The organism is Anaerolineales bacterium (assembly GCA_015075625.1).
Lineage (GTDB): Bacteria > Chloroflexota > Anaerolineae > Aggregatilineales > UBA2796 > UBA2796.
In genome coordinates this window covers 1,211,102-1,268,772 of the sequence record JABTTZ010000002.1, presented here as the reverse complement: position 1 = coordinate 1,268,772, position 57,671 = coordinate 1,211,102, and the positions used below count along the sequence as shown (strand labels likewise).

Below are 57,671 nucleotides of genomic sequence, written 5' to 3'. Positions count from 1 at the left end.
GCCGGATATTGGTAGGCGTCAGCGTGGGGATGGGTATCGCGCTCAGTGTGGGGACGGCGCTTGGCGTATCCCAATTTGTGCTGCTGATCTTCGCCATTGCTGGCGGTGTTGGCGGAGCAATGGTTGTCGCCTCGCTCTACAACGAATTGGTAATCGCTGCCTCTGCCATGACGGGCGCGGCAATGATCATTGATGGGTTGTTCCTGATCCTCGGTCTTAATGGGATGTTTTTCTACCGCTACAACCTGTTGGGGCGGGGGGCATTCCTCACCTTAATTTTATGGATTGCCCTCACCGTCGGGGGGATTTACTGGCAGTTGAATAATGTGACGAAGATGGTCCCCGCCGAGAAACGAAAAATGGTCTAAGCGTCTATCTGTAACGTATGGGGCGTGTTTAGGGCAAGCCCGCAGTGAGGCGGGGACACTCCCTCATCGATGAGGACAACAGCCCGCTCATCCCCTATGCCATCCGCTTTCGGTGTGTACTCGCTCTCCCACATCGTGGGAGAGCGGGTGGATTATTGTGCGGGGGCGTCCCCCCCCCCCCACACACACACCAGAGTGGGGCATTGGAGCGGTCTACCCCCCTCACCACCGTTGAGGGCAACCCTCATCCCTCGCATTGGGATGTAAGGAGGAAACGGCGCTGCCCGCGTTTGATTTTAAGCCCCGCAGGGGCGGCTTATCGCAGCGCCCGCTGCTTTAGCAGCGGGCGGATGGGCGGTAGGGCGGCAACCACACTACCCCGCCCCATTCTATTCTATGAAAATTCCTTGTTTGCCCACTCTGTCGTGTGGTGATACACTTCCTTCACTTGCGTTCGGATTGTCGATCACCCCGGTTACGGAGGATCACCCTATGCGGCGACCAGTACGGCGACTCGCCCAACTTACATCCAGCGGGACGGCGTTCGTCCTTTTGGCGCTGACGCTCTCAGGCTGTTTTCAGCCCGTTGGCGCGGCAATTCCCCCGACGGCGGTGACGCCCGACGGCGCTCCCCCTATGACGGTAGCCGCATTGGACACGCCTACCGTTGATCCTGTGGCGGAAGCAATGGCAACGGCGAACATGGAAACCGCCATTGCCATGAACATGTTCAACCTCACCGCCGACGCGATGAACACCCAAGCGGCAGAGACGGCGACCATGCAGGCGATTCTGTTTCCTTCTGCCACCTTCACGCCGGATGTCGCCATCCCGCCGACGATTGATTTCACTTTCCCAGGGACGCCCACCCCGACGGAAACGCCCACCGAAGCGCCAACGGCAACCTTCACACCCATCGCCACAAACACGCTGACCATTGAAGAACAGCAGGCGACGCTCTTTGCCGAATCGACGCGGGTCTTTGGCGATCTGACAGCAACGGCATTCGCCTTAGGGACGTATGCCCCGACGCTTACCCCGACGGAGACGCCGACCAGCACCCTTGAGGCGCTGAGCATCCCTACCCTTGATCCCGACGCGCAGGCGACGATCAACGCCCTGAGCGGCGGTGGCGGCTTGAACGGCGCTCCGCCCACCTCGACGCTCTCCTTCCCAACGGCGGTTGCCTTTCAGGAAACCTCGGTGTTCCCGCCGCAGGATCCCCTTCAAGAGACGCTGGACGCCCAAGCGACCCAGATCATTGCGACGGTGACGGCAGATGCGGCGTTTAACCTGACCTCCACCGCGCAGGCGATCCTCGGCTTCCAAACGCCGATCATCCCGCCACCCATTGATACCTTCCCCACGCCGACTTTCCCGCCGGCAATTTTTGTTGGACCCGGCACGCCCACCTATCCCCCCGGCACACCGGGCATTCCCGGCTCGCGGGCGGGCGGTCCGATTGATGCTGGCTGCCGCTATACGGTCATTGGTGGGGATACCCTCTACAGCATCGCTCTGCGCTTCCAACCGTATGGATCGTCGCTCAGCCGGATCATCAGCGCTAATGGGATCGTCAACCCAAGCCTGATCCGCCCTGGACGGGTGCTGTATATCCCAAGCTGCGGTTTGCCCGAAGTGGGCGTCCCGCCCGTGACGGTTGTCCCCCCGGGTACGGGGTCAGGGCGCGTCTATGTTGTCCAAGAGGGCGATACGCTCTGGCGGATTTCGCGGATGTTTGGGGTGCGCGTCATGGCGATTGCCCAACTGAACGGGATACAGAACATCAACCTGATCTACATCGGGCAGTTGATCACTATCCCGTAAGCGTCCCCAACATTCCTCTCCCCCCTTTTTCGCTGAGATAAAGGGGAAAGCCGTCTGAGCGGGCAAGCTCACTCAGACGGCGTGTAAACCCTAAAGCAGCAAAAATCCTCAAAAGTAGACAACAACGTATGACTGACACACAGACCGAACGCACCCTTTCTTCAGAAGCCATTTACGACGGGCGCATTATCAAACTGCGCGTCGATAGTGTGGAACTTCCCAACGGCAAAACCGCCCGCCGTGAGGTGATTCGTCACCCGGGGGCGGTGGCGATTGTCCCTCTGCTCCCTCCTAGCGAAGGCGGCGGCGTCATGTTGATCCGCCAGTTCCGCTATGCAGCCCAACAAAGTCTGTGGGAAATTCCGGCGGGAACGCTTGAACCGGACGAAAACCCTGACGACTGCGCCTACCGCGAACTCCAAGAGGAAATTGGTTATAAACCCGGACGCCTGGAAAAACTTGGGGGGATTTTCGTCGCCCCAGGCTACACCAGCGAGTACATTCACCTCTACCTCGCCACTGATTTGCTCCCTTCGCGCTTGGCTGCCGATGCCGATGAATTCATTAGCGCTCAGCCCTTTTCGTGGGAGGATGTGCTGCGGATGATCCGCGAGGGGGTGATTTGCGATGGCAAGACGATCAGCGGGTTGCTCATGGCGTGGGATCGCCTTCGGGAAGGGACGCGCTAAACGATGCTACGCTTTTTAACGGCGGGCGAATCGCACGGACCGACCCTGACGGCTATTTTGGATGGTTTTCCGGCGGGTGTCCCGCTGACCGCCGCCGCCATTGACGCTGATCTTGCCCGCCGCCAAGAGGGGTACGGGCGCGGCGGGCGGATGTCCATTGAGCGTGACGCTGTGCGCCTTTCGGCGGGGGTCGTCGCTGGACAAACCACCGGCGCCCCGATTGCCCTGACAGTGATCAACCGCGATTACAAAAATTGGGCGCAAAAAGATATTCCGCCGATGACTGTCCCCCGCCCGGGTCACGCCGATCTGACGGGAGCGATCAAGTATGGCTACCGCGATCTGCGCCTTGCCCTTGAACGTGCCAGCGCCCGCGAAACGACGATGCGCGTTGCCGTTGGGGCAGTTTGCAAGGCGCTTATGCGCCAGTTTGGGATCACCGTGCAGGGCTATGTGACGGCAATCGGTGAGGTCAGCGCCGATCTGCCCATTAGCCCTGATCCGGCGGTCTATTTGAAGCGCTTTGAGGCGGCGGAAGCAAGCGATGTCCGCTGCCCAGAGGGAGAGACAGCGACGCGCATCCACGAGGCAATCCGCGCGGCGATTCAAGCGAAGGACACCCTCGGCGGGATCATCGAGGTTGCCGCTTTGAACGTCCCCCCCGGGTTGGGGTCGCACGTTCAGTTTGACCGCAAACTGGATGGGCAGTTGATCGGCGCGGTGGGGAGCGTCCACAGTGTGAAAGGCGTTGAGATCGGTCATGCCTTCCGGCAGGCAGCGTGGCGGGGGACGGCGGTTCACGATCCGATCATCAGCGATGGTGAGCGGCTGCGGCGGGAGACAAACCGTGCGGGCGGGTTGGAAGGGGGAATCACAACGGGCGAGCCGATTGTGATCCGCGCCGCCCTCAAGCCGATAGCGACGACGATCAACCCCCTTCAATCGGTAGATTTGGCAACGGGCGGGGCGCGGGCGATTGAATACGAGCGCAGCGATTTCTGTGCCGTCCCACGCGGGGTCGTAATCATCGAGGCGATGGTGGCTTATGTCCTCTGCGCGGCGCTGATCGAGAAACTGGGCGGCGATTCGTTGGGGGAGATGCGCCCTCGTTTTGAGACGCTGCGCCGAGGTCGCCCCGACGAACTGCCGATGGATAACAGGGCATGGCGCTTTGGGTACGAGTATGAACGCGACGCCGACGGGTGAGCCACCCTCCCCGCCCAAAGCGCCGGGGCATATCATCCTGTGCGGCTTCATGGGTACGGGAAAATCAACAGTGGGACGGCTGATCGCCCTGCGCCTGAACCTTGCCTTTGCCGATACGGATAGTGTCATTGAAAACCGCGAACGCTGCACGATTCCTCACCTTTTCAAAACGCGGGGGGAGGCGGCGTTTCGGGCGCTAGAGCGCGATCTGTGTAAGGAGATCGGCAGTTGGCGGCGTTCGGTGATTGCCACTGGGGGCGGGATGGTCGTTCCGGCGGAAAATCGTGCGGCGCTCATTGCCAGCGGCTTTTTGGTCTGTCTGGACGCCCCTGTAGAGGTTATTTTTGCGCGGCTTGCCGGTCAGAATCACCGCCCGCTGCTGCGGACGGCGAATCCCCAAGCGAAGATTGCCGAACTGCTTGCCGCCCGCGCCGAGGCATACACCGCCGTTCCCTATCACATTGAGACGGGGGTACGCTCACCCGCCCTTGTCGCGGAGGAAATCATCCGGCTGTGGGTGGCGTATACGATGCGCCCCTAGAGCATTTTTCGCGGTGATCAGGGGGTAGGACAACGCCGCCCAACGAGGGAGGATACTGAACTAGAGCGATACGGACACCCCTCACCCGCGCCCCTGTCTTGCTCCCTTTCCTGTGTGTATAGGGCGGGGTCTCTAATCGACTACGGTGCGGGTGCGGCGTGGGATGTAGGTGAGCCGCCCAATAAAGGGGTAATCAAAGGTCTTGCTGCGCAAGGCGGCAATGATCCCGAAAAAGGCGCTGGCAAACAGCCCAAAGGGAATCAAGACCGAGGCGAAAATCACAGCGACGATGCCCAACCACAAAAAGGGAATTGCCAAAATCCCAACAATGCTGATGGCAAGGGCGACGGTGATCACCACGCCGATGAGGACTGCGCCCGTCGTCAGCAGCAGCCAGCCAATCCCTCCCATAAAGGATGCAACGGTGGCGTTTAGGGCGTGCCGTGCCACAAAGGGCGATTTCGTGCGGTTAGCAAGGTAAATAAAGAGCGGGATCAAGAACATAAAGGGGATGAATAACCCTAGATTGCTGGCATGGGCAAGGCTTGCCAGCACCCGCTCATCGGGCGTTGAGGGTTCATCAATGACGCGATAATTGGGGGAATAGGGGTGGCTTAGGAAGTTTTGAACGCCTTTGGCGAAATCTTTCCCCCACCGCTGCGAAAATTTCTTCTCAACTTTGTCGCCCCATTGCTCTGCCCGCCGCCCGAAGTTTTCACCCCATTGCTCGGCGCGACGCCCAAAATGTTCGCCCCATTGCTCGGCACGCTCTGCCCATGCTTCGATTTTGTCTTCCCAATTCCGGTCTCGTCTTCGCTCATCCTTGCCAAAGGTTGGTGGGGAATCGCGCTTTGCCTTTTCACGGGGAAGGTCATCATCATCGTCATCGTAGGCTTCGTTATTCTTGCGTTTGGCGCGATACGCCCGCACCGCCTCATCAAGATCGACGGGGGAATCACCAGCGGCATCGTCTGCGTGGGCGAGATGGAGATCGTCCTCGTCGTTTTTGCGCTTCGGTTTTGGGTCGCCATCATAGGCAGAATACATGGCTTAGGGTGCGCCTCCGTGCGCGGTCATCTTATTGTATTATACGCCGGAGGCAGGGGGAGGTTGCAAGCAATCAGGCGCTACGCCACATCTTCAATCTGCTGGCGCAGACGCTCTGCCGAGGCAACCCCTCGATTTACATGGCGGGGAGTCTGTGTCCGATCCAAGACAAAGGTTGTTGGGGCAGAGAACACCCCCCAACGATCCGCCGCATCAGGTTGTTCGGTGGCGTCAATCTGCACCACCTGAAGGGTTTCCCCCAATTCCGCCTGAAGCTGACGAAGGGCGGGCATCTGCTGAGTCTTGCAGGGGTCGCAAAAAGGGGTTGTGAAATAGACCACCGTCGGGCGGCTGCTCAGAATTCCGCTGAGGATGGGATCGTGGGGGGCGTGGGCAGCAGCGCGGCGCAGCAAGAGACGGTTGACCGCCGCCCACGCAAGGACGCCGCCGAGGATGATTAGAAGGGCAAACACAGCACGTTCGGGCATGGGTATTCTGTAATCCTCTTAACCGGAGATGGGGGCGCGGGTGAAGCCGGGGACACCTAAACGGTTGAATCCATAATACATGAGACAGCCGACGCAAATACCGGCAAAGAGATTCAGCGCCGCCAGAGCAACCACCACCCATGACAGCACCCATCCCAATGCTGAGCCAGCCACAAGCAGCAGCGTCGCCACGATCAACACACCCCCACCCACGCCTTGGGCAAATAAATGGGGTTCAGGATTATCCGTTTTCACAGCGGGCTGGACGATTCCGGCGGGTTTTAACACCGAGAAATAAACTGCTTTGAACAATCCAGCAGTGGGAATCGCCGTCCCAATGAGCATCACCGCACAGACGAAGGCGACGATGGGGGGAGCATTTAGGATGAAGGCGAGGATGAGCAAGCCAATGATGAATCCCTGATTTGTCCGTAGGGCGCTGTGATCGACGCGGCGATCCGCGTTGAGTTTGGTGACAGACATAGCGTGTGCCTCGTTGGGTGATTTATCTAACTCACCTTACGCACAGACCCTCACCCCCCAGCCCCCTCCCACTACGCGGGAGAGGGGGGAATGCATATTTTTGAGAGGGACCCCCCCCTCAATCTGCCCCTTTGGATGAATAGGGGGTGAACAAACTCAACTGCGTTAGGTGATTTATCTAAGTATATCACTAGGATTTATCGGTTGACAAGGGATGTGGGCAGTTGTCCTAAGAGGTGGCGTCGTAGGCGCACCTATAGAAGGTGCGGTTAACGCTGTTTCTAGGTTCTGTGGACAGTGTAACTCCAGCGTTTCCGCCGCTAAAGCAGCGGGCTAGGAGGAACCACCCCTTCGGGGCTTGGAACCAAACAGGTCAACACGCCTAGTCCCGTAGGGAACAAATAGGGTTACAGTGTGCGTCAATTAGATTAGAATCAGGGGGAGTGTTGCCAGAAGGTCTTGATCCTCCCCAATGAGGAGACTCACCACACCATGCTTTACGAGCTTACCCAACTTGCGCTGCGCAACCTAACCCGCGCCCGCGCCCGTTTGATCATGACGGCGGGGGGCGTTCTTGTGGGGACGGCGGCGGTCATCCTCTTGATTGCCATCACCGTTGGCTTGCAGGCGATTGCCGAAGCGGGGATTGGCTCTAGCACGAGCTTGCTGGAACTTTATGTCTACCCCCGCTATAACCCCAACGGCGAGACCCCGCGCATTGATCAGGAGGCAATCCAAGCGATTCGGGCGATCCCCGGCGTGAACACGATGATTTATGGTGTGCAGGCTTATGGAATCGTGATCACCGTTGACAAGCTGATCAATTATCCCAGTGTTTTCGGGATCGACCCGGCGCTGCTGCCGGGGCTTGCCGAAAAAATGAAATGGGGGACGCCTGTTCTTGATACCAAGACCATCGTCATTGGCGGGCGCGTGGAAGATAATTTCTTCGACCCCAAGGCAAGCGATTACATTCCCATCACCTATGATCTTCAGACGGTAAAGCCACGCTTCACCTTTCAAGTCTCAGCCGGAACACGCCGCTTGAACTACACCATTTCGGGGGCGGTAGCCATCCAAGACACCTTCCTTGATGGAACGCTGATCCTCCCGCTCAGCGAGGTGATCCGCCTGAAACGCCTGAACGGAGAACAGGTTGACATGAACAAGCTGAGCTACGATACCGTCCTCGTCCGTGCCGCCAGCCGTGATGTGACGAACGATGTGGCAAACGCCATTCGTAACTTGGGCTTTGATGCCAGCGGCGGGGGGGACTATCTGAACCAACTGACTGGTTTTTTCGGGACGATGCGTCTGATGCTTGGTGGGGTGGGCGGCGTTGCCCTCATTGTTGCCGCCTTTGGCGTTGCCAACACCATGACCATGGCAATTTTGGAGCGCACCCGCGAGATCGGGATTATGAAGGCAATCGGGGCAACGGATCGGGCAATTTTGACGGTGTTCCTCATCGAAGCGGGGGCGGTGGGCTTTTTTGGCGGGCTGGCGGGGGTGGGGACGGCGCTCGCCTTAGGGCAGGTGATCAACAACGCGGTGGCGAATGGCGTTGGCGATGGCACAGGAGCGCAGTTTTTGCCCATTGATGTCAGCAAAATTCAAGGGAATCTGGTCATTATCGATCCGGCGCTGATCCTCTTTGGGATGATCTTAGCGACGGTGGTGGGCATTGGGGCGGGGGTTTTGCCCGCACTCCGTGCCAGCCAGATGATCCCCGTCCATGCCTTGCGGACAGAATAGAGCGCTTCGCCAAAGGGGGGTTGGCATTTGCCCTCGAAGACGCTATCGTTTTGAAAGACAAGCACCAAAGGGACAGGGACACTTTAGGAATCTACATGCTGAAATCATTGGCACGGATCGGGCGTTGGCTGCTCATGGCGGGTGGGGTCTTTTTATGTTTGGGGGCGGTTTTCTTCCTCGTTGTCGTTCGTCCGCAGCTTGCAGCGCGGCTAGGTGGCACGGCGACGAACGCCGCCTACATCGAACGGCGCACCCTTGACGATGTGCTGAATGTCTCCGGCACACTCCGCCCCATCCAAACCGTGAATGTCAATTTTGATACAGCGGGTAAGGTTGCTACCGTCGTTGTTCGTGCGGGCGATGCCGTCGCTGTGGGCGATACCCTTGCCACGCTCGATGAGGCAGCCTTGACCCGCTCTTTGGAACAGGCGCGGCTGAGCCGAACCATTCAGCAAGCAAACTACGATACAACCATCCGCCCGGCAACAGCGGATCAGATTGCCCGTGCGAAAGCGACACTGGCACAAGCAGAGGCGGCGTTGGCGCAAGCGCAAGCGCAGTTTGATAATCAGCGCAACGCGATCACCACAAGCTGTACCAATGTGGGCAGCCTCACGCAGGCGCTTATGACGGCGGAGCAGGCATACAAGAATTACCTGACCGATGGCTTTCAGTTTGATAGTGAGTTCCGCCCTGACGCCAACTCTCCAGCGGGGCGGGCGTTGAAATCGGCGCGGGATCAGATGGAGGTGGGGCAGGCAACCTGCGACAGCGCAAAACGGGCGCAGTCGGGCGATGCCAGCGTCGTCTCTGCCCAAGCCGGGGTTGAGCAGGCAAAGGTCGCCCTGGATACGCTGCTGCGCGGGGCAACTCCTGAACAGATTGCTATTGCCGAGGCGCAACTGGCACAGGCGAAGTTGAACGTGAGCGCGGCGGAGGAAAACCTTACGGATGCCGTCCTAAAATCGCCGGTGAAAGGGATCATCGCGGCGGTGAACATTACCGCTGGCGGAACAGTAGGCAGCAGCGGCGGGGCGGCGGGGGCGGCGTTCGTCATTGCCGATACATCCTCCATTTACCTTGAAACGCTCGTTGATGAAAACGATATATCCCGCGTGGTAGGGGAGCTGCCCGTCCGCTTCACCTTGCAGGGACTGCCCTTTGATCAGGTCTTTAACGGAACGGTGGAGAGCAAAAGCGCCGTTGGGCAGAACAATCAGGGCGTTATTGCCTACCCCGTCCGCATTGCCCTCAAAGGCGATGTGCCGCTCTTTCTGAACATGAGCGCCGATGTGGAGATTATCCTTGCCACGCGGGAAAACGTCCTTGTCGTTGCCACGCGGGCAATCCGTCGGGGGGCGGACGGGGGGCGGTTTATCCTTATCGAACGCTCCGATGGGACGACGACAGAAATTTCCGTTGAGATTGGCTTATCGGCAGACAGTGTGACGGAGATTAGCGGCGAGGGTCTGCGCGAAGGGCAGAAAGTTCTCATCGAAGGACGCACCGGAGCGGGGAACTGATGGTGGCGCTTCACACGCCGGATTCCCCCTCGGAGACTGCCGCCCTCCCTCGTTGGGGGAACGACCCATCACCCCCCACGCCGAGGCGACGACGGCGCTTTGCCCGCTTTTGGGGCTATTTCGGGGCGGCGCTGCTCATCTTTATGTGTGGGGCGGTGGCGGGCTATACACAGGGTCCCCGTCTGGCAACCCTTGTGGCAGCAGGCGGGCAAGCGGCACAGGCATTCCAGCAGTTTCAGCCCTGTTTCAACGATCTGCGCAATAGTTCTGCCTTTCGCGGCATGAGCGCTCTCTTTCCTCGTCCAACAGCCCTCCCCGATGGCGTCCCGACGCCAACACCGCAACCCCGCACCTTTGACCCCACAGCGCTGAAAACAGCAGCGGGGAAACTCGTCCGCATCAGCGAGCGGGAGATCACCGTAGCGACGGTGGACGAAAACGGGATAGGGCGCGATGAAACGCTGCCGTTTTTCCCCTTTAACCGCTTCGTCACTTCCGCGGGACGAGAGATCACGCGGGGGGGCGTGTTCGCGGGGGATCAGGTTGATGTTTTGGCGTTCCGCTTGCAAGAGGGGGGGGCGCATGTTGTCCTCTGTGTGATCGTTAATGTCGATCCGGCAAAATAACCCCTATACTAACGCTCAAACCACACGCTGGTTGATCATCAGCAGTTTGACTACGTTGGCTAGGCTGAGAGGCGCTGGATGTTTGTTCGTCGTTCCCGTTCCCGCCCAGCGGTAATCCTATGGGGTGGGTTGGTCTTCCTTCTGGTGAGCTTTGCCCTCATCTCGCTGTATAGGCAAGCCCGCCCGTTGTGCGCGTGCCTGCCGCCGCTGACCATCACCCCGACGCACACCCCCTTTCCCACCTCGGATCGCGGCGTTGTTGCCCCTCCTGCCACCCGCAGTTCCTTTGGGGTTGCCACGCCCAACTTTGCGGCGAACGTCCCCACCGCCCGCACAAACACCTTTGATGCTGGACAGCTTGCCATTGGGCGCAAGACATATACGCAGTGGTGCGCCACCTGTCACGGAGATCGTGGGCAAGGGCTGGAGGCGTGGCGTTCGGCGTGGCTGCCCGAACACCAAACCTGTACACAAGCGGGCTGTCACGGGGCAAACCATCCCCCCGATGGCTTTTCGATGCGCAAGGTTGCCCCACCGGTCATGGGCGAGGGCGCTCTTGCCAATTACCCCTCCGCCTTCGTCCTTTATATCTACATGCAGGGGACAATGCCCTATCAAGCGCCGGGTGTCCTCAGCAAAGAGGAATACCTTGCCCTCAGCGCCTATCTTGCCGACCAACATGGCGCCGATGGGCGCGGAGCGACACTGACCGAACACAATGCCGATCAGGTCATTTTTCCCAAAAATTGATTTATGCATGTTATGCCATAACTAAAAAATAAATGTATAATTGGAACATCTGAGTGTATTTGTGAGAATACGTTCGGGAGGAGTGTCCATTATGCCTGTCAGTATTCGCTTGATTGAGGATGGGTGGATTATTCACCAAATCTGCGCCGACCCCTGGGACATGCATGAGTTTGCCGAAACGTTCCCCGCTGCCAAAGGGATGCTCGATGCCGCCGATCATCCCGTCCATTTCATTGTTAACCTGGAAGGGACGATCCGGGAGCCGCGTGGCGTGCTGCGTTTTCGCCAGCACCCAGGGTTTACCCACCCGCGCACGGGGTTTGTTGTCTTTGTCGAAGCGAATCAGTTGACGCGCTCGATTGTTCAGATGGGGCTGCGCCTGATCCGCTTTAACCGTGCAAAGTTCTTCCCCACCGAGGCAGAGGCATTGACCTTTTGCCGCCACATGATTGCCCCGCACGGTGAAACCATTTTGAAAATGGGCTAGTCGTTCGTCACGAAAATTTCTAAAGAATCCCTATCCCCGGTTACTGCGCAGCAGCCGCCTTTCCCCGTTCACAGGAAAAGGGGAGAAATTCTGCGGGCGAGGGGGTGAGGGAACTTCCCCCTCAAACGTTCGCTTTCGATGAATACAGGGTAAACACGGTCAACTGCGTAAGTCCTATCGATCAATCCGATGGGGCATCATCCCCACTGACACACCCCCCCGCAACTTACTTCACCTTGCCCACGTAAAGCCCCATACCGAATGAGCTACATCAGGGAGAGTGTAAAAAACGCATGAAAACAATTCTCTATACACGGTATGGATCACCGGATGTCCTTCACCTGCGGGAGGTAGCCACCCCAACGCCTAAAGCAGATGAGGTTTTGGTGAAGATTCACGCGGCGGGGGCAAACCCGTTGGATTGGCACCTGATGCGGGCGAAACCGTTCCTCGTCCGCTTGGATGGTGGGCTGCGCAAACCGAAAAATCATCGCCTCGGCGCGGATATTGCCGGGCGGGTGGAGGCAGTGGGGACAAACGTCACCACCCTGCGCCCGGGCGATGAGGTCTTTGGCGACCTTTCCGCGGCTGGCTTAGGTGGCTTTGCCGAGTATGTCTGTGTGCGTGCGGACTCGCTCGTGTTGAAACCCGCCAATCTCTCCTTTGAGTCCGCCGCTGGCGTCCCTGTGGCGGGGATCACCGCCTTACAAGGGCTGCGCACGGGGAATCTGAGCGCCGGGCAGAAGGTCTTGATCAATGGCGCGTCCGGCGGTGTAGGGACATTTGCCGTGCAAATTGCCAAAGCGTTTGGGGCAGAGGTCACCGCCGTGTGCAGCGGGGCGAACAAAGCGATGGTTCAGTCCATCGGTGCAGATCATGTTATTGACTATACCCAAGAGGACTTCACCCGAAACGGGCGACACTATGACTTGATCCTTGAGGTCATTGGCAACCGCACCCCGGCGGATCTGCGGCGGGCGCTCTCGCCAGAGGGCGTATGTGTTGTTGTCGGATTCACCACCCTTGCCCGCATGTTCAACGTTATGCTCAGGGGGGGAAAGACCGTCCGCATGATGGGCACGGCAAAGCCGAATCAGGCGGATTTGGCGATCCTCAAAGACCTTTTAGAGAGCGGCAAGGTGACTACGGTCATTGATCGCTGCTACACCCTGAGCGAGACGCCAGAGGCAATTCGCTATCTGGAAAGCGGACGCGCCAAAGGCAAAGTGATCATCGTCATGGGGTAGTGGGGGGAGAAGGGGGAATCACGTCTTTGAGGGGGCTTCCCCCTCACCCGAAGAATTTCTCCCCTTTCCCTGTGTACGAGGTGGGGTCAGGGTTGTCAAGCCCCGAAAGGGCAGTTGCTTTCAGCCCGCGACTTTAGCGGCGGGCGACCACACGGGGTCGCCCCTACAGAGAGACGAGGCGTGGCGGATAGGGAATATTTTGCCTATCTTCCTGATGGACGCGCCCCCTCGTCTGCAATTAGTGAAAGGCAGCCTCAGCCTGATACAGGACTTTTGGATAGGTGCTGAGGAAGTCCATTCCCACTTGACGCTGCCGAACGAAAGTTCTATAATTATAATCTTAATCAGGGAGGAAAGCGACCTATGTGGCAGCAATTGATTATTGTCGGGAATGTCGGACGTGATCCCAAGTTCGATTATTCTGGGCAAGGTTTAGCCTATTGCAAATTCAGTGTTGCCGTGAGCAAGCGGACGGGCAAAGGCGAGGAACGCAAAGAAGAAACGACATGGTTTTCGGTAACTATCTTTGGGAATCAAGCAGAGCTTGCCAGCCAACTGATCAAAAAAGGGCGGAAGGTCATGCTGGTAGGGGAAATCAGCGCCTCTACCTACATCAGCAAGCAGACAAATCAACCGGTTGCCTCGCTGGATATGATCGCCCGCGAATTCCGCCTCTTGGATTCACAGCGGAGCGGTGAGGAAGGCGGCACGGGCGGGGATGATTCCGGTGGGGGCAGCGGCGGCAAAGATGGTGGCGATCTGCCCTTCTAGGGGGGATATGGCGGACGCGCTGTGGCGCGTCCCGACAGGGAGGGGGCGACCACAGAAGGTCGCCCCGACAAAAACACCGTCATTTTCCCCCTTTTGTTAGGGGGAGGTTGTTGGCGGGAACAGCAAGCCACCATCGCTGCCGCTCGGTGTGGGGAACGGCGCAAAGGGATCCGTGATGGCGGGCAGGGTTGCTGTTGGCGGGATGCCAAAATCGGGTGTCGGGGTAGAAAAGCCCGGAAAGCCCGCTGTTGGAGGAATTTGCGGGGTAGGTTGGATGGGCGAGGTGTTGTTCACAATCACCTGCGCCGTCCGCGCCGCATAGCGCCCCCGGCTATCCACCGCCCACAGCCGCAGCGTGTAGACGCCATCAGGAACGCGGTTCGTCTCCCAACGCCCCAAAAAGCCCTGCCCCGATGTGGCAAACGGACCGTCCACAATGCTGAACGCCGTCGGGTTTTGCCCTTGCCCAAGCTCAATTTGGTAGCGGTTCATGTTTGGCATTTGGACGGTGCCGGTGATCTCGATCAGCCGCGCCACCTGCTGCCCATTGGCGGGCGAATTCAATTGAAGGATGGGGTTCACCTGTCCGGGTTGGCACGCCGAGGCGGGGCGCTGCCCAACGGGAAGGCGTAAGCCGCGCTCTGTAGCCCAACGGCTGCCGGTGGGGTCGGTGTTCATCCATGTGATCGCCCACCGATCCAAGATATTCAGGGCGGTGCGTGCCTCTTTGAAGTCTGGGCAGTATTCGTTGGCGATCAAGCCACTGTAGGTATCGACCTCATACGTCCCGATGATCTCCCCAATGCTTGGGGGGGGATTGGCTGTGAAGTACAACTCGGTGCGGCGGGTGCGACACTGCGGGTGATCGGCTGTGCCAAAATCATCGCAGACGCTTGTTTGGGCAACGGTGGTGGGCATCGCCGCTTGGCTTGGGGCAACGCCCGCCAGCGCCGAGGTCATAATCTGATTCCACAGCAGCGAGGCTGCGGTGCTTCCGGCGACGGCGCTCATGGAGGAATTGTTGTTGTTGCCCATCCAAACGGCAACCATCGCCCCCGGCGTATAGCCAAACGTCCACGAATCACGGTTTTGGTCAGACGTTCCCATCTTCACCGCCGCGATATGCCCATTCTGAAGGTTCAGGGCGGAATTCCCCCCTAAGGCGGCAGTCCGTGCGGCGTTATCGGAGAGGATGCTGGTGATTAGGTACGCCAAGCCCGGTTCAACGGCTTGCTGCGGGGTTGGTGCGGCGGGTTGATAAACAATCTCCTCCACACCGTCCTTCTTCAAGGTGACGCGGGCGATGATGTAGGGGTCTAGGGCGCGTCCCCCATTGCCTAATGTCATGTAGGCGTTGGCAAGGCTGAGCATGGTCACTTCGGTAGTTCCCATGCCCGTTGAAAATGCTGCTTGTTCGGGCTGTGTGCCAATGAAGGCAATCCCTAAGCGGGCAGCCAGCGCCTTGAAGCGATCCAAGCCAACATACTCGAAGGCTTTCACCGCTGGCACGTTGTAGCCATTGCCCAACGCATAGCGCAGGTTGACCGGACCACGGAAACGCCCATCGGCGTTGGCGGGGCAGAAGGCATCGTTCGCCCCAAAGCACGATTTCACATCAAAGAGAGGTGTCGCCGGCGTCCAATAACGCCCCAACGAATCGCGCTCTAACGCGCCCAAATAGAGGAAGGGTTGGAGCGCCGTGCCGGGCTGCCGTGCCGCTTGGGTGACAACGTTCACCTGCCCTTCAATCTTTGTGCTGAAGAAATCGGCGCTGCCGACCATCGCCAAAACCGCCCCGTCTGAGGGACGCAAGACAAGCGCCGCACCATTCGTTACGTTTTGGAGGGCGAGGCTGTTCACCCCATTTTTGACGGTAGATTCGGCAGCATCTTGGAGGCGCGTATCGAGCGTGAGGTACACGCTGAAGCCAGCGGTGTAAAGGGCGTTGCTGCCGAAAAGCCGCTCTAGCTCTTGCCGTGCAAAAAAGACAGCATGGGGATACTTGATATCAATCCCTCGCGCCTTATAGGTTGCCATCGCCGCTTCCATATCGGCGGATTCCTTCACCGCTTTGCGCACTTCTTCCCGCGTAATGCATTTCGCCGCGATATGCTCAAAGGCAACACAGCCCTTTTGGATCATCATCTCGCGGACGTTTTGCGCACGGACAATTCCGGCGGGGGTACGTCCGGTGTTCGCGTTCGCCACTGGATCATAGGCGGCGGGTGATTCGATCAAGCCTGCGAGGAACGACGCCTCGGAGAGATTCAGATCACGGGCTGATTTTTTGAAGTAGATTTGGGCGGCTGCCTCTGCCCCATACGCCAGATTGCCAAAGTAAACGGTGTTCAGGTAGAACTCCAAAATTTGGCTTTTCGTGTAGCGGCGGGCAATCTCGGCGGAGGTGATCACTTCCTCAATCTTGCGTTCGGTGTCCACTTGGCTGGATGTAGGAAGATCGAGAAGGCGCAGCTTTGCCACCTGTTGGGTGATTGTGCTGTCACCGAGGGTAGGCGCACCCGCCGTCACATTTTGGATAATCGCCCGGATGATGGCAATTACATCAAAGCCTGGGGCGGTGTAGAAATCCGGCTCCTCGGCGCTGATCACGGCGTGCAGCAAATAAGGCGACATTTGATCAAGCGGCACTTGCGTCCGTGCGCCCAGTTTCGGGTCGTCCAGTTGATAAAGGACTTTCCCCGCTGTGTCCAAAAAGCGGACGGATTGGGAGGTCAGGTTGATCGCGTTGGGGAGATCATCGATCTTCGCCGTGTATTGATTGGTGATGTTCGTATAAAATAACAGCGAGCCAAGCGACCCCAAAATCCCCATAATAAGAACGCCAAAAATGCTCAGGACGCCCACTGTGACAAGGCAGCCACCCACTTTTTGGGGGTCTTGCATAAAGCCCGATGGGGCATCGCCATAATCGGGCTGGATCGATCCCGGGATCAGCTTTGAGCCGCCGCCGGCTGCTGGCACACGGACAACACCGGGCGAGGTTGACCCCACCGCCGCCGAGGGGACGGTCATCCCTGCGCCTGTAGCGGCGGGTGTACTGACCACCGTGACACCTGCCCCGCCCGTTGAAAGAGGCGCACTGGCGACAGTTGCCCCGCTGCTGGCTGAGCGTGATTCAGACTCAAGGCGGCTTGCCCAGGCGCGGTTGCCCACCACCGTTGCCCCGCTGTCTTGGATCGCCACCTTTTTCGGTAGATTCAAGGGCGCTTCGGCAACGGTGCGCTGTGTCATGCTGACATCGGACGTGCCAAATGCCTTTGGTTTGCCTGCTCCGGCAGCTTCCTTATACAGCATCAGATCGGGGTCGCCTTTGGGCTGGTAGCCGGGGGGCGTATCCGCCACCCAAGCCGTCCCATCATGGCGAAACCATTTGTCACTTTCTACACCCAACACCCAATAGCGTTTTTGATCGTCCAAGACCATATGGTTGCGCAGTTCGGTGTTCAGTTGGTCGCGGGTGATCATGCCCGCCGCATAGCGCCGCCGCGCCTTACGCACGGCATTTTCTGCCGCCTCGTACTTTTCGGCAAGGGAAGGCGATGAGGCAGCCGGGGGGGATGCTGGCACAGATTCCTGAGACATCGCTTGGGTAGGCGGTGTGGCTTGGATGGGTACGCTTGCTTCGAGGCGGGTTACTCCCTCAGGAGCAGGCTTTTCTTGAAATTCAGAACTGTTCGACATATTAGACATCGGTATATTCTCCAGCGGCGCATCACCCTCCACATTACCCTTGTCTTCGCCCGCCGGGGCGGGGGGCTGTGTGGCTACGGCTACCTCACGGATGGGCTGAGGGGGCAGTTCGCCCCGCAAACGGGCGGCTTCCTCTGCCGAGACAAATCCAACGCCGGCCACATAATTGCTGTAATCCATTGCGGCTGTCGCTTCGGGTGTCGGCTTAGAATCAGCGCTGGGCGTCTCTGCCGCGCTTTCCTGCAAGATCAATTCCGAGACACGGCTTGTCGCCTCTAGGGGGACGTACCATCCGCCCGGGCGGGGCGGCTCAGCGTCAGTGGGCAAGGGAACAGGCGTTGTTGGATAGGGATTAGGAGGGGGCGTTGGCGTCACCGCATCAGGGGGGGTGTACCACCCACCGCTATCGGGCGTGTCGGTTGGATTGGGGGGTAAAGAAACCATCTTCAAACCTCATTGACATAGCGGGGCGGGGTGCAATCCCCCTCCCCCTAACCCCGTTCAGGTGAATTCGGGTACATTCAGAATCTGTGTCCGCCCCGCCATACACAAATGGTTGTTAGGCTTTGTCTTCGATGCCGTGCGCCAAGCGGGTGACGCGGCGGAGACGCTCTGCCATCACTTGCATGACATGGAGGGCGAAAAAGGGCGTTTGTTCAACCATGAACATAAAGCGCTTTAGGCTGATGGGAACAACCTTGCAATCCGTTTTGGCAATGGCAGAAACGCTGCGCGGCGAGTTATCAATCAAACCCATCTCGCCCACAATATCGCCAGCGTTCAGGGTATCAATCGTTTTCCCATTTTGGGTGACGTTCAGTTCCCCTTCGATCAGGATATACATGTACTCGGCTTCGTCGCCTGCGTCAAAAAGATGCGTCCCGGCAGGGATCAATTCATATTCGTTGGTGTTTTGAAAGATCAAAAATTTCGGCATTGGGCTGAATCCTCATCCGTGCATCAGCGTACTTCTGGCGATTATAGCGTGAATTCTGGTTTGTGCGTGGCAGGCAAAAAAACGTAGGAAGCACATCCCCTGACCCTCCCCTTGACCTCCCCAAGAGGCGTTGCTATAATGACCCTACAATCTCATATCCAACGGCAATGACCGGGGGTAGTAGGTCAGCATGGTAGCGAACAGGCGGTTGGTGCAAGCCTGTATAGAGCGGCAACCATGCCCGCCAGTAAGACCGAACTCACCCGCCAGCCGCTTTGGTGAAAGGAATTAGCCTTCCTTAGCCAAAGCCGTCTGCCACGTTACGGCAAAATGAGTGACACGGGCGTATAGCTCAGCTGGGAGAGCGCTTCAATGGCATTGAAGAGGTCGTGAGTTCGAATCTCTCTACGTCCACATGTGCGGCAGCACACCCCGTGTAATCAGGATGGTACCGCGAAGTCCCCTTCGTTCCTGATCAGGTTAGACCCTGATTGGAATGAGGGGGACTTTTCGTTTACCGTGAATTTGATGAGTTTGGAAGATGGTTGTGGGGAAAGTGTGCTATAGTCTTTCTACAGACTCGTTCGATTCACCCGCGATGAGACGCGGTGGGAGTTATTGGCGATGGGCAAAAAACCTCGGCAATCCGACATTATTCGCCGACTTCGTGAGCAACTTGAGCAGCTAGGACGCCTGCTGAACCCGCCTAAGCCGGTTCCGGCGCGTATCCCGGTGCGCAATCGCCCACGCCTACCGGAATACCCACCGCGATAAACTCGTAACGGCTTTTTATGGCGCGTTGAGCAGGGGTCAGGTTGATGCAAACCTGACCCCTTTTTGTTGTCTTGTTTTCGTCGCCTTGATTCCAACTCATCCCTACCGTGTAAAGGTTTGTCCAAAGCACAAGAGGAGACCCAACCCATGCCGAAAGAACGCTATACCCCCCAAGAGATTGAACCACGCTGGCAAGCAAAATGGGATGCCGACGGGCTGTACCGCTCTGTCGTTGACCCTGCCCGCCCCAAACACTATGCCCTGACGATGCTGCCCTACCCAAGCGGCGATCTACACATTGGGCATTGGTATGCCATGACCCCTTCCGATGCCCGCGCCCGGTACATGCGGATGAAGGGCTACAACGTCTTGTTCCCGATGGGTTTTGATGCCTTTGGGTTGCCCGCCGAAAACGCCGCCATTTCGCGCAACATCCACCCCAAAACGTGGACATATAAAAACATCGCCACCATGCGCACCCAGATGAAAACGATGGGGACGATGTTCGATTGGGAGCGGCAAGCGGTCAGTTCCGATAAGGACTATTATCTGTGGACACAGTGGTTCTTTCTGAAGTTCTTCGAGAACGATTTGGCATACCGCAAGCAAGCAGAGGTTGATTTCTGCCCAAAATGCAACACAACGCTGGCGCGGGAGCAGGTCTGGGGGGAAGATCGCCACTGTGAGCGGTGCGGGACGCCCGTGATCAAAAAATCGTTGGAGCAGTGGTTTTTCCGCATCACGCACTACGCCGATGAACTGCTGGATCACAGCACGATTGAGTGGCCCGAAAAGGTCAAGGTGATGCAGACAAACTGGATTGGGAAAAGCGAAGGGGCGCATGTCACCTTTAAGACCGATGGCGGGGGCGAGCTGACCGTCTTTACGACACGCCCCGATACGCTGTGGGGGGCAACCTTCATGGTCATTGCCCCCGAACACCCACTGGTAGAATCGATCACCACCGACGCGCAGCGCCCTACTGTTGAGGAATACATCCAGAAGGCGAAGCGCCGGACGGAAATTGAGCGCACCTCTACTGAGAAGGAAAAGACAGGTGTTTTCACCGGTGGCTATGCCCTCAACCCGGTCAATGGGGAGCGCATCCCGGTGTGGGTTGCCGATTACGTTCTGATGGGCTACGGGACGGGTGCAATCATGGCTGTTCCCGCCCATGATGATCGGGACTTTGCCTTTGCCCATGCATTCAAGCTGCCCATTCGCGCCGTGATCCAACCCGATGCCCCAGTCGCAGCGGGGGATGGTGCCCCTGAATGGTATGTGGGCGAAGGGACGATGATCAACAGCGCCCACTTTGATGGAACACCCACCGCCAACGGGGAGGCAGTCCACAAGGTGATCGCGTGGTTGGACGAACAAGGCTTGGGCAAGCCCGCTGTTACCTATCGCCTGCGTGATTGGCTGATCAGCCGCCAGCGCTATTGGGGTTCCCCGATCCCGATTGTTTACTGCGATACGTGCGGAACAGTTCCCGTCCCCTACGATCAACTGCCCATCGAACTGCCCGATGATGTAGCATTCATGCCAACAGGCGAAAGCCCGCTGAAGTCTCACCCGGGATTCCTGCACACCGCCTGTCCGAAGTGCGGTGGCGCGGCGCGGCGGGAGACAGACACGATGGATACTTTCATGTGTTCCTCGTGGTATCAACTGCGCTACCTGAGTCCGGCGTATGACCAAGCCCCTTTTGATCCGGCGGAGGGCGCGTACTGGCTGCCTGTGGATCAATACACTGGCGGGATTGAACACGCGACGATGCATCTGATGTACACGCGCTTCTTCACCAAAGCAGCGCGGGACTGCGGAATCTTCAAGGATGCCGCTGCGATACGAACGGCGACCCCCACCTATGACCAAACCCCCATCGATCATGAGCCGATGGCGGCGTTGTTCAATCAGGGCATGATTTTAGGTGAGCCGTCAGACGGTCATGTGATCCGTGCGGAGGGCGTCTGGGATGGCGACAAGCTGAATGCGGCACGGATCACCATCCTGAGTGCCGATCAGGTTGGGACAACACCCACCAGTAGCAGTAGCGAAATTATTGGGGAGGTTGTCAAACGCGCCGAAAACCTGTTGAGCGTTGAAAGGGCGGGCGGGGCAACCTTTGTTGTGGAGGTTGGCGAGGCGACGACGATCACCGATGCGGGCGGAAATCAGATCACCATAGAGGGTGTACGCTTCCGCTTGGGGGCGGAGAAAATGTCTAAAAGTAAGGGGAACGTGATCGCCCCCGATGTCTTGGTCAACCAATACGGGGCGGATGTCGTGCGCGGCTACCTGATGTTCGCCTTTCGTTGGGAGGCGGGCGGACCGTGGGACAGCAAAGGGATTCAGGGCGTTGTCCGCTGGCTGAACGATGTGTGGAATCTGGTGGCGGATGAAGGTCGCCCCGCCGGAGACCCGCCCGCTGAAGCAGAGGTGAAAGCGCTGCGCCGGAAAGTCCACCAGACAATCCAGCGCGTGGAGGACGGTCTGCGCGAATTTGGCTTTAACACCGCCGTCGCCGCGCTGATGGAATTGAAAAACACACTGCTGGCAGCGCGAAAGACGGCGGTTTATGGGTCGCCAGCATGGGGTGAGGCGATTCAGGCAATGCTGTTGATGATGGCGCCCTTTACGCCGTATATCGCGGAGGAACTGTGGGCGCAGATCGGCTGCCCATACAGCATCCATAGGCAGCCCTTCCCCACCTTTGACGCAGAGGCGGCAAAAGAGGACGCCCTAACGTTGGTTGTCAGCGTGAACGGCAAAGTTCGGGCGAAGATCAGCGTTCCGGTGGGAACAAGCGAGGTAGAGGCAACGGCGCAGGCAATGGCGCACGCCGATGTCGTTCGCTTTGTCAGCGGCACGCCGAAGAAGATCATCTATGTGGCGGAACGGGGGATGTTGAACATCGTCGTGTAGAGCATCCTCACGCTCATCAGCGTCGGGGCGACCCCCTATCGCCGCCCCGACGCTCGTTTTCGCCTCAACAGAGCAAGCCTACCGTCACTCCGGCTGGAAATCCTTCCCGCTGCCACACCCAAAACCACCTCAATCGGGCTATGTTCCCGACCTCTACGGGCATTCTTCCTCCCCACAACATGACCTCTGCTCATGACAGTGGGACACCTTCTTCTGTAGGCTAATACGGATGGTGCAATTTAAAGGAGAAACGATGGTGTCCAAACGGTTAATCACATATGTCGTGATCTTGATAGTGGCTTCAATTGGGCTGCTGCCGGCGGTGGCACAGGAAGGAATGCCGCCACTGCCTGGTGAACTGGTATTGGGCGATCTTGGCTCACCGCGGGAGAGCATCGTTGCACCGGGGCGCTCCGTCGTTGTTGGCTATCGGAACATCATGTATCCCGACTACAAAGCGCACCTTACCGAACAGGACATTGAGGATCTGATCGTCTATTTGCTCACGTTGTAAGCAAGGTATGTTAATCAGGAGTGTAGATATGAACCGAACGTTTATCGCGACCAGTGGCAGCCGGCTGGCACGTGCCGAATGTGCCATAAACGGTCAGTGGTCAGTTGAGTCCCTCCTTGAAGGGGAGCAGGTACGCTCTTTGGCTGCTGATCCCCACAACCGCAATACGGTCTATGCCGGAACACAAGGGAATGGCGTTCTGCGCTCTGAAGATGGGGGCAAAACATGGCAGCCCTCGGGCTTAAGGGATCAGATGGTCAAAGCGATTGCCGTAAGTCCCGTAGACCCCAATCTGATTGTGGCAGGAACAAAACCACCCGGCATCTTTATCTCGCATGATGGCGGGCAACACTGGGCGGAAGCCGCGTCGTTTCGCACCATGCGACGTTGGTTTTGGTTCTCCCCTGCGGAAAAACCGTTCACCCCTTATGTGCAAGGGATCGCCCTTTCGCCTACCGATTCCAGATCGGGATGCGCCGGGGCATTTGTATGCTGGATTGAGCAATGGCGATGTATGGCACACGATGGATTACGGCGATCACTGGCAGCAGCTTCCCTTCAACTTAGGAACGATCTGGACAGCGATGATTATGGTTTGAGTCTTGAGGAAAAGGATGATGCGCATGACCACCTTGTTTACGTCGCGGAATGGGGTTCTCACACTCACCTCCCTTATCATCATAGGCGCGAGTCTAGCGCTCTTGAGGACACTTGCCGTTCAGGGTCTATCGATCCGCACCGCTGCCGCCAGTTTGCTTATCCTCTCGTTTCTTGTCTTTACCTTTGGTGGTGTCCTCTACGCCGGACGCGCCTTTCTGAAGTGGGAGATCAACGAGGGGTCATCTCATGTAATTTGGGAACGGGGCTTCGTTATGGGCGGTGTTCTGGCTGCTGCGCTTGGTTGACCCTTGCTGCCCCATGTGTGTTGGCGGGGATTTTCGGTTCAATTGCTTCGATAGTCGTTCGCTTTCGGAATGCCGTTGGTGTTGAACGGGCGCAGTTGAAGTGGCTGGCTGTGGCGGGCGTTGTCGTCATTGTGGGCAATATCCTCGGCAGTATTCCTTGGTGGCTCTGGAGAGACAACCGCCTGACCCAAGAACTAAGCATTGTTATTCTCGACATAACCATCGTCAATATGGTTATTGCCACAGGGATCGCCATACTGCGCTATAGGCTGTGGGATATCCACATCCTGATCAACCGCACCCTGGTTTACGGGTCGCTGACGGCGCTGGTTGCTGCCTTCTATATCGTTATAGTCGGTTCGCTAGGCGCACTACTTCAAACCAGTGGCAGTTTGCTGATTTCCCTTTTGGGGACGGGCATCATCGCCACCTTGTTTCAACCGCTGCGGAAGCGTTTGCAGCAGAGCGTGAATCGCCTAATGTACGGAGAAGGTAGTCGCTTTTATCCGATAGCAATACGGCTTGGGTTGATTGCCCACAAGGGGATAGGCTGAGCCTGCCATTCTTCAGCAAACCAATGCCCTTGTCTCAGTGCTAAAAACTGTCCTGCGATCAGCGCAAAAGCGCCCTTGCTTTCAACCCGGCGCTTTAGCGCCGGGGATACCATCAAGGCTTACTCCGCGCCCTTACCGGGCAAGAATTCATTGGTGAACGCCTTCCCCGACTCAATCGGTTTTTCGAGCGTCCCACTTTCGACCATGAAGGCGGTCATTGCCTCCCAGATGATCAAGCGCTGTTCACCCCAACGAGGGGCATCCGCCATGAATTCCTTCGAGAGGTACTCCGCGCTTGCCTTCACCAGCGCTTCGTCCAGATCGGGGTTTGCCTCAAGGAGGATCGCCGCCGCACCGGATGGATCGCTAATCGCATCGGCGTAACCACGCGCCGCCGCTTGGACGAAGGCTGCCACCACATCGGGCTGTTCAGCAATGTGTGCCTCGTTCGTGATCAAAATCGGCGTATAGTAATCGGGGACGCACTCTGGATAATCCTTCAGCATGAGGTAATCCACCTCTAAGCCGCTCAGTTCTGCCCGCAAGCCGTCCCATCCCCGAAACAACCATACGAAATCAATCGCCTCACGTTCCATCAGGGGGAAGGGTTCAACAAAGCCAATATCTTGAATGTCTACAGTCCCTTCTTTGCCCCCACAGGCGATCATCCGCTCGATGATTGGTTTCTCAATCATTGAGCCGAAGCCACCGTAACGCAGCCCGACAAGATCAGCCGGAGACGTGAGGGGGTGTTTTTCCCGCAGGGAGGCAAAGCCCGATGTGTTGTGTTGCAGGATTGCCGCGATAGAGACGATGGGCAGTTCGTTGGCGCGGACGTAGGTAAATGTCTCTTGGTAGCTGATGCCAAAAGCGGCAGCGCCTGTCGCCACCACTTGTTCCACCGAAATATCGCCGGCGGGTTGAATGTCCACCGTCAGGTTTGCTTCGGCAAAGTAGCCCTTCGCTTGGGCAACATACAAGCCGAGATGGTTTGTGTTGGGCGTCCAATCCAACATCACGGTGAGCGTCGTCGGAGCGTTCGCTTTGGCAAAGGTGGTCGCCCCGCCAAGCGGATCGCCATCCTGTGCCGCCGCCCCACCGATTCCCGACAGCGCCAGCGCCGCCAACAGAACGCCCAACAGCCATTTTTTGATCATTCGTGGTTCTCCTCAGAATCATGAAATAACACCGGCTTTAACAGCCGTTTATCAAACGCAGCAATGCCCGCCGCCCCAAGCGAATCAAGGTGAGCGTGCGCCGCCGCTGCATCGATCCGCAGCGTCGCCACATCGATTCCCTGACAGCGCTCCGGGAGCGGATCAAGCCACTGCCGCACACGCAAAAATAGCTTTAATGCCCCCTCGTAGTTTCCGCGCTCAATCTGGTAGTAGGTAACGCCCACTTGCAAGACAGCGCGGTAGAGATCGCGCACAGGGCGCGTCTCTGCTTTCCATGCTGCTTCCAACATCTCGTGCGCCTCATAATACTGCCCCGCCCGGAACGCCCGCAAGCCCTGTAAGACGAGCGGCGGCGGCATCTCCTTGCACATTTCGGCAAGCCCCTCGCGCCGAGGCGGGGTTAGGTGATGGGTAATAATGGCAGCCGTGTTGGCAAGGAAGGCATCCGATGCAATGAGTGGGAGGTAAAAAGCGCGGGCAGCATCCTCAGCCGCCGCCCCTTCCCCAATGGCGATCATGGGCAGACGGCGAGTGGCGGGGTCGCTGCGCAGAGCAGAGAGCCACCCCCCGCGTGAGAGATCGAGCGCCGGTGTGATCGCCACGATCATCATGATGGGCTGCACATCGGCCACCAAGCGGAGCGCATCCAGCGGGGTGGGGAAATGCGGGGCGTGGAGGATCACCCGCTCTCCCTTGAGAGGGTGGGGTAAGGGCGTGAGTGCCGCCTGAAGGGTGGGGGAATCCAGAAAGGCAAGGATAGGCACAGGGCAAACCTCCGCATCACGCAGAGTGTACTCGATATACGCCATGCCTTGCTAATCCCGCTGCCCTTCCCTATAATGCACGCATCCACACTGAGTCTAGAGGGGAAGGATATTCCGGCATGGCACATGGGGCAATCAGCGCCTTTCTAAAACATCACTATCGGCATTTTAATGCGGCAGCACTCATTGACGCGGCAGAGGGCTACAGCCGCCATCTTACCGAAGGGGGCGTCATGATGGTGACGCTTGCTGGCGCCATGAGTACCGCCGAACTAGGGCTTTCCCTCGCGGAAATGATCCGCCGCGAGAATGTCCACGCGATCACCTGTACGGGGGCAAACCTTGAAGAAGATATCTTCAACCTGATTGCCCACGATTTTTACGAGCGTGTTCCCCACTACCGTGACCTGACCCCCGCCGATGAGCAGGCGCTCTTAGCGCGGCACATGAACCGCGTCACGGATACCTGCATCCCCGAAGAAGAAGCGATGCGCCGCCTTGAGGACGCCCTTCTAAACGAATGGATCACCGCCGACAAAGCGGGCGAGCGCTATTTCCCGCACGAGTTCCTCTACCGTCTGATCCGTTCGGGGGCGTTGAAAGAACACTATCAGATTGACCCGAAGGATTCGTGGCTGGTGGCAGCGGCGGAGAAAAACCTTCCGATCATCGTCCCCGGTTGGGAAGATTCAACAACGGGCAACATGTACGCTGCTCACTGCATCACGGGTGAGATCAAGAACGTACATACCGTCCGCACGGGGATCGAATACATGATCACCCTTGCCGACTGGTATACGCAAACCGCGCCGAAAACATCTATTGGGTTCTTCCAAATTGGGGGGGGCATTGCCGGAGACTTCCCGATCTGTGTCGTCCCTATGCTCCATCAAGATTTGGGGCGGCGCGACACGCCACTATGGGGCTACTTCTGTCAGATCAGCGATTCGACCACAAGCTACGGATCGTACTCTGGGGCAGTCCCCAATGAGAAAATCACGTGGGGAAAATTGGGGATCGACACGCCGCGCTACATCATCGAATCGGATGCGACGATCTGTGCGCCGCTCATGTTCGCTTTGATTATGGGAGAGTAGTGACGCGCTACAGCACGTCCGCCCGACCCTTTCAGAATGCGGGCTTTAGCGCCGCACCTCCCGCATCCCTGTAGAGACGCCGGAGGTGCGTCTGCCCTTATTAGCGCAAGGCAAAGGGGTTGAAATTCGTCTTGGTGTCGTAGTAATCTTCCGCCTCGGCGCGTTTCAAGAAGCGTACAGCGGCATACGTCACCGGCGTGAACAGTGCCTCTACCGAGACTTTGAAGATGTAGTTTGAGACAAAGATGGTGAGCAGAACCTCGTTGGGAAACACCCCGTAGAAAGCGACGACCAAGAACACCGAGGTATCCACGAACTGCCCCACTAGCGTAGAGCCAATCGTGCGCGTCCAGAGCGCCCGTCCCTTTGTGGCAATCTTCATCTTTGCCAAAATGAACGAATTCGTGAACTCTCCGGCGAAGTAGGCGATCAGACTGCCGAGGACGATACGCGGCGCCTGCCCTAAAATCAGGCTAAAGCCTTGCCCTTTGGTGAAGCCCGTAATCCCTTCAATCTGATTCCAAAATGGTTCGGGCGGTAGGGCGTCGATTATGGCGAGGACGCCAGCGGTGACGATGATCCACAAGAAGCCCGTCCAGATCACGCGGCGGGCGCGTTTGTAGCCGTACACCTCCGTCAGAACGTCGCCAAAAATATAAGCGAGGGGAAAAATCACCGTCCCCCCGTCAAAGGTTAGCGAGCCGATGATGACTGTTTTTGTAGAGGCGATGTTGCTGATGATCAACACCGCCACAAATGAGGCGGTGATGAAATCGATGTAGCGGTAAAGCCGAGGTTGTGGTTGATCCATAAAAGGTCTGCGATACACCTGTGGGTGAAAAATGGGTTAGGATTCCGCTCTTGGGAATTCATTACGCCCTATTCTACAAAAAATTCACCAGAACAATGAGGGGGAATGTTTACGGTGTGTATGTCAACATGCCCTCGCTGCTGTTTAGCCAAACCTGTACCTGTAGATGGGGAGAGATCATCGATTGAGGGTGTTTCCTCCCCAATCGGTCTCCTTTCGTGAATGCCTAGCGCAAAAAGACCTCGCCCGTCGCCGTGTTCCGCGCCACTGACCACCCGCGTGGGTGGCGCACCCACTCCAGCGGCGGGAGGGAGCGCGTCTCTAATATATCGACCCGTTCGCCCGCATTTAGGGTATCAATTGCTTCGGCGGTGGCGATGGGGAGCGCCCGTACCCGCAGCGTCGTCGTCGCGATGGTTTGCGTGGCAAGGACGCGCCGCGCCATGTAGCCGGCGTTACCGGGGATCACCACTCCCCGCACCACCGCCAGATCGCCCGCCGCCAGCGCATTGCTGAAGCCCACCCCTGGCGATCCGCTGCCATCCGTTGCAAAGCGGGCGGCAGCGCGAGTCAGCTTGCCATCGCCCACCTGAAGGATGGGGAGAATCGGCTTACGGAGCGTTCGCAAGGCGGCAAAGGTTGTGCGTAGTGCCGTCAGCGGGTCGGCGTCGTCGGTGACCCATGCCAGTTTGGGAAGCATAAAATCGATAAAGGGAAACCATTCGGCAACATTCAGGGCGCTGATCTGGTCGGCGCGTCCGCTGAAACTGACGCCGAGAGGGTAGCCGCCGGGGAGCGCCCGCCGCAGCCCGTTCATGAAGGCGCGGATTGCCGCTGAGGTGCTGAGCGTCACCGAGCCGCTGACGAGATCGAGGATGATCGAACGGACGCCCGCCGCTTGCGCCGTGTTGATAAGCAGAGTTGTCTCTTTTGCTGCATCGCTGCCAACCACCTCGTGCCAGGCATGAATACGGACGCGGGCGGGGGAGAGCGCCGCCGCCCATCCCGCATAGTCCCCCACCGAGGCAACCCCCGGCGCGTTTGTGTTGGGGGGGAAGAACGTGACCCCCCGGCTGCCCTTCAGGATCAGCCCTCGAACGTTTGGCGCTGTCGTCCGCAGCCTTGCGGCAAGGGCATCCACCGTCCCATCAGGAAGTGTTGTGCCGGCACTATGCGTCAGGGCGATCTCACCATCAAGCGGGGTGGGATTTGGCGTGTAGATCGTCGGCAGGGCGGCGTGAGTGCTTTTGAAATAGGTGTTGTAGATCGCCCCTTTCGGCTGCTGATCGGCGTTGGTGATTCCGGCGGAGTCCATTGGATCGCTCCACGCAAACCACGTGATTGCCCGCACACTGTGGGCTTGCTTGTCGCGCAGATAGAGAGCGACGTTTTCCATATACTGGGCGATCCGCGTCCACAGCGCCCGATCCTCCACGTTGACGCGGGGGACGCCGATCTCCGTGATCCACAAGGGAACGCCGGGGAAGCTGTCCTGAAACTGCGCCAGATAGGTTTCCAAATTTGCCCAGGTGGGGAAAGGTCCCGAGCCCGTTGGCGGGGGGACATGGGCGTAGGGGTGAATACCAATGCCATCGATGGGCAGCGACCCGCCAAGCTGTTTACGCACCTCGCGCAGGTAGCTCAGCGCATTGCTGAGTGGCGACGCCAACCCACTGCTGATAACCAATGCGGCGGGATCGGCAGTGCTGATCGCCCGTGAGAGCGCGGACAGCAGTTTGCTATAATAGGCGGGTTCGATGAAGATGGAGGTTGGCTCACCGCTGACATCGACCTCATTCCAAACCTGATACGCACCGACGACGCCCTTGTAATGGCGAGCGATCTCTTGGGCGGTGGTGGCGAACCCACGCGCATACTCATCCCACGAGCCACCGCTGAGCCAGGGAGCATTGCCGCCGTAGGTATCTTGGAGCAGCACTAGAAGGACGTTTGTGCCAGCGCGAACGTAGCCCTGAATGATCGGATCGTAGAAGGCGAACGCCTGCGCCAAACTTTCGCGGCGGCTGTGAACGTGAAAGACAAAACGCACCCAGGCGCTGTTTGTGAGGGCGGGGGCGGTAGGGTTGGCGCGGGGGTTGTTGGGGTCAATGTTGATTCCCCAAAACGGCGCGCGAAAGGACAGCGTATCGCTCAGAAAGAGAAAGCGCCCATCCAGCGACCCCACCGCCGACCAGCCCCGACTATGCCGCGCCCAGAGAAAGCCGTCATTTTCGGTGAGTGTTGCGTCATCAATGGTGATCGTCTCACCTCGTTTGATCATCTCTGGAGTTTTGAATTGGTCGGCGGTGCGCGGCTCAGTGCGGATGTTTAAGGCATTCACGATGCAGCGGTAGGTTTTTGTCGCCATGTGGCTATTTGCCTTTCCTCGTGTGGAGCGAGGTTGATTGTACCAAACGAAAGGGAAACAACGGATGATTCGTGCGGTGGTCTTTGATTTTGGCGGTGTGCTGATGCGCACCGAAGATCGGAGCAAGCGTCAGGCGTGGGAAGCCCGCCTGAACTTAGCGGCGGGCGAATTGGAACAGATTGTGCATGGCAGCGCGGTATGGATTGAGGCGCAAGCGGGAACACGCAGCGTTGAGTCCTACTGGGAAGCGATTCGGGAGCGTCTCGCCCTGACCCCAGAGACGCTGGCGGAGTTGCAGCAGGATTACTTTGCCGGGGATGTCCTTGATCAGACCTTGATCGCCCTGATTCAGCGCTTGCGGGCAGAGGGGCTGCGCGTTGGGCTGCTGAGCAACGATGCGACTACCCTAGAGCAAAAACTGCGGGCGCAGCTTGCCATTTACGAGTGTTTCGATGCCGTTCTGATCTCGGCACAGACGGGGGTGATGAAGCCCGATCCCACCGCCTATCGGATGATTGCCGAACGGCTAGGGTGCAGCACGCCCGAATGTGTGTTCATCGATGACAACACGGCAAATGTCGATGGGGCGCGGGCGGTGGGCATGGCGGCATACCTCTACCGTCCAGGGATGGATGTCGCCGCTGCCATTGAGCCGCACCGTACCGAACGAACGAAAGCGGTCATTTTCGATTACGGCAATGTCCTTGATATTCCGCCCGACGCGGCGGTATGGGAGGCACACCGTGAGGCATTAGCCGCACCCTATGGACTTAGCGGGAAAGACCTCGGCGCGTTGATTCATCAAAGCGAGGCATGGGAACAGGTGAAAGTGGGGGCGATCTCATTTGAGAGTTACCTAGAAACGATCTTTCACTCGTTGGGGATCAACGATCCAGCCGAGCGAGAGCGCCTCCACGACGCCTATTTCGTGGGTCGGGAAGGGATTCACCCAGAGATGCTTGCTATTGTGCAGGCGTTAAAGCAGCGCGGCGAGGTAAAAATCGGCGTCCTCAGCAACGCTTGGCAGTTAGAGATGGCGCCATGGCTAGAACGGGATGAACGGCTGAAAGGGTTGTTTGATGATGTCGTCAGTTCAGCGGCAGTGGGGATGGCAAAGCCAGAGGTGGCAATCTACCATCTGACCGTAGAGCGGTTGGGCGTCCGCCCGGGTGAGGCGATCCTCGTTGATGATCTGCGCCGAAATACAGAGGCGGCGGAATCGGTGGGGCTGCCGTGTATCGTCTGCCAATCGCCTGCGCAAGTACGGGCGGCGTTGGTGGAGCGGGACTTGCTGTAGGGGAGCGTTCTCTGTAAGGGCGCAGCGTATACGCCCGCCGCTAAAGCAGCGGGCTGAAAGCAGCCGCCCCGTTGGGGCTTAAAAACAAAGGGAGCAATCACATACAGGGGTCACACGGGGGTCTGTGTTCCCAAGCCCCGCAGGGGTCGTTATTCCTAGCTTGAGCCCCACGCCACCCTCTTTCCCTTATTCCTCGCCAAGATACGCCTTACGGACGATCTCGCTGTTTTGCAGCACCTCTGCCGAGTCCCCCATGACAATTTGCCCCGATTGCAGGACATAGCCGCGATCTGCCACTTGCAGCGCCATGCGTGCGTTCTGCTCCACCAAGAGGATCGTCGTTCCCTGCGCATGAAGGGTGCGGATGATGTCAAAGATCGCCTCAACCAGCACCGGGGCAAGCCCCATTGAGGGTTCATCGAGGAGCAGAATTTTGGGGGCAAGGATCAACCCCCGCGCCATTGCCAGCATTTGTTGTTCGCCGCCAGAGAGCGTCCCGCCAAGCTGATCAAGGCGTTCGCGAATGCGCGGAAACAACACAAAGGTTTGATCAATCCGTTTTTGAACCTCGCTGCGGGGGATAGTGAACGCCCCCATCTCAAGGTTTTCCCGTACAGTCAATTTCGGGAAGATACGTCGCCCTTCGGGAACATGCCCCACCCCCATGCGGGTGATCAGGTGGGGGGGGATGTTATTGAGCGTCTTTCCATCGTAGCGCACTGTCCCGCTGCGGGGGCGCACCATTCCGCTGATCGTCCGCAAGGTGGTGCTTTTCCCCGCCCCGTTCGCGCCAATGAGGGTGACGACTTCCCCCTCGTTGACCTCAAGGGAAATTCCCTTTAGGGCGTGGATATGCCCGTAGTAGGTGTGTATGTTCTCTAACTGAAGCAGCGCCATGTCTCACATCCTGTACGGTTAATGTTCGGAGCCACGTCCTAAATAGGCTTCAATCACACGGGGGTTTTTGCGCACCTCGTCGGGCGCTCCCTCGGCAATTTTCTGCCCATAATCCAACACGGTGATGTACTCGGATATGCCCATAACCACGCGCATATCGTGTTCAATCATGAGTACGGTCACCTTTCGTTCATCCCGCACACGGCGGAACAAACCCATTGCCTCAACGCTCTCGTTGGGGTTCATGCCCGCCGTCGGCTCATCCAGGAGCAGCAGCTTGGGGTCACTGGCGAGGGCGCGGGCGATCTCCAAGCGCCGCTGATCGCCATAGGGCAGATTGCGAGCAATCTCGTTCGATTTTTCTAAAAGCCCCACAAAATCGAGGAGTTCTTCCGCTTTTTTCTGGGCGCTGCGCTCCTGTTTGGTAAACCAGGGCAGGCGCATCATCGTGGAGAGCAGGTCGATCCGCAGGCGGGTGTGCATTCCCACCAAGACATTTTCAATGACCGACATCGCCCCGAACAGGCGAATATTCTGAAAGGTGCGTGAAATGCCCTGACGGTTGATTTGGTCTGGGCGCAAGCCGATCAGCGAACGCCCATTCAGGGTGATTGTCCCTTCATCGGCACGGTAAATGCCGGTGATCAGGTTGAAAAAGGTCGTCTTACCCGCCCCGTTGGGTCCGATAATCGCATTGATGGTCTGCGGCGCAATAGCATAGGTCACCCCTTGCACTGCGGTGAGACCGCCAAAGCGTTTGATCGCGTTATTTACTTGAAGCAGCATAGTCATCTCTCCCTGTTAGGCGCCCGGTGCCGTGTTGGCGGGCGTGGCAGCGGGAACGATCTCTGGCTCGTCTTCGCTGTGCATTTCCAGTTTGCGTCGCTTTGCCGGAAAAATGCCCTCTGGGCGGAAGATCATCATGATGATCAGCAGCAGCCCAAAGACGAACTGCTGATAGCGTTCAGGAGAAAGGGCGGCAGGCCACTTTTCAAACTCCAACTGGATGATCGGGATGATGTACTTGGCGTTTTTGAGCGTATTCACCTGAAGGGAGAAGAAGGGCAGGATCAACTGATTGAGCAAGGTGACGACCACCGCCCCTAACAGTACCCCCCGAATACTCCCCATCCCGCCGACGATGACGATCACGAGGATCAGAATCGATTTCGTGAACTCAATGCTTTTGGGGTCGATAAACGTTTGCTTCGTAGCAAAGATCACACCCATCGCCCCGGCAAACGACGCACCCATCGCAAACGCCAGCAGTTTCATCCGCACACGCGGAATGCCCATCGCCTGCGCTGCCACATCGTCCTCGCGGATTGCCGTCCACGCCCGCCCAATGGCGCTGTTATCCAGCCGCGCCGTGACCACCACCGCCAGGACCCCAATAAAGAGCGATAAGCCATAGAAGGCAACTTGCAAGACAATGCCATCCAACTGTGAACTGGTCAGATCGCGCCTGCCAATTAATTCTGCCACTGAGCGCACAATGTCATAGAGAAATTGGGGAAAGTCGGGATGCGGGATGCCCGGCAGCCCCTGCGCCCCGCCGGTCAGGTTGATCTTCGTCAGTGGGCTGCTGGAGACGTTCCCCAAATTGCTGACGAGCGTTTTGATGATCTCCCCAAAGCCAAGCGTCACAATGGCAAGGTAATCCCCCCGCAGACGCAAGACGGGCAAGCCAAGCAGAATACCGGCCACACCCGCCGCAATCACCCCCAAAAAGAGGAACAGCCAGATCGCGTTGGGGGAGACCAACGCCCCATTCACCTGAAAGATCGTGTCGCCCTGTGTCGAAGTGACCATGCCCCACAGGTATGCACCGACAGCGAAAAAGGCGATATAGCCCAGATCGAGCAAGCCCGCAAAGCCGATCACGATGTTCAGCCCCACGGCCATAACACCGTAGATGCTGATGTCGATTAGGATGTTGAGGAAGGTGGTGTCTTTAATCCCGATCAGCGGCAGCAAGATGAGCGTCACCAGCAGGCAGATGACCACTTTTGTCCAGCCTTTGATGGGCATATCAAGGACGAAAAAGGGCGAGATCATCAGCATCGGAAAGGCAACTGCCGCCCAGAAGGAGAACAACTGCATATCGCGCCGGAGGAACTGCATAAAGACAAAGGCGAAGGCTATCCACCCGAAGGCAAAGCTCATGCGCGGGGCAACCCGTGTGCCAAGCAGGGCAAGCCCGATGATCAGCGTCACCCAGATGCCCATCCCCGCCGAGTTGAGAGCAACACCCACATCGCCATTTGCCCGCGTCAGAAGGGTCTGAAGGGCAATGAGGGCATAGCCAACAGCAATCCCGCCAGCAATCGTAATCACGTTCTCCACCAGTGAGGGTTTCTCCCCTTCGCGGAGAAGGAAGCGTGCGATCAGAGCAAGGACGCCCGCCACCGGCACAAGAAAGACAAGCGCCGCCAGCCCCCCAAATGCCACACTGTACATCTCGCGCCCGGTGACATTGCCCAAGCCCTGTACGGAGGGACTTAGCAAGGGCATGAGCAAGAAAGCGAGAATCAGGACGATCCCGTAAAAAACGAGGCTGCGCCGCTCAAAAATAACGGACGACGTGCTTATAGTAGACGGTTGGAGTGTCATTAGACTTTTTCGTCCTCCCGCTTGCCGAGCAACCCTGAGGGACGGAATAACAAGACGAGAATCAAGACCGAAAAGGCAAAAATATCAGTGTACCCCGTGCCAAGTGCCGGGAAGGAGGGCAGCAGTGAGGAGAAAAACGCCTCAATCAAGCCGAGGAGCAAGCCCCCCAAAAGCGCCCCCGTGATGTTCCCAATACCGCCCAAAACAGCGGCGGTGAACGCCTTCAAGCCGGGCGCAAACCCAATATAGGGAGAGATGTTGCTCACCTTCAAGCCAAACAAGACGCCCGCCGCGCCGCCAAGCGCACCACCAATCAGAAAGGTGAGGGTAATCATCTGATTCACGTTGATCCCCATCAGGGAGGCGGTGGTTTGATCTTGGGAGACGGCGCGAATACCCTTGCCGAGTTTCGTGGCGTTCACAAAGTAGTTCAGCGCCAAGACCATCAAGATGGCCGAGATGACGATGACGACGGTTGTCATATTTGTCGAGACATCGCCAATGAGGGGGACGCGCTGCTGCAAAAAGGGAACTTGAATTGCCTTCCCCTGGCGGTTAACAGCCGCAAATTTCATGAAATCATCGAGCGGGTACGGCATATTAAAGGCTCCCCGGCGAAGTTCCTGCGTTGCCCGCACGAGGTCTTGGAGGAGCAGCGAGACGCCGATAGCGGAGATGAGCGGGACGAGCTTGGGGGCGTTACGCAGCGGCTTATAGGCAACACGCTCCACGACCACCGCCAGCCCACCGGAAAAGAGCATTGCGGCGAGGAGCATCGCCAAGATGACCAACACCGGGGAGAGCGATTCTAATGCGCCGCCTTCCGCCCCGTGATTGAGCAGCATCAAGACTTCAAAGCCAATCACCCCACCAACCATGAAAATCTCGCTGTGGGCGAAGTTGATGAAGCGTAAGACGCCATAGACCATCGTATAGCCGAGGGCGATGACGGCATACAAAAAGCCAACTGAGATGCCATCGACCAAGATGTTCGGGAGCAGCCTAAGCGTTGTCTCGAACAAATCCGTTCGGGGACGCACTCGCAGGAGGTCGATCCCGTGCCAATCTGAGCGCAGCAGCAGGCTGATCCCAATAGCAACCAGCGACATAACCACCGAGGACAGCACAACAAAAAGCAGTATTTGTCCAAGCGGTCTCAAAATATACTGAACTATCCAATTTAAAGCGCGTTGCGACGCGGGCATGGTGTCTTTAACTCCGTCGAGAGTGCGGATATGAAAGGGGAGACGCCTTGTTGTGCGTCTCCCCTATACCTTACAGATCGCCTAAAGCGACACTGAGCGTTAGCCCCTTAGGGTGAGGGTTAGTTGCTCTTGGTCGGCTCCGGCGTCATTTCCATCATCTCGGCAGCCGTCAAGGGTGAAGGAGCCGTGACGGAGCTGATCAATTCGTTCTCGCCCCATTTGGCGGGATCGGCATCCTTGACTGAGAGGATGTAGTAGGTCGCCACTTTTGGGTCGCCATTCGCATCGAAGCTGATCTTCCCGATGATCGTCTCAAAATCGGCTGTCGCACGGACGGCCTTCGCTACATCGGCACGGGTCGGCAGTGCGCCACCGTTCTCGCTGATCAGTTGGGTCAGGGCAGCCATGACGATCTGGGCAGAGGCATAGCCTTCCGCAGCGTAGGCTTCCGGCTTGATCCCGAACTTGGCTTCGTAGTCAACAATGAACTGCGCAGCGGCGGGGTAGATCGAGGCGGGACCAGCAGCGCTGGTGTAGACCAAGCCAACGACGGCTTCGCCAGCGATCTTGGTCAGGTCAGAGCCATCCATACCATCGGGACCCATGAACTGCGACTCGACACCCTTATCGCGTGCCTGCTTGAAGAACACAGCGGCTTGGTTGTAGATGCCGCCGAAGTAGATCAAATCGGGGTTGGCGCTTTCGATGGGGGTAATGATCGCATCGAAGTTGGAGGTTTCCGTCGTGCCTTCAAAGCCGAGGACTTCTGCACCACCGGCAAGCATCGCATCGCGGAAGAAGGTGGCCACACCTTCGCCGTAGGCGGTCTTGTCATGGACGACGTAAACGGTCTTGGCATTGAGCGTCTCAAGGGCATACTGCGCACCCGCCGCGCCTTGCGCGTCGTCACGCCCGCAAACGCGGTTGACTGTTGGGTAGCCGCGATCCGTCACCTTGACGTTCGTGTTGGCGGGGCTGACCATCGCCAAATCAGCGCGGTTATACACTTCCGAGGAGGGAATCGCCACGCCAGAGTTCAGGTGACCAACGAGGGCGAGGATCGCCGGATCGTTGACAATGTTCTGGGCGTTGGAAACGCCGACATCGGGGGTTGCTTGATCATCAAAGGGGACGAATTCAACGGTGAAACCAGCATCGATGAGGGGCTGCTTCAATTGTTCGACGGCAAGTTCAACGCCGTTACGAATGGCTGTGCCAAGCAGCGCCTGACCACCAGAGAGCGGGCTGTGCGAAGCAATCTTGATCACCTTCGCATCTTGGGCAGCGGCAGGAGCGGCAGCAAAGCCCATCCCCAACAATGCCACGACAAGAGCAATCGCAAAAAGTTTAGATACTTTCATCAGACAGGTCTCCCTCAGTTTAGGAAAGTTTTTGGTGTGAACCATAAACACAAGCAGTTATTCTGCCTGTTGTGGGGGCAAATATAAACGAATCATAATGCGCTGTCAAGAAAGTCATCTTCCAAAAAAGATTAGGAAAAATTTGGGCAGTTTCGACAAGATCAACGGGGGGTCATCACGGGGCAATGGGTGCGGGGCTGAAAGGCGGCGTGTCCGCAAATAGAAAAAAGAATACCGACCAAGAAGGGGTAAACTCAAAAGTGACCAACTTGGCTGAGTTGATGTGTTTGGCTCAGAACCCCTATCCCCCCCGGTTACTGCGCAGCAGTCGCCTTTCCCCGTAGACAGGGAAAGGGGAAGAGAGTCCCCGTCTCTGTCATGGGGTGGGGGCAAGCCCCGAAGGGGTGGTTACTCCTAGCCCGCTGCTTTAGTGGCGGGCGACAGGCGGAACAGCGGGGGCGCACCTGAGTGCGCGCCCCCTTAGCTCACATCGGTGGGGGCTGCCTTGCCAAAGATACGCTCAATCTCCGCACGCAGCAACGCATGTTCAGGTAGTTCGAGGTCGGGGTCTTCGGCATAGAGTGTGCGTGCCTCCAACTGTGCCAGTTCCACGACGTGGGCGTTCATAAAACTGCCCATCTCGAAGCCGCGCCCACTTTGCCGTGTGCCAAGCAGTTCGCCCGCCCCGCGCTGTTCCCAATCGATCTCGGCAAGGCGAAACCCATCGGTGACTTCCTCCATCACGGCAAGTCGTTCAGAGGGCGTTTCTTCATCGACCAGCATACAGAAGCCAGAATATTCGCCGCGCCCCACGCGCCCCCGCAGTTGATGGAGCTGCGCCAGCCCGAAGCGATACGCTCCCTCAATGAGGATAACATTAGCGTTAGGCACATCAATGCCCACCTCAATCACTGTGGTCGAAACGAGAATATCAAGCTCGCCGCGATTGAAGGAATCCATCACGGCATCTTTTTGCGTTGGGGAAAGCCGTCCGTGCAGCAGCCCAAGCCGCAGGTTGGGAAAAATCTCTTGGCTAAGGCGCTCATACTCAGCCACCGCCGCCTTTGCCAAATCCTTCTCGCCCTTTTCAGCATCCGCCTCTATAAGGGGGTAGACGATGAATGCCTGCCGCCCTAAGCGGATTTGGCTGCGGATGAAGTTATAGCTGTATTCGCGGTGGTTTGGGGAGATCACTTTTGTTGTGATCGGTGTCCGCCCCGGCGGGAGTTCATCTAGGATAGTCAGATCAAGGTCAGCATAGCGCGTCCATGCCAATGTACGCGGAATCGGTGTGGCGGTCATCACCAGCAGATGGGGATTCTCGCCTTTCCCGCGTAGTTTTCCGCGCTGCTCCACGCCAAAACGGTGCTGCTCATCAATGATCGCCACGCCCAAACGGGCAAAGTTCACCCCCTCTTGAATCAGGGCATGTGTCCCAATCGCAATGTGAATCGTCCCCTCCCGCAAGCCGGCTAAGATAGCGGCGCGTTCGGCGGCGGGCGTTGCCCCCGTCAGTAAGGCGACGCGAATTGCTTTTTCTGGCAGCCCGATTCCCACCAAGATTCCAGCGATAAGGCGGCTGATGCTCTTGTAGTGCTGTTCGGCAAGGATGCTTGTTGGCGCCATGATCGCCCCCTGCGCCCGCCCGGAAACGGCAATGAGCAAGGCGACAGTGGCGACCAGTGTTTTCCCCGACCCAACATCCCCCTGCAAGAGGCGGTTCATCGGGATGGGCTTAGCCATGTCCGCTCGAATCGCATCAATGGCGCGTTTTTGGGCGTTTGTCGGCGCGAAGGGGAACGCCCCAGAGATCGTGTACAACCACGTATGGGCAACCGGCAGCGCGATCCCCGGCAGCGATTGCCATGTGCGGCGGTTGCGCAGCATCCCCACTTGGAGCATCAGCAGGTCATCAAACGCCACCCGCCGGCGGGCGTGGTCAAGCGCCTCCCACGAATCCGGCGCGTGCAACTGCCGAAGCGCCCAAGAGAGATCGGAAAGGGCGAGGCGCTCCAAGATGGGGAGCGGCATATAATCGGGCATATCGGCAGTGTGCGTCTCGATCACCTTTGCGCTCAGACGGCGCATCGAGTGCGCCGATAAGCCTTTCGTCAGAGGGTAGATGGGGATAATTCGTCGGGTGTGGAGCGCCTCTTGCTCGATGGGCTCCCATTCTGGGTTATCCATGGTCACCCGCCCTAGATAAATCCCCGTCTTTCCGCTAAAGACAACCTGTGTCCCACGCTGGAATTTGCTCATCAGGTAAGGCTGCCCAAAAAATGAGGCAGTGATCGTCCCTGTGCCATCATCAAGGGTGACATTCAAGACATCGACGCCGCGCCGCCCTTTGATGATTGCCGCGCTGCGCACCGTTCCTAGTACCGTCACCTGTTGGTTGGGCTGCACTCGTCGCAAGGGGAGCAGTTGCGTGTAGTCCACATACTGCCGAGGAAAAAAATAGAGCCAATCGCGAATGCTCTCCAGCCCCAACGCTGAGAGCTTTTCGCCAATTTTCGGTCCGATACCCTTGATCCCGATCACAGGTAGGGAAAGGCGTTCGTAAAAGGACGCTTCCTCCTGTGGGTCACGCGGGGGGCGCGACGCACGCGGCGGACGGGCTAAACGCGGCTCGCTCCTTGGTGTTGATCCCTCGTGGTTGGCGAAGATGGCAGGGGCATCGGGATCATCATTCTGAAACGAGATGCTCTCTTCAATGCGGTTGAACCCATGATTTCCCCGTGCCTCAGTCTGCCCTTGTGTTCGCTGCGGGGTGGAGGGTTTGCCATGGTGGGGAGCGCTGTCTTTACCCTCTTTCCTTTCCTTACCCTCCTTCGGCGCGTTTTGTGGAGAAGGGCGGTTTGGCTGACCCTCACCCTGTTTGGGAAAGGCGAGTTTTCCCCCGGCAGGGGGCAAATCCCGCTTGGGAAAGGGTTTTCGTTCTGGTGGTGAGGCTGTTTGTGCTGGGGCGGTAGCGGTGGCTGCTGTCGGGGTCTCTGCTGGCGGGGGGATGCGCCCCATGATTCGCCCTAACATGTGCCGGATCAAGGCGGCGCGTTCCCTGCTATCGGGCATCTGCGCATAGCGGCGGATTGACTCGGACAACTCATCGACAAGGCTGTGATGTTCAGGCTTTTTCGCTTGGGTGTGGGCATCCCGCGCCCAGTTTTCGGCAAAGGCGTGAAAGCCAGAGAGTCCGCCGATCAACGCCGTCCCATCGCAGTCATTTTGTTGTTCTAGCTTCAGAATTTTGACGAGGGTTTCAAGTGCCGAGGGCATTGTATCTATGCGCCTTTACCATTCATCGCTGACGTTATCTGGTTATCTCGCGCCAATTGTAACAGGAAAGAGCGAATAGAACGAGTGTTTTCTCTGATTTCAACATCGTTATTTAAGGCGGGGGCGGGCGCATACCACGCGCCTCTACCGATGCGCCATTGGGATTTCCAAACCCCGAAGGGGTGGTTATTCCTAGCGCGGGGGCTTTAGCCCGGCGTTCTACCTGTGTGCGTCCGCCCACGCTGAGCCTTAGCCCGGCATAAAGCGCACCCCATAATGGCGGCTGGCATAGTTGTACATGATGTCGGCATACAGGCGCGGATCGTCAAAGCCCCGAAAATCGGGCTTGATCTCCGAAAGCTGGATAAGAAACGCCATCTCCCCAAAGGCGACGCGTCCATAAAGCGACCAGCGCTCCAACCGCTCCAAAAGGGTGAAGGCTGAAGCAAAATTGGGAAAGCTGCGTCGCAAGTGGGCATAGGCAGCCTCTAGATCGTCCACCACGAAGCCGAGGTGATGAATCCGGCTTGGAATCCCATCGGTAAGGGGCTTGCCCGGCTCGGCATCAAAGAAAAAGAGCGAGGTATTCCCCGTTGTGACAACGGATATATGTGAATCGTCACGGATGATTTGCATCCCTAGCCCCCGTGCAAAGAAATCCACCGCCGCCTTGCGGTCTGCCATCGTCAGGGCAAGGTGGTCAAAGCCGACATTGCGCCAGTGGCGCTCGGTAGCGGCGTCCAGCCTTTTGGCGACGATCTTCAAAGCCGCCGCACCATAATGCTCGGCAATTTCTCCAATAAACATATCAGGGTAGATCAAATCGCCAGAGGTTGGCTCGTAGATGCTGATCCGCTGGTTGTGCATGAACCCTTCCGGCAGGAATTTTTCCATCGCCTCGTGGACAATGGCAAGGGCATCCATCTCCCCGGAATGAGTTTCGCCCGACTCAAGGGTAAAGGTGATGGCGATCATGGTTTGCGTGGAACACTCCATTGGTGAATATAGATTTTGACAACAAGCTGACTCAGCAGGATGGCAAGACAGGAATCCCACAGGGTGGGAAAGACCCCCGCCCAAAATTCGGCAAGCCAGGCGATGATAAAATTTCGTGTAAAGAGCGTCAGACAGGCAAACGTAACAATGAACCCCATCACTGCCATCACCATGCGGTAGATGGTTTTGTTACGAATAGGGCGAAAGAATACCAGAGAGACAAACGCCAGTGCTACACCCATACACGCCCCAACGCCGCCGCCAAGAATCCCCCCCTAGAAAAAGCGGAGGGGGACAACCGTAAATGGCGACTGACCATAGAATGCCCCGATGACGATACGGCTGAATAGTCCCCCTAAAACGCCCCCAAAGACGCCTCGACTCACCGTGTGGGGGAGGACGGTGCGGCGTGTATATAATATAAAGTCCCTCTCATTGGTGTGGCATATCCTCGGCTAAACCGGTCAGTTCGTGGGGCTTCAACAGAGTCACCCACTCCCGTCCGATGCTGACGATACCCGTTGTCTCCCACGCGCTCAACGTCCGGCTGACACTCTCCAGTGTTGTGCCGTTCATCTGCGCCAAATCTTGCCGGCTCAGGCGCATCTCCAAACGGAGCGCCCCGTTTGGCTCTGGAACACCCACCTTTTGCGCCAAGCGCAGCAGAGTGCGGGCAATCCGCTGTTGAACACGTTCAGCGCTCAGTTCACGGATGCGTTCATAAGCCTCGTGCAGACGGGTAGCCGTTATCTTCAGCGCCCGTAGGGCGAGCGCCGGACACTCCGCCAAGACCGTCCACAGAATCGTGCCGGGGACTTGGGCGGCGGTGACGGCTTCCAGCGCCTCGGCGCTGCCCGGATAACGATCCCCCGTCAGGGCAACAACAAAGGCGATCACATCGCCGGGGACAAAGATCGCCAGCGTGGTGTCTTTTCCGCTCAGGCTGTGCTGGATCAGCCGCACCCGCCCACTGATGACCAAAAAGAAGGATGCCGCCGACTCGCCCTCCACAAAAAGGAGTTCCCCAGCCTGAAAGGTGCGGGGGCGGGCGGATTCAATAAGGCGTTGGCGGGTGGGCGGGCTGAGATCGGTAAAAAATTCTGAGGCGACGAATGCCTCGGCGAGAGTTCCCACCAGAAAATACCTCTCAGCGGAACAAGTCCATAGCCAGCGGACGGTAGAGGTCGGCGGCGCGTCCATCCTCTGGCGTGCCTTCGGGCGGGCGATAGCCGCGAATCAAGGTCACGGGCAGCCCTTCGCCCGCTTGCCCACTGACGAGATCAGCCGCGGCGGCAAGCTCATCCGCCACGCCCACATCGGTGTACTGCAATTTCCGCCCAAATAAATCCGCCCGCCCGCGCAGGTCAAGCAGAGCGGGTATGCCCGCCACGCCGACCGCCACGCCAACATTTCCTAAGCGGTGCGGGCGTCCGTGCGTATCGCTGATGATCACTGCCGGAGCGTTGCCCAAGCGGGCGGCGATGCCCTCTCGCAAGCGTCGCGCCGCGCCGTCGGGGTCGGTAGGCAGCAAGAGGATCACCTCCTCGCCCTCTGTGCCAACGTTGGAATGATCAATCCCCGCGTTTGCCGAGACAAAACCCAAGCGGTGGCGGGTGATCAGGACGCCCATCCGCATCCGGCTGATCTCTTGAATTTCACCGAGGGCAACTTCCACAAGGCGCGGGTCTTTGCCTGTTGCGCTGGCGATTTCCTCGGCGCGGGGAGAGGGCGTCACCGTCCGCAGGTCAACGAAGCGCCCCTCTGCCTTCGCCACGATCTTCGAGGTGATCACAAGGACATCCCCATTTTCAAGGATGATTCCAGCGTTTTGCAGCGCGTCGGCAATCAGCGCGGGGAGATCGTCCCCCGCTTGGATGAGCGGGATAGCGGGGATGGGAGTGATGGTGATCATGGTTGATCATCCTCGCCTATAGGCATGATTTTTTAGTCTTTCGTTTCAGTTGCAGCGTGCCGAGGTGACTAGGACGGTTGTACCATCCGTCCGCGTCCCCCGCGAGATCGCCGTGTCACCATTGATGGTGAGCTCGAAAATCGTCTCTCGTCCGGCATTCGGACCGGAAACATAGCTCAAGAGAACGCTTTTCCCGCCGTCCAAAAGCTGATATTTCCCCGTGTTCAAGCGGCGGTTTGTGCTATCGCCAGAGTAAAACAAGCCATCGGCGGTGTATTCGGTGCGGCTGGCAACATCCAGCGGCATATCGGTGAGTGTGCTGCCTTGTTGGAGCTGCTGTTTCGTCGGACACCACACGCCAACCAACGAGGGCGTGTTGGAACAGCCAATCAGCAGGGTGCTGAGGATCATCAGCACCACAAGGACAGCTTTCGCACGATTCATTGTTCGTTTTTCTCCATAGACTGGTTTACTGGCGGTGATCACCTGTGATTAATCTCCATGATTATCCCGTCAAGCGCTCCCCACCACCCAACGACTCGATCAGGCTTACCGAAGGAGCGCCACCGGCAGCATCGGCGGGATTGGCGCTTGTCGTATCCTTGTTTTCAGCTTGGCGGCGGGCAACCTCGGCAATGAGCGCCTCTGGGCGGCGTTTCCAAATCTCCTCAATGGCTTTGTTGTAGCCAAAAATGGCGTAGGATGCTCCCTTGCCCACCGCCATGAGCGCCGCCTCAATCTGTTCTTTATTTCCCTTCAGGGCAATGCGTACCTTGTGTTTGTCAAAAACGACGCCCTCATAGCTTTTTCCGGTGGGAATCCCGTTTGTGCGGTGCTGCGTCACGGTGAGATAGACCCACACGATATCGCTCAGTTTCGTAATTTGCAATGTGCCATTCGTGTTGACCACCACCCAATGGGGAGTGATGTGCGTCCCGCCAATCGTGGTGTGGGGAGCGCCCATCTCGGCATCCACCGAGGGGGCAACCTGTTCCGGTATACCGAACCGTTGGAGGGATTTCATTGCCGAATGGGCAAAGGGTGTAGCGCTGTGAGTGATGCCGCGCACAATCGAGACAATGCCCACCGCGCCCATAATGCCGCCAAGTATTAAGCCAAGAATGCCCGAACCACGAAAATCGCGGGTGTTCATCATGAAGGGCAAAAACGCCTGACGAAGGGTGGGATCGTCGCGGAAAATGCTCTCCATCACCTCGCTTTGAACGTTGGCGGGAATCGTCTCCAACGTGCCGGTATACGTGGTGGGGAGAGGATCGGGCGCTTTGCCATTGACATAGACAAGCAGCAGTTGTCCGCCCATATCAAGGGCTATATAATGCCCATCGACGCGCTCTGTGCCGCTGCGGGAACTGCGGGAGATCAATTCCCAGCCCGTTTCATAGGCAGCCGCCCCCGTCGTCGTCACCCAATAGGTGAGTCCTTCCTCCGGGTTTTGAATGGCGGCAACTTGGCTAGGCGTGTAGGGCTGCGCCCCGCGCACAAAGTTGACAAGGTAGCGCCGAAAGATGACGACGGCTGCGATCACGCCGATGAGGATAACAACCCCGATGATGAATTCATTGCGAGCGCGACGGCGGATGGTTTGCGTCAAAAAGCCTTCCAATGATATGGATTCCCCCTTTTCCTTTCCTTCGCGTGTTCCTTCTCTACACGTCACACACTTGCCGCCTCGTCCCTTTGGGAGAGGGGTAAAAAAGGGGCAAAATGGATGTGGTATTTTGCCTCCTAAGCCCTGAAGGGCGGCTGCTTTCAGCCTATATGCTTTCGCGTATGGGAGCAGTTAAAAGGGTATATCATCGAAATCGTCCTCATACTCAACGGTTTCGGGGTCTATACGCAGCCATGTTCGCCCAATGCGGAACAGTTCGCCAATGATCAGTGGGACACGTTCGTTTTGGGGAATACGTACCTGTCCTAGATGTGTTCCATTCCGGCTGCCGAGGTCTTCTAAGAAAAATAAATCATCGACTATCGCGTAAATCACATTGGCATGGATGCGGGAGACTTGCGAATCATAGCCAATATGAATGGCACTTCCCTCTGCCCGTCCAATAGGGAGGACGAACGGTTTGGTAGTGGAAGGAACAGTCCATTCCATCGTTTTTCCGTCAAGCGGTCCGCTCATGAAGGTGATGCTGAAACGTTCTCGGCTCACAACCCCTCATCTGGTGAATTCATGTTTGGGTAGTTTAATTGGGCATTGTACCACACAGCGCAAACTCACGAGGGTGCGCTATAATCCCCCACCTATGAGACGTTGGCGATGGTTTTTTTGTTTTATAATCGGCGCTGGCGCGATGGGGTGGTTAGACACATCCCCAACGGCTGCCCAACCGCCCCCGCTCACAGCGCTACAAGCCGTGCGGGGGATGATTCCCGCCGGCGGCGACTCCCGTTGGCATATTGAGGGGCGCGGCGGGACGCGGCTTTCCCTTCGAGCAATGGCAATCAGCGGCGATCTTATCCCTTCTCTGCGGCTGCTTGCCGCTGATGGGGCGGTGATTGTCGAGGGGACATACCCTAGCTACCGCACAGCGGGCATTGACGACGCCGAACTTCCCGCCGATGGGCTGTACACGGTGGTCGTTGCCGCTGCCCCAGAATTCGCCAGCACACAGGGGGAATTCGCTTTGACACTCTCCCCTGGGTTTGGGATGGTGACCTTTGCCGAGACGTTCGATCCAACCGCCACCAGCCGCTTTCGCGTGTGGCGGACTTCGGCGGCGTCGGCAGTGATTGGCGGCGGGCGGCTGACGGTGACTATTCAAGGGGTGGACTCCTTCGCTTGGACAGAAGCGGGCGATTTACCCCCAATCCGCGATGGCTACTACGAAGCGACGATGACCCCTGATCCGCGTAATGGGCGGTGGGTCAGCGGGCTGATTTTTCGGGGGAGCGCTCAGGGCAGTGGTGGTGAGCGACTGAACGGGTATGTCTTTAGTGTCGATTCCAACGGGCGCTGGCGCTTTGCCAAAAGTACCCACAGCATCCTAACGACGATTCGGGGCTGGCGTCCGCTGCCAACACCGCTTTCGGAAACCTTCACTTTGGGAATGCGGGCGGTGGGGGAAACCTTCACGCTCTTTGTGAATGGGGCGCCGATCTTTGAGGTTGCCGATGAAAGCTACCCAGAGGGCGGCTTGGTGGGTGTCCTTGTAGGGACGGATGGGGAGGCAACCCGCGCGGCGGTCAGTTTTGATGGGATCATTCTCAGCCAAGCGCCCGAACAGCCCCCTGCCGCCGCACCCATCGAGCCGCCGCTCTCGCTTATAGCATGGGAAGGTACACCAGAAGCGATCCTCACTGAGTTACGGGCGGCGAGGATGTTTTCCAGCAGCCTTCAATCGCGCTTTGCCATCCCAGAGGCATATGTGACAAACAGCCTCCCTGGGGGGATTGTCTTTACCCCCTTAGGGCGTGGCGAGACAACCCGCGATCTGATCTATGGGGCAGCCGTCTCGTGGCAGACGGATAGCGAGAATACCGCCTGTGCTTTCAAATTTCGGGCGGTGACAAGCCGCGATTTCACCTTTGTCCACCTCGATAGACAGGGGGGCGTTGGGGCGCGGCAAGAATCGGCAGAGGAGACACGGTTCGCCACCTATGACCTGTTCCCCGCCGTGCGCCGCGAAAACGAGGCGACAAATCGCGTTCTGATCGTTGCCATTGGCAATGGGTTGGTTGTCTATGTCAATGGGGAACGGGTGATCCATGCCAACGCCACCCAAGGGGAAGGCGTGGTGAGCGTCGCTGCTTATAATTATGAGAAGGCACGCACTGTGTGTCTTTTTAGCCGCGTATGGCTGCAAAGCGTGACGCCCTTCGAGGGCATACGTTAAGGAGATACAAGGAGTCATTCTGTGACAGCACTTCCTTCCGAACAAACCATTGCTGTGATTTCCTCGTTTATGGAGCTTATGCGCGATCCTGACTGCGCTTCCACCCACTTTTATCAGAAATTGTTCGAGATCAACCCCTTGCTGCGTGATCTGTTCAAGGAGGATATGAAACTCCAAAAAGCAAAATTCATCCAACTGCTGACGATGATCATCCGCAGCATTGATGATTGGGAGCGGGCGACGCCGATGATTCACGCCCTTGCCGAACGACACAGCAGCTACGGCGTCCATCTGGCGGATTTTCGTGCTGGCGGCGAGGCGCTCATCTACGCGGTGAAAACATGCCTCGGTGAGGGATTTACATCAACCATCGATCAGGCTTGGCGCGAAGTCTATCGGCATATGGAAGCCGTCATGAGTGATGCCTATAACAGCATGGGCGCGGACGCGTGAGGCGTCTTTGGGGCATTCTTCTCGCCCTTCTTCTTACGTCCTGCGGGCTGGCAAACGAGCCGCCTATCGTCGTCACCGCGCCGCTCCCCACCATCACCCCGACGCCCCCCCCCGATGTGGGACGCCCTAGCGGACGCATTGATTTAGCGCGGGCGGCGGCAATTTTTGGCGGGGAGCAGGGCTGCGCAGCGTGTCATGGGGTGGCGGGCTTGGGTGATGGGCTTACGGCGGGGGCGTTCACTTGCCCTATGCCGCGCCTTGCCGACCCTACCGCCAACCGCAGTAAAACGATTTTGGCGTGGTTTGCCATGACTACGAACGGAAACAACGGCACACGCGAGTGTCTGATGCCCGCCTGGAACGGACGGCTGGATGAGCAAGCTCGTTGGGAGGTGACGAACTATGCTTATGCCCTTCAATACAAGGCGACGATGCTCCAGACGGGGGCGGCGGTATGGGCGCAAACGTGCGCGGCATGTCATGGCGCAGGGGGGAAAGCCGCTTCCGGCAAGACAATGCCCGATTTCAGCGACGCGGCAACGCTGATTACACTGAGCGATACGGCGCTTTTCCGGCGCATCACGGTGGGGATCAGCGGCGTTGAAGGTCACGCCTTCAGCGACACCCTCAGCGAGGATCAGCGATGGGCGGTGGCTGCCTACACGCGCTCCCTCGCCTGGGATCATGTGGAGGTCATTGGCGGGGGAAGCGCCGAAAGCCTACCGCTCCCCGCCGCCACCGAAGATGTCAGTCTGCCCCCGCCCACTGCCGCGCCCACCGCGCCGCCATTCTCCGATGCGTCGCTCACGGTGCGCGGGAAAATCACGGCGGGGACAGCCGGGGCAGCGCTGAGCTTGGGTGAAGGGCTGCCCCTCCAGTTGGAAGTGATCACCCCAACGGAGCAGGGCTTTCAGGCGGTGACCCGCCTTGAGAGGAAAAGCGATGCAGCGGGCGCCTTCAGCTTCCCCAACGTCCCCCGTCAGGGCGGCTACATTTACGTTGTCTCGGCGGCATACAACGGCATCACCCAAATTGGGACGCCCCGTCCCGCCCCGCCCAGTGGCGATAGCCTTGATCTAGTTCTCCCCCTCTATGATCTGACGGACGATCCCGCCGTGGTAGAGATTGAGATCGCCCGTCTGTTCATTGATTTTATCGGAGGGGATCGGGCGCTGGTGGAGGTTGCCCTGCGCTATCGGACGGTGGGGGATCGCCTTTACCAGAGCCGCGAACGGGGTGCGGATGGGCGGGCGATCACCTTTCGGCTGCCGCTCCCACGTGAGGCAACGGGAGTCAACCTAAGCGCGGATCAGGCGGAACAATTCACCCTTGTTGGTGGTGATTCGCCTGCCATTCTCAGCACCACTACGCTGCCGATGGGCGTCGCCGCGACGCTTCAATTTCAATTTTTGCTGGAGACCGGCGCTGAGGTGGCGCTTGATATGCCCATCCCCTACCGTCTGGCGGAACTGGGGGTGAATGTCCCCGGCGAGGGTCGGGCGGCGATTCGCGATCCGCGTTTCCTTGCCGGAACGCCCATCGCTCTGAATACAGGGGTGTATGATCGCTACGATCTTCGAGAGCCAATCAGCGGCGGCGGAACGCTCAGTTTCGTCGTCATACGAGGGGAGACCAACGACCAGCGCCCCGTCCTTGCCATCGTGATCACCCTCATGGCGTTTCTTTTGGGGGGGACTGCGGGGATCATTTTGCTGATGAACCGCCGCGATCAAATCACCGAAAGCGTCGATCACAGCGGGCAAGTGGCGGCGGCATTGGCAGCATTGGAACGGCTGCGGGCGACAGGGCGGCTCAGCGACGAGGACTACGAATCGCGGCGGGCGGCGCTTGAGGCTAGGGATAAGTCCTGATTCTCTTGTGAGCCGTTGAAACGAAAGACGCCTTAGCGCGTATTTCACCTTAACGCCCTACGCCCATTACCAGCAAACAGAAAGTAATACGATTCTATGACAACCCAAAACGGCAGCCGCCCAACAGCCATCCTTCGCGCCCGTGATCTGACGAAAGACCTCTCGCTTGGGGCGGAAGTGATCCACGCCGTGCGCGGAGTCACCCTCGACATCCATCGCGGCGAACGGGTGAGCATCATCGGACCCTCTGGCAGCGGAAAATCGACTCTACTTGGTCTGTTGGGCGGGTTGGATTCACCAACAAAGGGGATGATTGAGATTGATGGGGTTGATATTTCCCGTCTTTCCGAGGGGCGGCTGACGGAAATCCGCAATGAAAAAATTGGGTTCGTCTTTCAGTTTTTCAACCTCGTCCCAACGCTCACTGCGCTAGAAAACGTGATGCTCCCATTGGAATTTGCCCGCCGGCGGCAGTTTAACCCGCGCAAACGGGCAAAAGACCTTTTGGGGCAGCTTGGCTTGGGGGATCGCCTTCGCCACCGCCCGGCACAGCTTTCCGGCGGGCAGCAGCAGCGCGTTGCCATTGCCCGTGCGCTGGCAAACAACCCCCCGCTGCTGCTTGCCGATGAACCGACCGGCAACCTTGATAGCGAGGCAGGGGGGGTTGTCCTTCAGGCATTGGCAGATATTCAAAAGCAGATGGGGACTACGGTTGTGGTCGTCACCCATGATCCAAGCATTGCCGAACAAATGGAGCGCGTGTTCACTCTGGTGGATGGACAAATTCTTTCGGTGCGGGCGGGGCGAGGCTGATTGGTAATATGACGACGACTTTTATGTTATAGTAGGGGCATGAAGACCCAACCCACATTACCTCCCCAAGAGGGCTTACAAACACGACTGGCGGAACAGCTTTCCAGTCGTGCGCGGCTGATCACCATTGTGGCAATTTTGGCGTTGATCTTGGGGATCATCACAGACACGATCTCCAAATTTCTGAACGCCCATGCCAATGTGATTAACCTCTCGCGGACAGTGGTCGCCGAGTTTGATGAATTTTTGGCACGGGTGGATGGTGACCTGAAGGCGGTCAGCGATGGGTTGGTGGTTGCTCCGGCGGTGGATTTGGCACTGCGCGATACGATCATTCGTATTCCGGTGATCACCTCGCTGCGCATTGCCAACCTCAATGGGACGGTGGTGGCAGACCGCCGCCGCAGCGGGCGCGGACAGGTGAACGTCCGCATCCCCATCCCATGGAAAGAGACCATCCAAAAGCGGCAGACCTATGTCAGTGGTGTTTACACTGATCTCGGCGCCCCAATGGTCGATATTGTTGTCCCTATTGACAACGAAGACGACAAAATTTATGCGGCGCTGATCGCCCGCATCGATATTACAGGGTTGTGGAGCAACGTCGCCAGCATCCGCGAGGTGGATAACCGGTTGGGCTATGTGGCACAAGGCGATGGGCGACTCCTCATTTACCGTGATATTGAGCTCGTCTTGGAAGGGGTCAATGTGGCTGACCGCATCGGGCAGACCCCTCAAGAGTTAGGGATACCCCGTGCTTTTAATCTGATTCAGGGCTTTGAGGGTGAATTAGCCCTTGCTTATGCTGCTCGTATGAAAACCGTTCCCTGGTATGTCATTGTGGAGCAGCCATTAGGGATGGCGATTCAAAGTTCGTTGGGGACGACGATCCTGTATTTGATCGGCTTTGTCGTTGTGGGGACACTCCTTGTGCGGCATCACCGCTTTACCGAAACCAGCATCGTCCGCCCCCTACGCGAACTGCGCAAGGGTGTGGAGAAATTCCGCGAAGAAAGCCTTGATACGCGGATTACCCTTTCAAATCCGCAGCAAAATGAGATTGGGCTGCTGGCGAATATCCTCAACAGCATGGCAGAGCGCTTGCAGATGCGCACTGAACAATTGATTTATGCACGCAACAAAGCCGATGAAAGCTCCCGTCTGAAGGCGGAATTCGTCTCCACCATGTCCCATGAATTTCGGACACCCCTAAACGCGATTTTAGGCTTCACCAGTATTCTCCTTGAAGGGATGGGCGGCGAGATGGACGACGATGCCCGACACATGATCACACGGGTCGGTGTGAACGCTGCCTCACTCCGAGAAATGATCAGCGATTTTCTTGATCTCTCCCGCATTGAGGCAGGACGGATGGATATGATCGAAAGTCCACAGTCCCTTTCGGCACTGGTCGATATCTGGGTGACCCAGCATGAAATCCTTGCTAAAGACAAGCATCTGGCACTTGAGGTGTTCCTCGATCCAACCCTCCCTGATATGATTCTTTCCGATGGCGAACACCTAACAAAAATCGCCCGCAACTTGCTCTCCAACGCGATCAAATTCACCAAAGAGGGGAAAGTCACCCTCAGAATAAATCATCTTGGGACGGATCAATTTATGATCCAAGTGGAAGATACAGGGATCGGAATTCCACCGCACGCCCACACCATTATTTTTGAAGAATTTCGGCAGGTTGATGGTTCTACCCGCCGGCAGTTTGGCGGTACGGGCTTGGGGTTAGCGATCTGTCAGCGGTTGACTAAATTGTTGGGAGGGACAATCACCCTTCACAGCGCGATAGGAGTAGGCAGCATCTTCACTGTAACCCTTCCCTTAAAGCCTGCCACACCTACCCAGTTGGAAAAGACAGCAGCCACGTAATCCCGCTGCTGGTGGTACAGGTATGCGTCTAAAAATGGATGGGGAAAACCAGGATGGCGATTTCAAAAACAGTGCTTATGGGGTGGAAGGTCGTTGTCATTGATGATGAACCGGATAGCCTTGAAGTGGCAACGCGCATCTTGCGCTATTACGGCTCAGCAGTGACCACTGCTCAAAATGGGATGGAAGGCATTGAGCGTATTCGTGAGGTGCGTCCTCGTTTTGTGATTTGCGATCTCTCTATGCCGGAACTGGATGGGTGGGGGGTGATTACCATCCTCAAAATGGATGACACCCTACGCGATATTCCAGTGATCGCCCTGACAGCTCATGCCCTTCTAGAAGATCGGACGCGGGCGATTGCCGCTGGCTTTCATAATTACCTGACCAAACCGCTCACGGCGGCAACCTTTATGGGTGAGCTTTTGAATTTATTGATTGATATTCCCGGCTTTGATATGCTGCGGACAGAAAGTGGTACACCATGACAGAACCATCTCGCCATCCCCAAATCTTGATCGTAGAGGACGATGCTGACGGGCAAGAGGTCATTAGGCGCATCCTTCGTCACCACCACCTTGAGGCATCGTTTGCCCATTCCGCCGAAGAAGCCCTTGAGCGCCTCAGCGAACATACCTACCGTGTTGTCATTCTCGATCTTGCCCTGCCGGGTATGGATGGTTGGACTCTGTTTAATCGCCTTCAGCACGATCCCACCACGAAAGACATCCCCTGTTTTGCCGTGACGGGGTTTCACGCCCCCGATCTGGCATTAAAAGCGCTGCGATCTGGCTTTGCTGGCTACTTTTCTAAGCCGCTTGATATGACAGCCTTCGTTGGCGAGGTGCGGCGCGTCTTGCTAGGTGGGGTGTGATCGCCCAACGCGGATTGTTTTTCGCGCTGGATGCTGTTCTTCTCCTTGCCGGCTGGTGGCTGCGCCCGCCAGAACTGCCGCGCCAACCCTATTACCTCGGTTTTCTAATCACCTTTCTTGTCTTCGCCGCCTTGCTTGCGTGGGGGGGGGCGGGCTTCCCCGGATTTTCCGCCTCCATTGGCGGCGGGAAAGGGATTATGCTTCTTTTTCTGGGGATGTTTGCCCTGTGGGGGATGTTCTCCCCAACATGGTCGCGCTATCCCACCCAAAGCGCCACAGCGGGCGGGCAGTTTTTGCTGGTCTTTCTGTTTGCCGTTGTTGCCGCCTGCGCCCCCTACCCGCCGCGTCGGGCGGCGCATGTTCTCATTGCCGGAGCGCTCTTTCAAGCCGTGATCGTGATCGCTCAGGCGCTTCTTCAGCACCCCGTAGGGCTGACCCTTTTCGGGGAATTTGAACTGCGCAGCGGCTTCAAAGGGATGAGCATCCTTCGGGCGGGAGGGGCGGTTTGGCTGCGCCCCTATGGGCTGACGATCCATCCCAACGTGATTGCTGGCTACCTAACGGTGGGGCTTTTGGCAATGACGGCGTGGCTGTACGGCGGGGAATCGCCCGCCCTTCCCCGCTGGTGGGGAATCGTCCGCGTGCTGTGCGCAGGGGTCGTCTTTGGGGCGCTGTGCCTCACCTTTAGTCGGGGGGCGTGGGTGGCGTTCCTCGGTGGGATGGCGCTCATCTGCCTTGCCATGCGGCGGCGGGGTGCGCCACGCCTTGCTACGCGGCGGCTTGCCCTTGCGGGCGGCGCTCTTGGCGTGGTGGGACTTCTCTTTGTCGTCGGGTACACCCCCTTTCTCTTGGCGCGGGCGGGTGTTGGCGGGGAAACGACAGAACTGCGCTCTACGACAGATCGCCGTATTTTCATTGAGATTGCCGCCGATCTGATTGCCCAAAAGCCGCTGCAAGGTGTGGGTGTGGGGGCGTTCCCCTGGGAGGCACGCGATTGGCTGCTTCGTTCGCCCTACCGCACCCTCCAAGCGCAAAACGTCCACAACGTCCCCTTACTCATCGCCGCTGAGTTAGGGCTAATCGGGTTAGGGTTGTGGGGAGGGGCTGTCATCAGCGGGGGATGGGCGGGCTGGCAGCGGGCGCGTGACCCCTATGCCATTGGTGTGGCGGCGGGGGCGGCGGCACTGCTTGCCATTGGGCTGATCGATCACTACCCACACGCCATTCTTCCGATGGTATTCTTAGCGTGGGGGCTGATGGGGATACAGACAACGCAGCAAGGACACGCTGGAAGGAAGCATCCCCCCACGACGCCGACTTATTAGGATACGCCTACAACACATTTACGGCGGGAAAACGGGCTATGCTGTCTTTTCTTCTGCGCCGCCTTGCTCGGCTGCTGGTGACAGTTTGGTTAGCGGCAACCTTCGCCTTCCTTCTCTCTTGCCTTATCCCCAGCGATGCGATCACGGCACGCCTTGCCGCCAGCGGGGCAACCGCCAACCAAATTGAGGCGCGACGGCAGGCGCTCGGTTTAGCTGATCCGCCCCTTGTTCAATACCTCCGTTTGGTGGCGAATCTAGCGCGGGGTGATCTGGGTATCTCGCTGATCACGGGGCGTCCGGTGTTGGATATGCTGCGCGAACCATTGGGAGCGACCCTCCTCTTGGCGGGTGCGGCACTGCTCGTCACCCTGACGGTGGGGATCAGCCTCGGCATGGCGGCGGCGCTCTCCGAACGGCGGGCGGTGCGTTGGGGGGCATCCCTCGCCGCCATCCTTGCGCTGGCGACGCCCGTCTATTGGTCGGGGACGCTTGCCATTTACTGGATCGCCGTCCGATTGCGCTGGCTGCCTTCAACGGGGAACGGCTCTGATCTCCGTTTTCTGATTCTGCCGAGTTTGGTCTTGGGCGTTGCGGGCGCGGGGGGCATTGCCCAGATCACAGCGGCGGCACTGCGCGAGATGCGCCTGGCGACGTTCGTCATGACGGCGCGGGGCAAAGGCTTGGGCGAAGGAATAATCCGGCGGCGGCATATGTTCCGCATGGCAATCGGGCTGATTGCTTCTGCTGCCGCACTCCAATGGGGGTTTTTGATCGGCGGCGCCGTCGTCACTGAGATGATTTTCGTTCGTCCGGGCATTGGGCAAGTGTTGCTCGGCGCGGTGAACGATCAGGACATGCCCGTTGTCGGCGGGGTGGTCGTTTTGAGCGCTATCGTTTATGGGATTGCGGGGATGGCTGCCGAGGGTATCGCCCTCTTAGCCGACCCGCGCCTTAGAGGGTCTGTGGTGGAGTAGGGGCGCAGGGTATGCGCTCGTGTGCGCCCGCCGCTAAAGCAGCGGGCTAAGATTGACCACCCTTTCGGGGCTTAGAAACCCCATCGCCATAGAATCTAGTGAGGTTGTACGCCGTCACTTAAAGCGGATTCAATCTGCGTTACCCACGTGTGAAAATTACATCGTTCAGCAATCTGTGTCCGTGCCGCTTCGCCCATGCGCTCTGGCAGATCGGGCGAGATGATCCATTCACGGATCGCCCCCGCCAGCGCCTGAACGTCTGTCATAGGGACAAGCCGTCCAGTGACGCCATCAACGATCACATCCGCCGTCCCCCCCCGATCCGCCGCGATCACCGCTCGCCCGCGCCAGCCCGCCTCGACAACGGGCATCCCAAACGGTTCGGCAAGCGGTGGGTAGACGACGAACGCCGCCCGATCATACCAGTCGTCGCGCTCAGTGTCCGAGACGAACCCGCTGAATTGGACAGCCGCCCCCAACCCTAAGGAGGTGACCTCCGCCCGCAGCAAGGCTTCCTCGCTCCCCGTGCCGAGGATCACCACGCGAAACCCGCCCAACTCCCCCGTCTCGGCAAGCTGCTTCACGGCACGGATCGCCGTGATCACATTTTTGATCGGCTCAAGGCGGGTGGGGATGAGGATCAATGCGTCGGGCTGAGCCTTCTTTGAAACTGTTAAAGGCGGGGCGTCCATTCCCGCCCAAATAGGAATCACCGCCGCCTTCGGTGCATAAATTGCTCTGATCTTCCCCGCCATGTAGGGTGTTGGGGTGAGGATCACATCGGGGCGACGGGCAGCCCGCTGATCAAGGGTGCGTTGGAGCGCTGAACGGACCCCATAGGGCAGCAAAACATGGGGATCGCGCAGCAGGCGCAGCCGTCCCCACCACCCCTGATAGAGGGGATCATGCGCCGTGCGGTAGCCGTGTGCGCCGAAATTGGGGGCATCAGCATAGAGAATGGCGGGATACAGGTTGCGCTTTGGCTCAAAGCAAAGCCACACCACCCGCACCCGACGGGGGAGCGCCGCCACCCACAGCGGGGCGGGAAAATTCACCGCGATCACGGCGTCATAGGCGCTGAGCCGCTCACGCAGCGTTCGGCGCATCGCCAGCAGCCCGACGAACCCCTGATGGTAGCCGCGCCCGCCAAGTAGGATCAGCCGAACGCCGAGAGACGAAGGATCGGGGAAGTAGGCGTGATCATAGGCGGCGGTGTAGAGATCGACCCGGTGACCACGCCTCGCCAACCCCGTCAATCCATTGATCAGGTACTGTTCCGCCCCCCCCCGTTCGGCAAAGGAGGGATGGACAACGGCAATAGATCGGCGCGGCGGCATGATCAGTGACAGCGGCTAGGTGTTGGCAAGCTCTTTTTTCAGGTCTTCCAACGCTCGCCCAGAAATCCAGCGGTTAGCGTTCGCCGTGATAATGGCGCTTTGCAAAATTCCTTCTTGGTCAATGAGGAATAACCCGCTTTTCTGAACAAGGGAGAGGAACGCCTTATCCAGCGAGAAGGTGTTGTACGCCTCACCATCGGTATCATGAAGGACAACGAGTTCGGGCGGTGTGTTCAAAGACCGAACAAGCCGTTCTGCCTCTTGCCGTGTGCCGGGTCCAATGACAATAGATTGAATATTCTTGGCAGCAAGGGGGGGCGCATTTTCTGCCATTTTCTTCACAAATTGGCGACACTGCATACAGTTAAACGCCC

General features: G+C 58.0%; 52 protein-coding genes and 1 tRNA gene (2 of these 53 running past the window's edge). 29 read left to right on the top strand and 24 right to left on the bottom strand.

The genetic code is table 11. The features are described from left to right. The 5 genes from HS103_14080 to HS103_14060 all read left to right on the top strand — a co-directional run. On the top strand, positions 1-368 hold the 3' portion of the coding sequence (locus HS103_14080) for a hypothetical protein (protein ID MBE7513930.1). The gene continues 229 nt to the left of window position 1, outside the view; only the last 368 of its 597 coding nucleotides appear in the window; the start codon falls outside the window, past its left edge; its stop codon occupies positions 366-368. Positions 369-860: 492 nt separating this feature from the next. Further along, complete coding sequence (locus HS103_14075; GenBank protein MBE7513929.1) at positions 861-2,195, top strand: LysM peptidoglycan-binding domain-containing protein; 1,335 nt, start codon at positions 861-863, stop codon at positions 2,193-2,195. A 128-nt stretch (positions 2,196-2,323) separates the two neighbouring features. Continuing rightward, the gene (locus HS103_14070) at positions 2,324-2,884 is read left to right on the top strand and encodes an NUDIX hydrolase (protein ID MBE7513928.1); all 561 of its coding nucleotides are present in this window, start codon (positions 2,324-2,326) and stop codon (positions 2,882-2,884) included. Between the two features lie 3 nt (positions 2,885-2,887). Beyond that, a complete protein-coding gene (gene aroC, locus HS103_14065; GenBank protein ID MBE7513927.1) occupies positions 2,888-4,090 on the top strand; it encodes a chorismate synthase in 1,203 nt (400 codons plus the stop codon). Next, entirely contained in the window at positions 4,068-4,631 is a 564-nt protein-coding gene (locus HS103_14060) for a shikimate kinase (protein ID MBE7513926.1), read from the top strand. Before aroC ends, HS103_14060 begins: the two co-directional genes overlap by 23 nt. Before the next feature lie 132 nt (positions 4,632-4,763). Here the strand turns inward: HS103_14060 and HS103_14055 are convergent, their stop codons facing one another. From HS103_14055 to HS103_14045, 3 genes are all read right to left on the bottom strand, one after another. Then, a complete protein-coding gene (locus tag HS103_14055) occupies positions 4,764-5,678 on the bottom strand; it encodes a DUF4870 domain-containing protein (protein MBE7513925.1) in 915 nt (304 codons plus the stop codon). A gap of 80 nt (positions 5,679-5,758) precedes the next feature. Beyond that, positions 5,759-6,166 carry a thioredoxin family protein gene (locus HS103_14050; GenBank protein ID MBE7513924.1) on the bottom strand — a complete coding sequence of 136 codons (408 nt, stop codon included), beginning with the start codon at positions 6,164-6,166 and terminating at the stop codon, positions 5,759-5,761. 18 nt (positions 6,167-6,184) lie between these two features. Beyond that, on the bottom strand, positions 6,185-6,649 hold the full coding sequence (locus HS103_14045) for a DUF4395 domain-containing protein (protein ID MBE7513923.1): 465 nt from the start codon (positions 6,647-6,649) through the stop codon (positions 6,185-6,187). 492 nt (positions 6,650-7,141) lie between these two features. Between HS103_14045 and HS103_14040 the strand changes: the two genes are divergently transcribed. From HS103_14040 to HS103_14010, 7 genes are all read left to right on the top strand, one after another. After that, the gene (locus tag HS103_14040; GenBank protein ID MBE7513922.1) at positions 7,142-8,404 is read left to right on the top strand and encodes an ABC transporter permease; all 1,263 of its coding nucleotides are present in this window, start codon (positions 7,142-7,144) and stop codon (positions 8,402-8,404) included. A gap of 95 nt (positions 8,405-8,499) precedes the next feature. Beyond that, positions 8,500-9,927 (top strand): HlyD family efflux transporter periplasmic adaptor subunit, encoded by a 1,428-nt coding sequence (locus HS103_14035; protein MBE7513921.1) that lies wholly within the window; start codon positions 8,500-8,502, stop codon positions 9,925-9,927. After that, entirely contained in the window at positions 9,927-10,553 is a 627-nt protein-coding gene (locus tag HS103_14030; GenBank protein MBE7513920.1) for a hypothetical protein, read from the top strand. The genes HS103_14035 and HS103_14030 overlap by 1 nt, the downstream gene beginning before the upstream one ends. Before the next feature lie 78 nt (positions 10,554-10,631). Next, entirely contained in the window at positions 10,632-11,303 is a 672-nt protein-coding gene (locus HS103_14025; protein ID MBE7513919.1) for a hypothetical protein, read from the top strand. Between the two features lie 91 nt (positions 11,304-11,394). Beyond that, positions 11,395-11,790 (top strand): hypothetical protein, encoded by a 396-nt coding sequence (locus HS103_14020; GenBank protein ID MBE7513918.1) that lies wholly within the window; start codon positions 11,395-11,397, stop codon positions 11,788-11,790. Between the two features lie 293 nt (positions 11,791-12,083). Further along, positions 12,084-13,037, top strand: a complete 954-nt coding sequence (locus tag HS103_14015) for an NAD(P)-dependent alcohol dehydrogenase (protein ID MBE7513917.1) — start codon at positions 12,084-12,086, stop codon at positions 13,035-13,037. 363 nt (positions 13,038-13,400) lie between these two features. Next, positions 13,401-13,808, top strand: coding sequence for a single-stranded DNA-binding protein (locus HS103_14010; GenBank protein ID MBE7513916.1), 408 nt, complete (start codon positions 13,401-13,403; stop codon positions 13,806-13,808). Between the two features lie 96 nt (positions 13,809-13,904). On the opposite strand, the gene HS103_14005 is transcribed toward HS103_14010, so the two are convergent. Together HS103_14005 and HS103_14000 are read right to left on the bottom strand one after the other, a co-directional pair. Then, a complete protein-coding gene (locus HS103_14005) occupies positions 13,905-17,963 on the bottom strand; it encodes a transglycosylase domain-containing protein (GenBank protein ID MBE7513915.1) in 4,059 nt (1,352 codons plus the stop codon). Positions 17,964-18,078: 115 nt separating this feature from the next. Then, positions 18,079-18,456 carry a cyclic nucleotide-binding domain-containing protein gene (locus HS103_14000; GenBank protein MBE7513914.1) on the bottom strand — a complete coding sequence of 126 codons (378 nt, stop codon included), beginning with the start codon at positions 18,454-18,456 and terminating at the stop codon, positions 18,079-18,081. A 341-nt stretch (positions 18,457-18,797) separates the two neighbouring features. Here HS103_14000 and HS103_13995 point away from each other — a divergent pair. The 6 genes from HS103_13995 to HS103_13970 all read left to right on the top strand — a co-directional run bounded on the left by HS103_13995 (position 18,798) and on the right by HS103_13970 (position 24,131). Further along, positions 18,798-18,870: transfer RNA gene (locus tag HS103_13995), tRNA-Ala, on the top strand. 507 nt (positions 18,871-19,377) lie between these two features. Next, positions 19,378-22,158: a leucine--tRNA ligase gene (locus tag HS103_13990; GenBank protein ID MBE7513913.1), complete on the top strand. Its 2,781-nt coding sequence runs from the start codon at positions 19,378-19,380 to the stop codon at positions 22,156-22,158. A 253-nt stretch (positions 22,159-22,411) separates the two neighbouring features. After that, positions 22,412-22,672, top strand: coding sequence for a hypothetical protein (locus HS103_13985; GenBank protein MBE7513912.1), 261 nt, complete (start codon positions 22,412-22,414; stop codon positions 22,670-22,672). Positions 22,673-23,100: 428 nt separating this feature from the next. Next, positions 23,101-23,271: a hypothetical protein gene (locus tag HS103_13980; protein ID MBE7513911.1), complete on the top strand. Its 171-nt coding sequence runs from the start codon at positions 23,101-23,103 to the stop codon at positions 23,269-23,271. A 24-nt stretch (positions 23,272-23,295) separates the two neighbouring features. Beyond that, positions 23,296-23,577 carry a hypothetical protein gene (locus tag HS103_13975; protein ID MBE7513910.1) on the top strand — a complete coding sequence of 94 codons (282 nt, stop codon included), beginning with the start codon at positions 23,296-23,298 and terminating at the stop codon, positions 23,575-23,577. After that, positions 23,526-24,131: a hypothetical protein gene (locus tag HS103_13970; protein MBE7513909.1), complete on the top strand. Its 606-nt coding sequence runs from the start codon at positions 23,526-23,528 to the stop codon at positions 24,129-24,131. The genes HS103_13975 and HS103_13970 overlap by 52 nt, the downstream gene beginning before the upstream one ends. Positions 24,132-24,250: 119 nt before the next feature. On the opposite strand, the gene HS103_13965 is transcribed toward HS103_13970, so the two are convergent. Continuing rightward, the gene (locus HS103_13965; GenBank protein ID MBE7513908.1) at positions 24,251-25,288 is read right to left on the bottom strand and encodes an ABC transporter substrate-binding protein; all 1,038 of its coding nucleotides are present in this window, start codon (positions 25,286-25,288) and stop codon (positions 24,251-24,253) included. Continuing rightward, entirely contained in the window at positions 25,285-26,118 is an 834-nt protein-coding gene (locus HS103_13960) for a DUF309 domain-containing protein (GenBank protein ID MBE7513907.1), read from the bottom strand. Before HS103_13960 ends, HS103_13965 begins: the two co-directional genes overlap by 4 nt. A 74-nt stretch (positions 26,119-26,192) precedes the next feature. Here HS103_13960 and HS103_13955 point away from each other — a divergent pair, with 74 nt between their 5' ends. Then, positions 26,193-27,170 (top strand): deoxyhypusine synthase family protein, encoded by a 978-nt coding sequence (locus tag HS103_13955; GenBank protein MBE7513906.1) that lies wholly within the window; start codon positions 26,193-26,195, stop codon positions 27,168-27,170. A gap of 100 nt (positions 27,171-27,270) precedes the next feature. Here the strand turns inward: HS103_13955 and HS103_13950 are convergent, their stop codons facing one another. Together HS103_13950 and HS103_13945 are read right to left on the bottom strand one after the other, a co-directional pair. Further along, complete coding sequence (locus tag HS103_13950; GenBank protein MBE7513905.1) at positions 27,271-27,981, bottom strand: queuosine precursor transporter; 711 nt, start codon at positions 27,979-27,981, stop codon at positions 27,271-27,273. 226 nt (positions 27,982-28,207) lie between these two features. After that, positions 28,208-30,349: a hypothetical protein gene (locus tag HS103_13945; protein MBE7513904.1), complete on the bottom strand. Its 2,142-nt coding sequence runs from the start codon at positions 30,347-30,349 to the stop codon at positions 28,208-28,210. 64 nt (positions 30,350-30,413) lie between these two features. Between HS103_13945 and HS103_13940 the strand changes: the two genes are divergently transcribed. Then, positions 30,414-31,646, top strand: coding sequence for an HAD family phosphatase (locus HS103_13940; GenBank protein MBE7513903.1), 1,233 nt, complete (start codon positions 30,414-30,416; stop codon positions 31,644-31,646). 186 nt (positions 31,647-31,832) lie between these two features. Here HS103_13940 and HS103_13935 read toward each other — a convergent pair whose 3' ends face one another. From HS103_13935 to HS103_13875, 13 genes are all read right to left on the bottom strand, one after another. After that, positions 31,833-32,543 carry an ABC transporter ATP-binding protein gene (locus HS103_13935; protein ID MBE7513902.1) on the bottom strand — a complete coding sequence of 237 codons (711 nt, stop codon included), beginning with the start codon at positions 32,541-32,543 and terminating at the stop codon, positions 31,833-31,835. 18 nt (positions 32,544-32,561) lie between these two features. Then, positions 32,562-33,335, bottom strand: coding sequence for an ABC transporter ATP-binding protein (locus tag HS103_13930; GenBank protein MBE7513901.1), 774 nt, complete (start codon positions 33,333-33,335; stop codon positions 32,562-32,564). 9 nt (positions 33,336-33,344) lie between these two features. Then, complete coding sequence (locus tag HS103_13925; GenBank protein ID MBE7513900.1) at positions 33,345-35,156, bottom strand: hypothetical protein; 1,812 nt, start codon at positions 35,154-35,156, stop codon at positions 33,345-33,347. Continuing rightward, positions 35,156-36,265, bottom strand: a complete 1,110-nt coding sequence (locus HS103_13920) for a branched-chain amino acid ABC transporter permease (GenBank protein ID MBE7513899.1) — start codon at positions 36,263-36,265, stop codon at positions 35,156-35,158. Before HS103_13920 ends, HS103_13925 begins: the two co-directional genes overlap by 1 nt. A gap of 215 nt (positions 36,266-36,480) precedes the next feature. Next, positions 36,481-37,671, bottom strand: a complete 1,191-nt coding sequence (locus HS103_13915) for a branched-chain amino acid ABC transporter substrate-binding protein (GenBank protein ID MBE7513898.1) — start codon at positions 37,669-37,671, stop codon at positions 36,481-36,483. 531 nt (positions 37,672-38,202) lie between these two features. Beyond that, entirely contained in the window at positions 38,203-40,998 is a 2,796-nt protein-coding gene (gene recG / locus HS103_13910; GenBank protein MBE7513897.1) for an ATP-dependent DNA helicase RecG, read from the bottom strand. A 249-nt stretch (positions 40,999-41,247) separates the two neighbouring features. After that, positions 41,248-41,973 carry a VOC family protein gene (locus HS103_13905; GenBank protein ID MBE7513896.1) on the bottom strand — a complete coding sequence of 242 codons (726 nt, stop codon included), beginning with the start codon at positions 41,971-41,973 and terminating at the stop codon, positions 41,248-41,250. Then, positions 41,970-42,236 (bottom strand): hypothetical protein, encoded by a 267-nt coding sequence (locus HS103_13900; GenBank protein ID MBE7513895.1) that lies wholly within the window; start codon positions 42,234-42,236, stop codon positions 41,970-41,972. The genes HS103_13905 and HS103_13900 overlap by 4 nt, the downstream gene beginning before the upstream one ends. A 190-nt stretch (positions 42,237-42,426) precedes the next feature. After that, on the bottom strand, positions 42,427-43,194 hold the full coding sequence (locus HS103_13895; GenBank protein MBE7513894.1) for a Crp/Fnr family transcriptional regulator: 768 nt from the start codon (positions 43,192-43,194) through the stop codon (positions 42,427-42,429). After that, entirely contained in the window at positions 43,142-43,906 is a 765-nt protein-coding gene (gene cofE / locus HS103_13890) for a coenzyme F420-0:L-glutamate ligase (GenBank protein MBE7513893.1), read from the bottom strand. Before cofE ends, HS103_13895 begins: the two co-directional genes overlap by 53 nt. A 45-nt stretch (positions 43,907-43,951) precedes the next feature. After that, complete coding sequence (locus HS103_13885) at positions 43,952-44,350, bottom strand: hypothetical protein (protein ID MBE7513892.1); 399 nt, start codon at positions 44,348-44,350, stop codon at positions 43,952-43,954. Positions 44,351-44,411: 61 nt separating this feature from the next. Continuing rightward, on the bottom strand, positions 44,412-45,518 hold the full coding sequence (locus tag HS103_13880) for a hypothetical protein (protein ID MBE7513891.1): 1,107 nt from the start codon (positions 45,516-45,518) through the stop codon (positions 44,412-44,414). 189 nt (positions 45,519-45,707) lie between these two features. Beyond that, positions 45,708-46,082 (bottom strand): FHA domain-containing protein, encoded by a 375-nt coding sequence (locus tag HS103_13875; protein MBE7513890.1) that lies wholly within the window; start codon positions 46,080-46,082, stop codon positions 45,708-45,710. 142 nt (positions 46,083-46,224) lie between these two features. Between HS103_13875 and HS103_13870 the strand changes: the two genes are divergently transcribed. From HS103_13870 to HS103_13830, 9 genes are all read left to right on the top strand, one after another. Then, a complete protein-coding gene (locus HS103_13870) occupies positions 46,225-47,766 on the top strand; it encodes a hypothetical protein (GenBank protein MBE7513889.1) in 1,542 nt (513 codons plus the stop codon). 21 nt (positions 47,767-47,787) lie between these two features. Next, on the top strand, positions 47,788-48,219 hold the full coding sequence (locus tag HS103_13865) for a hypothetical protein (protein MBE7513888.1): 432 nt from the start codon (positions 47,788-47,790) through the stop codon (positions 48,217-48,219). After that, positions 48,216-50,090, top strand: coding sequence for a c-type cytochrome (locus HS103_13860; GenBank protein ID MBE7513887.1), 1,875 nt, complete (start codon positions 48,216-48,218; stop codon positions 50,088-50,090). Before HS103_13865 ends, HS103_13860 begins: the two co-directional genes overlap by 4 nt. A gap of 96 nt (positions 50,091-50,186) precedes the next feature. Then, positions 50,187-50,903: an ABC transporter ATP-binding protein gene (locus HS103_13855; protein MBE7513886.1), complete on the top strand. Its 717-nt coding sequence runs from the start codon at positions 50,187-50,189 to the stop codon at positions 50,901-50,903. A 39-nt stretch (positions 50,904-50,942) separates the two neighbouring features. Then, entirely contained in the window at positions 50,943-52,787 is a 1,845-nt protein-coding gene (locus HS103_13850; GenBank protein MBE7513885.1) for a HAMP domain-containing protein, read from the top strand. Between the two features lie 53 nt (positions 52,788-52,840). Further along, positions 52,841-53,275 carry a response regulator gene (locus HS103_13845; protein MBE7513884.1) on the top strand — a complete coding sequence of 145 codons (435 nt, stop codon included), beginning with the start codon at positions 52,841-52,843 and terminating at the stop codon, positions 53,273-53,275. Further along, complete coding sequence (locus HS103_13840) at positions 53,272-53,661, top strand: response regulator (protein MBE7513883.1); 390 nt, start codon at positions 53,272-53,274, stop codon at positions 53,659-53,661. Before HS103_13845 ends, HS103_13840 begins: the two co-directional genes overlap by 4 nt. After that, positions 53,658-54,986: an O-antigen ligase family protein gene (locus HS103_13835; GenBank protein MBE7513882.1), complete on the top strand. Its 1,329-nt coding sequence runs from the start codon at positions 53,658-53,660 to the stop codon at positions 54,984-54,986. The genes HS103_13840 and HS103_13835 overlap by 4 nt, the downstream gene beginning before the upstream one ends. A gap of 38 nt (positions 54,987-55,024) precedes the next feature. Then, positions 55,025-55,960, top strand: coding sequence for an ABC transporter permease (locus tag HS103_13830; protein ID MBE7513881.1), 936 nt, complete (start codon positions 55,025-55,027; stop codon positions 55,958-55,960). A gap of 95 nt (positions 55,961-56,055) precedes the next feature. Here HS103_13830 and HS103_13825 read toward each other — a convergent pair whose 3' ends face one another. Then, the gene (locus tag HS103_13825; protein MBE7513880.1) at positions 56,056-57,297 is read right to left on the bottom strand and encodes a glycosyltransferase family 4 protein; all 1,242 of its coding nucleotides are present in this window, start codon (positions 57,295-57,297) and stop codon (positions 56,056-56,058) included. 15 nt (positions 57,298-57,312) lie between these two features. Further along, positions 57,313-57,671 carry the 3' portion of a redoxin domain-containing protein gene (locus tag HS103_13820; protein MBE7513879.1) on the bottom strand. 127 nt of this gene lie beyond the right edge of the window, so the window shows 359 of its 486 coding nt (coding positions 128-486); the start codon falls outside the window, past its right edge; its stop codon occupies positions 57,313-57,315.

Coding starts and splice junctions, on each gene's coding strand:
- HS103_13980 (MBE7513911.1), top strand. CDS start 23,101: ATGTGCAAGGGATCGCCCTTTCGCCTACCGATTCCAGATCGGGATGCG.
- HS103_13855 (MBE7513886.1), top strand. CDS start 50,187: ATGACAACCCAAAACGGCAGCCGCCCAACAGCCATCCTTCGCGCCCGT.
- HS103_13840 (MBE7513883.1), top strand. CDS start 53,272: ATGACAGAACCATCTCGCCATCCCCAAATCTTGATCGTAGAGGACGAT.
- HS103_13915 (MBE7513898.1), bottom strand. CDS start 37,671: ATGGGCTTTGCTGCCGCTCCTGCCGCTGCCCAAGATGCGAAGGTGATC.
- HS103_13825 (MBE7513880.1), bottom strand. CDS start 57,297: ATGCCGCCGCGCCGATCTATTGCCGTTGTCCATCCCTCCTTTGCCGAA.
- HS103_13870 (MBE7513889.1), top strand. CDS start 46,225: ATGGGGTGGTTAGACACATCCCCAACGGCTGCCCAACCGCCCCCGCTC.
- HS103_13900 (MBE7513895.1), bottom strand. CDS start 42,236: ATGGGTGTAGCACTGGCGTTTGTCTCTCTGGTATTCTTTCGCCCTATT.
- HS103_13935 (MBE7513902.1), bottom strand. CDS start 32,543: ATGGCGCTGCTTCAGTTAGAGAACATACACACCTACTACGGGCATATC.
- HS103_13930 (MBE7513901.1), bottom strand. CDS start 33,335: ATGACTATGCTGCTTCAAGTAAATAACGCGATCAAACGCTTTGGCGGT.
- HS103_13850 (MBE7513885.1), top strand. CDS start 50,943: ATGAAGACCCAACCCACATTACCTCCCCAAGAGGGCTTACAAACACGA.
- HS103_13945 (MBE7513904.1), bottom strand. CDS start 30,349: ATGGCGACAAAAACCTACCGCTGCATCGTGAATGCCTTAAACATCCGC.
- HS103_14050 (MBE7513924.1), bottom strand. CDS start 6,166: ATGCCCGAACGTGCTGTGTTTGCCCTTCTAATCATCCTCGGCGGCGTC.
- HS103_14060 (MBE7513926.1), top strand. CDS start 4,068: ATGAACGCGACGCCGACGGGTGAGCCACCCTCCCCGCCCAAAGCGCCG.
- HS103_13895 (MBE7513894.1), bottom strand. CDS start 43,194: ATGGACGCGCCGCCGACCTCTACCGTCCGCTGGCTATGGACTTGTTCC.
- HS103_14075 (MBE7513929.1), top strand. CDS start 861: ATGCGGCGACCAGTACGGCGACTCGCCCAACTTACATCCAGCGGGACG.
- cofE (MBE7513893.1), bottom strand. CDS start 43,906: ATGATCACCATCACTCCCATCCCCGCTATCCCGCTCATCCAAGCGGGG.
- HS103_13960 (MBE7513907.1), bottom strand. CDS start 26,118: ATGGCGTATATCGAGTACACTCTGCGTGATGCGGAGGTTTGCCCTGTG.
- HS103_14030 (MBE7513920.1), top strand. CDS start 9,927: ATGGTGGCGCTTCACACGCCGGATTCCCCCTCGGAGACTGCCGCCCTC.
- HS103_14005 (MBE7513915.1), bottom strand. CDS start 17,963: ATGGTTTCTTTACCCCCCAATCCAACCGACACGCCCGATAGCGGTGGG.
- HS103_14070 (MBE7513928.1), top strand. CDS start 2,324: ATGACTGACACACAGACCGAACGCACCCTTTCTTCAGAAGCCATTTAC.
- HS103_13845 (MBE7513884.1), top strand. CDS start 52,841: ATGGCGATTTCAAAAACAGTGCTTATGGGGTGGAAGGTCGTTGTCATT.
- HS103_13830 (MBE7513881.1), top strand. CDS start 55,025: ATGCTGTCTTTTCTTCTGCGCCGCCTTGCTCGGCTGCTGGTGACAGTT.
- HS103_14010 (MBE7513916.1), top strand. CDS start 13,401: ATGTGGCAGCAATTGATTATTGTCGGGAATGTCGGACGTGATCCCAAG.
- HS103_14055 (MBE7513925.1), bottom strand. CDS start 5,678: ATGTATTCTGCCTATGATGGCGACCCAAAACCGAAGCGCAAAAACGAC.
- HS103_13975 (MBE7513910.1), top strand. CDS start 23,296: ATGACCACCTTGTTTACGTCGCGGAATGGGGTTCTCACACTCACCTCC.
- HS103_13965 (MBE7513908.1), bottom strand. CDS start 25,288: ATGATCAAAAAATGGCTGTTGGGCGTTCTGTTGGCGGCGCTGGCGCTG.
- HS103_13885 (MBE7513892.1), bottom strand. CDS start 44,350: ATGAATCGTGCGAAAGCTGTCCTTGTGGTGCTGATGATCCTCAGCACC.
- HS103_14020 (MBE7513918.1), top strand. CDS start 11,395: ATGCCTGTCAGTATTCGCTTGATTGAGGATGGGTGGATTATTCACCAA.
- HS103_14035 (MBE7513921.1), top strand. CDS start 8,500: ATGCTGAAATCATTGGCACGGATCGGGCGTTGGCTGCTCATGGCGGGT.
- aroC (MBE7513927.1), top strand. CDS start 2,888: ATGCTACGCTTTTTAACGGCGGGCGAATCGCACGGACCGACCCTGACG.
- HS103_13925 (MBE7513900.1), bottom strand. CDS start 35,156: ATGACACTCCAACCGTCTACTATAAGCACGTCGTCCGTTATTTTTGAG.
- HS103_14000 (MBE7513914.1), bottom strand. CDS start 18,456: ATGCCGAAATTTTTGATCTTTCAAAACACCAACGAATATGAATTGATC.
- HS103_14040 (MBE7513922.1), top strand. CDS start 7,142: ATGCTTTACGAGCTTACCCAACTTGCGCTGCGCAACCTAACCCGCGCC.
- HS103_14025 (MBE7513919.1), top strand. CDS start 10,632: ATGTTTGTTCGTCGTTCCCGTTCCCGCCCAGCGGTAATCCTATGGGGT.
- HS103_13955 (MBE7513906.1), top strand. CDS start 26,193: ATGGCACATGGGGCAATCAGCGCCTTTCTAAAACATCACTATCGGCAT.
- HS103_13985 (MBE7513912.1), top strand. CDS start 22,412: ATGGTGTCCAAACGGTTAATCACATATGTCGTGATCTTGATAGTGGCT.
- HS103_14045 (MBE7513923.1), bottom strand. CDS start 6,649: ATGTCTGTCACCAAACTCAACGCGGATCGCCGCGTCGATCACAGCGCC.
- HS103_14015 (MBE7513917.1), top strand. CDS start 12,084: ATGAAAACAATTCTCTATACACGGTATGGATCACCGGATGTCCTTCAC.
- HS103_13950 (MBE7513905.1), bottom strand. CDS start 27,981: ATGGATCAACCACAACCTCGGCTTTACCGCTACATCGATTTCATCACC.
- HS103_13940 (MBE7513903.1), top strand. CDS start 30,414: ATGATTCGTGCGGTGGTCTTTGATTTTGGCGGTGTGCTGATGCGCACC.
- HS103_13920 (MBE7513899.1), bottom strand. CDS start 36,265: ATGTCGCTGGTTGCTATTGGGATCAGCCTGCTGCTGCGCTCAGATTGG.
- HS103_13905 (MBE7513896.1), bottom strand. CDS start 41,973: ATGATCGCCATCACCTTTACCCTTGAGTCGGGCGAAACTCATTCCGGG.
- recG (MBE7513897.1), bottom strand. CDS start 40,998: ATGCCCTCGGCACTTGAAACCCTCGTCAAAATTCTGAAGCTAGAACAA.
- HS103_13990 (MBE7513913.1), top strand. CDS start 19,378: ATGCCGAAAGAACGCTATACCCCCCAAGAGATTGAACCACGCTGGCAA.